Source organism: Frigoribacterium sp. PhB24 (assembly GCF_003755185.1).
Classification (GTDB): Bacteria; Actinomycetota; Actinomycetes; order Actinomycetales; family Microbacteriaceae; genus Frigoribacterium.
Window position 1 is genome coordinate 220759 of record NZ_RKIC01000013.1, and the last position, 57671, is coordinate 278429.

A 57671-nucleotide genomic window follows, 5' to 3' on the forward strand; every position below is an offset into this window, starting at 1 on the left:
GCGACCGTCGAGACGGCCGAACACCGGCCCGCGCGACTCACGGTCGTCGTGCCCGACCTCGTCACTCCCGTCGCCAGCACGGTCGAGGGGGTGCTCGCGGCATTCGGCGCCGGCAGCGCGGTCCTCGTCCACCTGCCGCGCAGTCGGCGGCGGGCGGTCGCCGTCGTCGCAGAGGCACTCTGGGCGGTCGGCGTGCCCGAATCGCTCCTGGCCCTGGTCGTCGCCGACGACCCCGACCACGAACGGGCCCTGCTGACGCACCCCAGGGTCGACCGGGTCGTCGCCCACGGCTCGATCGAGACGGTCGTCGGCCTCCGTGACGTGCGCCCCGACCTCGACCTCGCCGTGCGTACCCCCGGGGTCACCTCGCTCGTCGTCACCCCCTCGGCCGATCTCGAGCTCGCGGCCGCGGACGTCGTGGCGAGCGTCGTCGACCACGCCGGCCGGGGTCACGGCGCCCTCGACCTCGTGCTGGCCGTCGGCTCCGTCGGTCACGGTGAGACGTTCCGGCGCCTGCTGCGCGAAGCCTTCGACGCGGTCGTCGTCGGCCCGGCCGACGCCGTCACCACCGTGATGGGGCCGCTCGACGGGCCTCCGACCGGGTCCGAGCTCGACGTCCTGACCGTGCTGGGTCCCGGCGAGTCCTGGCTGGTCGAGCCACGCCCCCTCGACGAGACCGGGGCCCTCTGCTCGCCGGGCGTGCGCGACGGCGTCGACCCGCGGGGTGCCTTCGCCTCCGGTCCGCACGCGGTTCCCGTCGTCGGCCTCGTCGTCGTCGAGACCCTCGCCGACGCCGTCGCGGTGCAGAACGCAGAGAGCGGTGGTGACGTCGCCGGGCTGCACTCCCTCGACGTCGACGAGATCGACGAGTGGCTGCACACCGTGCGGGCGGGCGACCTCGTCGTCGGTGGGCCGACGACCGGGGCGCGCGTGCGGCGAAGGCCCACCGGCGGGTGGGGACGACGGGCCGTCGGCCGTGGCCTCAAACCCGGCGGGCCGAACGCGCTGGTCGGGCAGGGGGCCTGGCGCCACCGGCCCCACGACCCGCGCCCCTCCCTGCGTCTGCACGACGTGTCCGAGGGGGTCACCCGCCTGGTCGACGCGGCCCGACCGACCCTCTCGTTCGAGCAGTTCGACTCGCTGCGCACGGCGGTCGAGAGCGATCAGCGCGCCTGGCAGTCCGAGTTCGGCCTGGCCCGGGACGTCACCGCCCTCGTGGTCGAACGCAACGTGCTGCGCTACCGCCCGCACCCGGTCACGATCCGGCTCTCCTCGGGGGCCGACCCGGCGGCGCTCGTCCGACTCGTCGCCGCCGGCGCACGGGCCGGGTCGACCCTGACCGTCAGCTCGGCCGTCCCGTTGCCGGCCGGTCTCGTGAACCTGTGGCGCGCCTCCTCGTCCCCGGTGCGTGTGCGCGACGTCGTCGTCGAGAGCGACGAGGCCTTCGTCGCACGGGCCGCCGCGGGGGTGCTGCAGCGTGACACGACCGAGGCGGAGGGTCCGGACGTGCTCGACCTGCTCGCCGAGGCGGCCGGGGGCGCGCGCGCGTCCGACGACGCCGGACGGGTCGACGACTCGAGACCCGACCCGTCGCCCGAGGCCGTCGGCGCCTACCGCGGCCTGCGGGTCCGACTCATCGGCGGAGATCCCGCGGCCCTGGCCCGGGCGGTGCAGGGCAGCCCCGACGTGACGATCGTCGCGGGCGAGGTGACCGAAGAGGGGCGCGTCGAACTGTTGACGTTCGTGCGCGAGCAGTCGGTCTCGCTGACGGCGCACCGGTACGGTCGCCTCGACCCGGCACTGGCCGACCTGCGGCTCTGACCGCCCTGCGGCTCTGACCGCCCTGCGGCTCTGACCGCGCAGGGGTGCCGTCAGGCCGAGCGCCGGCTGATCAGCTTCGACAGGACGATGGCGCTGCGGGTGTGGTCGACGTTCGGGGCGTTGCGCACGCGTTCGAGCGCCTCTTCGAGCGAGGGGATGTCGCGGCTGCGCATGTGGACGATGGCGTCGGCGCTGCCGGTCACCGTGCCGGCGTCGACGACCTCGGGCACCGTGCCGAGGATTCGTTGCAGTTCTTGGGGTGAGACGGTGCCGCGGCAGAACAGCTCGACGTAGGCCTCGGTGCCGAGCCCGTCGACGGCCGGGTCGACCTGCACCGTGAACCCCTTGATGACCCCGTCCGCCACGAGACGGTCGACGCGGCGCTTCACCGCCGAGGCGCTGAGCCCGACCGAGGCGCCGATGTCGCCGTACCCGGCGCGGGCGTTCTGCCGCAGGAGGTCGATGATGCCGTAGTCGAGATTGTCCACGGCCTGACCTTACGCTATTAAACTGCGTTACAGCTGATAAATACGCAAGAAAAGTGCGTGAGAGCCCCGCCTCGTGCGCGGCGGCGATGTGACACTGTTCCGGTGAGCCTGACGATCGAACCTTCCGACCTGCCCGACACGACCACCCGACGGGACTCCGCACGTGTGGCGAGCCACCGCACCATCTTGATGTGCCGACCCGAACACTTCACCGTCAGCTACAAGATCAACCCGTGGATGGACCCCGCCAAACCGACCGACACCTCGTTGGCGCTGGCCCAGTGGCAGACCCTGTACGACACCTACGTCGGCCTGGGATTCGACGTCGAGCTTATCGACCCCGAGGCGGGCCTACCCGACATGGTCTACGCGGCCAACGGCGGCTTCGTCCTCGACGGCATCGCCTACGGTGCCCGCTTCACCTACCCCGAGCGCCAGGCCGAGGGCCCGGCCTACATGCGCTGGTTCGCCTCGGCCGGCTTCGAGGTCGCCGAGCCCGTCGAGACGAACGAGGGCGAGGGCGACTTCCTGCTGGTCGGCGACGTCATCCTCGCCGGGACGGGTTTCCGCACCGACTCTAGCTCGCACGACGAGGTCGCCCGGGTCTTCGGCCGGGAGGTCGTCAGCCTCACCCTGGTGAACCCCAGCTTCTACCACCTCGACACGGCCATCGCCGTCCTCGACCCCGAGCCTGTGGACGGCCGTCACACCATCGCGTACCTCGAGAGCGCCTTCGACGACGCCTCGCTCGCGATCCTGCGGCAGCGTTTCCCCGACGCGATCCTCGTCAGCGAAGAGGACGCGGCCATCCTCGGCCTCAACTCGTACTCGGACGGCTACAACGTCGTCATCGCCGCCCGGGCGACCGGATTCGAGCGGCAGCTGCGCGAGCGCGGTTACAACCCCGTCGGCGTCGACCTCTCGGAGCTGCTGCTCGGCGGTGGCGGCGTCAAGTGCTGCACCCTCGAGTTGCGTCGCTGAGCGTCAGGCCGGCGGCCGCGCGAAGAGGTAGACGACGCTGCGACCGGTGCGGTGCTCCTGCCGGATCACGTACCCCTGGTCGCGCAGCTGGCGCAGGTCGGCCTCGCTGAGCACGTCGACCGAGAGGCGGGCGATCCACACGCGGTCGACCGACGCCAGTCGGTCGGCCAGCTCGACGGCGTCGTCCTCGTCGTCGAGCCGCAGGGTCACGTCCGAGTACGAGCCCGAGGGCAGTCCCGATCGCACGAACGCGACGTCGTCGAGCTCGGCGAAGCGCTCGGGGTACGCGTAGATCGCCTGGCGGGGGCGTGTCGACACGGTACCGGTCGCATCGAGCAGGAACGCGTCGCCGGGGCGGGCCTGGCTCTCGATGTAGCTCGAGAGCTGCGAGAGGTCGCTGCCGCCCCCCTTGCCGGTCGGCAGTCGCTGCAGCACGTAGGTCGGGACCGAGCCCGCGACCAGGAGGGCGACGAGGGCGATGCTGATCCAGCGCCTCCTGAAGCCGGTGACGGCCACGGCCAGCAGCAGGCACATGCCCGGGGCCGAGAAGGTCACCAGCCTCGACGTGTACACCGGCGACAGCACGAGTCCCAGCACGAGCAGCAACCCCGCGGGTGCCGCGACCCAGAGCGCGCCGAGCAACACGACGCTGCCCGGCGTGCGTGACCGGTCGCGCAGGCGCGTCCCGAGCAGGATCAGCAGGATCGCCGAGATCACGGCGAATGCCAGCCCCGTGACGAACCACGGTTCGACCAGGACCGTCCACCAGGTGACGTCGGCCCCCGTCGACGGATCGGCCACCCCGAGGAGGCGCGAGCGCTCGGCGAGGACCGTCCCGATGACCGGGGCGGTCGCGAACAGCGCGGCCCCGGTCGAGACGGACCAGCCGAGGAGGCGGTGGCGGGCTCCACGACGTCGGCGCTGTGCCGGCGCCAGGAGCAGGAACACGCCGTGGACGACGATGATCAGGCCGAGGGGGACGAAGGTCGCGATCGACCCGGCGAGGACCGCGCCGTACCCGATCCACCAGCGTCGGCGGTGACGTCGGGACGCCACGAGGAGCAGGACGGTCACCCAGACGGCCAGCGCGGCCGACAGCGCGTAGGGGCGGGCCTCGGCGGCCTCGAGGGTGAAGCGGGGCAACACCGCGTAGAGCGCGGCGGCCAGCAGGGCCGTGCGACGGGTCGTCAGCATGCGCGTGAGGACGAGCACCCCTGCGGCCCCGGCCCCTACGAACACGGCCGAGGGGAACCTCGTGGCCACCTCGGCGTCGCCGAAGGCTCCGACCCAGACATGCATGAGGAGGTAGTAGACCGTGTGCACCGCGTCGCGCTGGTCGACGAAGGCCAGCAACTGACCGAGGGGCAGGCGTGCCACCTGCAGCGTCGTCGCCTCGTCGCTCCAGTACGAGGGCACCCAGCTGAAGGCCGCCCCGACCAGCAGGGCCGCGAGTCCGGCGACGAGCGGGTCGAGCCAACGGCTGCGGAGGGGGACGACGGCGGGGTCGTGGCCGATGCTCACGAGGGCGACCCGCAGTGCCCGTGCGCGGGCCGGCCGTTAAACGAGTCAGGCCCCGCCTGAGCGGGGCCTTCTGTGGCTGGACACGGCATCGATCCGTGGACCTTTCGATTTTCAGTCGAACGCTCTACCAACTGAGCTACCCAGCCGTGAGGGCCCGAAGCCCCCAGGCGATGAACTCGCCTTGGCGACCCTGACCGGACTTGAACCGGCGACCTCCGCCGTGACAGGGCGGCGCGCTAACCAACTGCGCTACAGGGCCAAACTTGCTGCTGTGACACAGCGTACTCGATGTTCTGTTGTGGTTGGTGCAGGTGATGCCTCGGAGCGGTCTTGCCGTGGTGCTGGTGACCCCAACGGGATTCGAACCCGTGCTGCCGCCGTGAAAGGGCGGTGTCCTAGGCCACTAAACGATGGGGCCGTGTCCGAGGACGTCATAGCAACCGATCACAGAGCATACGGATGATCGCGGGCAAAAGCAAAACGGGGGCGACGCGGATCGCCGCGCGCGCCTCCTCGTCCCCCGTTCCGGTCACGCGACTCACCCGCCACTCCGTCGCGATTGCCCGACGTTCGCCGGCGCGGAGGCTAGTTTCAAGTCGTTCTCGAGAGTTCGGGCCCGCCCCCGGGGCGGCCCGCCCGTCGTCGCCGCCCCGCGGCGCTGTACGGGACGGCCCGCCGGGGTTACCGTGTCCATCACGGCGACCACCGGCCCCACGGACTCGACGCCGTCACGACGAATCGGACCCATTCGATGACCCCCACCCGCCGACCCGGTCGAGCCCGCCTGGCGAGCCTCACGTCGGGTCCCCTCGCGCCGTCGTCGCGACTCACCCGCGTCGTCGTCTCGATCGCCGCCGCGACCCTGCTGCTCACCGCGGGTGTCGTCGGACTGCCCGCCTCGTCGGCGACAGCCGCGTCCTACCCGTCGTGGGAGGACGTCCAGAAGGCCCGGGGCGACGAGACCGCGAAGCAGGCCGAGATCACCAACCTCGAGGGCATCCTCACCCAGATGCAGGCGGACCTCGACGCCAAGAACGCCGAGGCCGAGAAACGCGGTGACGAGCTGCAGAAGGCCCAGTCCGCGTACGACGACGCCCAGTACAAGACCGCCCAACTGCAGTCGCAGGCCGACTCGGCCGACAAGGTCGCCGCCGCCAGCGAGGAGCGCGCAGGCCAGCTCGCCGCGCAGCTCGGGCGGTCCGGTGGCACGAACGGTGTCAGCGGCAGCCTGATCGCCGACCCGGGTGAGGCGGGGCAACTGCTCTACAAGCTCGGCGCGATGACCAAGCTCACCGAGCAGGCCGACGGCATCTACGCGCAGGCCACCCAGGACCGCAACACCGCTCAGGGGCTCAGTGACCAGGCCGCGGTGGCCGAGGCGGCGTTGGCCGTGCTGGCCGACAAGGCCCAGCAGGCCCTGGCCGACGCGAACGACGCGGCCCAGGCCGCGAGTGACGCGCTGGCCGCGCAGCAGGACAACCAGGCGCGGCTCCAGGCCCAGCTCGAGACCCTGAAGACCAACGTCGACCACACCGAGGCCGAGTACCAGAAGGGCGTCGAGGAGTCCCGCGCCGCCGCGGCCGCAGCGGCGGCGGCGACCAACGGCACGGCCCTCGGGGTCGTGTCGCCCCAGGGGTGGACGCGTCCCGCCGGCGGCAACGTCTCGAGTGGTTTCGGCATGCGCGTCAACCCGGTGACGCACGCGTACATCCTCCACGCGGGCACCGACCTCGCCGCAGGGTGCAACACGCCGATCTACGCCGCGACCGCGGGAGTCGTCACCTACGCCGGCTGGTACGGCGGCTACGGCAACTTCGTGCTGGTCGACCACGGCAACGGCGTCACCACCGGGTACGGCCACCAGCCGAACGGCGGCATCATGGTCAGCGTCGGGCAGGCGGTCGGCACCGGTCAGCAGATCGGTCACGTCGGTTCGACCGGCAACTCGACCGGCTGCCACCTGCACTTCGAGACCCGCGTCGGCGGCGTCGCGCAGAACCCGCAGCCGTTCATGGCCGACCGCGGCATCCGCCTGTAGGAGCCGCCCGCGGACGACGCGAGCCGACGCCGGACGCGCCCCCAGGAGCGACGGAGGGCCCGACACCACGTGGTGTCGGGCCCTCCGTGTCGCAGGAGGTGCGAGAGGTCAGTGCCCCTCGTCCGCCAGCTTCTTGATGCCGGCCTCGACGATGGCCTCGGCCTCGGCGGCGTCGCCCCAGCCCTCGGTCTTGACCCACTTGCCGGGCTCGAGGTCTTTGTAGTGCTCGAAGAAGTGCTCGATCTCTTTGCGGAGGTACTCGGGGACGTCGGTCACGTCCTGGATGTGCTGCCAGCGCGGGTCCTTCGCGGGGACGGCGATGACCTTGGCGTCGCTGCCGCCGTCGTCGGTCATGTTGAAGACGCCGACCGGGCGGACCTTCACGCCCACGCCCGGGAACAGCGGGTAGTCGAGCAGCACGAGCACGTCGACGGGGTCGCCGTCGAGGCCCAGCGTGTTCTCGAAGAAGCCGTAGTCGGTCGGGTAGACGAACCCGGTGAACAGAACGCGGTCGAGGTAGACGCGACCGGTCTCGTGGTCGACCTCGTACTTGTTGCGGCTGCCTTTGGGGATCTCGATCACGGCGTCGTACGCGGCCATGGGTGTGCTCCTTGCGATGCGTCGTTGGGGGGTCCGACCCGACGGGTCGGCGGTGTCGCTAACGTTACAAGATGCCCGACAGACCCCGCCTGACCCCTGCGACGGCCGACGTCCGACGTGCCGTGCGCGCCTCCTTGCCCGGTCATGCCGAGGGCGACCTGGTGCTGGTCGCCCTGAGCGGCGGGGCCGATTCGCTCGCGCTCGCGGCGGGTGCCGCCTTCGAGGCACCGCGTGCGGGGTTGCGAGCCGGCGCGGTCGTCGTCGACCACGACCTGCAGGGCGACTCGCGCACCGTCGCGGCGCGCGCGGCCGACCAGGCACGCGGCCTCGGGCTCGACCCGGTCGTCGTCGTGAGGGTCTCGGTCGGCACCGAGGGGGGCCCCGAGGCCGCCGCACGCACCGCCCGCTACGACGCGTTGTCGTCCGTCGCCGCCGAGCACGGGGCCCGCACCGTGCTGCTCGGCCACACCCGCGACGACCAGGCCGAGACGGTGCTGCTCGGCCTCACCCGGGGCAGCGGTGCGACGAGCCTGAGCGGCATGGAGGCGCGCTCGGGTCTCTACGCCCGTCCCCTGTTGGCCGTCGGCCGCTCGACCACGGCGGCGGCGTGCACCGACGCCGGCCTCGACGCGTGGGACGATCCGCACAACGACGACCCGACGTTCACGCGCGTGCGGCTGCGGCGGACCGTCCTGCCGATGCTCGAGCGCGAACTGGGGCCGGGGATCACCGAGGCGCTCGCGCGCACGGCCGACGCCCTGCGCGAGGACTCGGCGGCCCTCGACCACTTCGCCGACGAGATCGCCGAAGAGCTCGCGGACCACGCCGAGGCCGGCATCTCGCTCGACGTGCGCGGGCTCGCCGCCAACCCGGCGGCTCTGCGCCAGCGGCTCATCCGGCTCGCGGTGCAGAGCGAGTTCGGCGTCTCGCTCAGCCGCGTCCAGACCCTCGAGGTCGCTCGGCTGGTGACCGACTGGCACGGGCAGGGGGCGGTGTCGCTGCCGGGCGTTACAGTGGAACGCACCGGAGGCGCGCTGCACTTCTCGGCGACCGGCGCCTCCTGAGATCCCCCCCGCGGCACCCCACGACCCCAGGAGCACGACACCACCATGGAACTCAGCGACATCGAGGCCGACCTGACCAGCGTGCTCTACACCGAAGAGCAGATCCACGCCAAGATCGCCGAGGTCGCGCGGCAGGTCGAGGTCGACTACGCGGGTCGCGAGCCGCTGCTGGTGGGCGTGCTCAAGGGCGCCGTCATGGTGATGGCCGACTTCTCGCGCGAGCTCAAGCTGGCCTCGGCGATGGACTGGATGGCCGTCTCGTCGTACGGCTCGGGTACCAAGTCGTCGGGCGTCGTGCGCATCCTCAAAGACCTCGACAGCGACCTGCACGGCCGCGACGTCATCATCGTCGAGGACATCATCGACTCGGGCCTCACGCTGTCGTGGCTGCTCGAGAACCTGCAGAAGCGCGGCGCGGCGTCGGTCGAGATCTTCGCGCTCTTCCGCAAGCCGGCCGCCGCCAAGGTCGCCGTCGATGTCAAGTACGTCGGCTTCGAGATCCCCAACGACTTCGTCATCGGCTACGGCCTCGACTACGACGAGAAGTACCGCAACCTGCGCGGTGTCGGGGTGCTGGCCCCGCACGTCTACAGCTAGCGGCCCGCTCCCCGGCCGGGCGGATCAAGCCCTCGGCGAACACCCATCCGGGGCATAGCGGCCCCGATGTACCCTTTTGCTCACTTCTTCCTGCAGAAAGGTGTCGGGCGTCGCCCGTACTGACATGGACTTCAAGAAACTCTTCCGCGGTCCGATCATCTACATCGTGATCGCGGTCATCGGCATCGGCATCGGGTGGAGCCTCATCAGCGGTGCGGGCACGACCCAGATCTCGACCCAGAAGGGCCTCGAGGCCATCCAGGCCGACCAGGTCAAGTCGGCGACGATCTTCAGCAACGAGCAACGGGTCGACCTGGTCCTGAAGGACGGCGACAAGGCCGAGCAGTTCTACTACGCGACGCCGCGTGGTTCCGAGGTCGTCTCGGCGATCAACGACGCGAACCTCGAGAACTTCGACGACACTGTCACGCAGACCAGCTGGTTCATGTCGCTGCTCAGCATCCTGCTGCCGTTCCTGATCATCGGTGTCATCTTCTGGTTCCTGCTCTCGTCCATGCAGGGCGGCGGCAGCAAGGTCATGCAGTTCGGCAAGTCCAAGGCCAAGCTGGCGTCGAAAGAGACGCCGCAGGTCATGTTCACCGACGTGGCCGGGGCCGACGAGGCGATCGAAGAACTCGAAGAGATCAAAGAGTTCTTGAAAGAGCCGGCCAAGTTCCAGGCGGTCGGTGCGCGCATCCCCAAGGGCGTCCTGCTCTACGGCCCTCCCGGCACCGGCAAGACGCTGCTCGCCCGGGCCGTCGCCGGTGAGGCCGGCGTCCCCTTCTTCTCGATCTCGGGGTCGGACTTCGTCGAGATGTTCGTCGGCGTCGGCGCCAGCCGAGTCCGCGACCTCTTCGAGCAGGCCAAGCAGAACAGCCCGGCGATCATCTTCGTCGACGAGATCGACGCCGTCGGTCGCCACCGCGGTGCCGGCATCGGCGGCGGCAACGACGAGCGCGAGCAGACCCTCAACCAGTTGCTGGTCGAGATGGACGGCTTCGACGTCAAGACCAACGTCATCCTGATCGCCGCGACGAACCGTCCCGACGTGCTCGACCCGGCCCTGCTCCGTCCCGGCCGCTTCGACCGGCAGATCGGCGTCGACGCGCCCGGCCTCGACGGCCGCAAGCAGATCCTCGAGGTGCACGGCAAGGGCAAGCCCCTCGCCGCCTCGGTCAACCTCGAGGTGCTGGCCCGCAAGACCCCGGGGTTCACCGGTGCCGACCTGGCCAACGTGCTCAACGAGGCCGCGCTGTTGACGGCCCGTTCGAATGCCCAGTTGATCGACAACCGCGCCCTGGACGAGGCGGTCGACCGGGTCATGGCCGGCCCCCAGCGCCGCAGCCGCATCATGAACGACCACGAGAAGCTCATCACCGCGTACCACGAGGGCGGTCACGCCCTCGCCGCCTCGGCCATGCGCCACACCGACCCGGTGACCAAGATCACGATCCTGCCCCGCGGTCGTGCCCTCGGCTACACGATGGTGCTCCCCCTCGAAGACAAGTACTCGGTCACCCGCAACGAGCTGCTCGACCAGCTCACGTACGCCATGGGCGGCCGCGTCGCCGAAGAGCTCGTCTTCCACGACCCGACCACCGGGGCCTCGAACGACATCGAGAAGGCCACGGCGACCGCGCGCAAGATGGTCACCGAGTACGGCATGAGCAACAAGGTCGGCTCGGTCAAGCTCGGCCAGGCGTCGGGCGAGATGATGATGGGCCGCGACGGCAGCTCGCGCGACTACTCCGAGAACATCGCCGAGACCGTCGACGCCGAGGTGCGCGTGCTGCTCGAGCAGGCGCACGACGAGGCGTGGCAGGTCATCAACGACAACCGCGACGTGCTCGACTTCCTCGCTCGCGAGCTGCTCGAGAAAGAGACCCTCGACCACGACGAGCTCGCCGTGATCTTCAAGGACGTCAAGAAACTGCCCGAGCGCCCGCAGTGGCTCTCGAGCGACAAGCGTCCGGTCTCGGACCGCCCGGCGATCCCCATGCCGACGAAGTCGCCCGTCGACGCCGAAGCCGTCGACGGGGGCGTCGACTCCGAGCCGACGACCAAGCCGGCCCGCACGCGTCCGCCCCGCACGACGCCCGGCATCGCCACGGCCTGACGCACGATCGGCTCGACCGGCTGCGCCCAGGCGCAGCCGGTCGGTAGCCTGAGGGCTCGTCCCGAGCACCGAACGGAGGTACCGCTTCGTGACCGACCCGTCCCGCGGCACCCCCGCCGAGTCCGGTGACGACGCCCGCCCGACCGCCGAGGCCCGAGAGGGTGGTGTCGCACCGACGAAGCGTCCTCGCGGTCGAGAGCGTTACCCGGCCGACGTCGTGGTCGACGCACCCCCGGCGTCCGCGCGGGCGGCCGCCGACGTGCTCGCCGCAGGTCCGATCACGCAGGGGCGCCTCGTCCTGGCGCAGAACGAGACCGCGGCCGTTCGTCCGCCGGCCCAGTTGCCGCCCGTCACGCACACGCCGGCCACGACCCCCGCGACCAGCCTCCCCGCCGAGGCACCCGCCGCCACGCAGCCGCCCGTCGTGGCCGCCGCCGCCCGCCCGACGACCGGCGACCTCGCCCCCGCGGCGACCGCGGCCCCCGCTGTCCGTTCGGGCCGTCGGCTGGTGGCCGGCGGCCGGTTCGAGGGGCCGTTGCACGAGCGGTCGTTCGACGACGCCGGCCCCGCGGTCGAGGCCCGACCACGGCCCGAGCGGCAGCGCAGCGGGTCGCACGCGGCACCCTCGGTGCGAGACCGGGTCGCGACCGGCCCGGGGTCGCAGGCCGCGCCTCCTGAGCCGGTTCTCCGACGGTCACGCGACCGTTCCGGCGCGCGTCGGCCGGGTCCGGCCGTCCTGGGCGTCCTCAACGTCACGCCCGACTCGTTCAGCGACGGCGGTCGCCACCTCGACCTCGACGCCGCCCTGGCCCACGCCCGCGCCCTCGTCGCGCAGGGGGCCGACGTCGTCGACGTCGGCGGCGAGTCGACCCGGCCCGGTGCCGCGCGCGTCGAGCCCTCCGACGAGCGGGGCCGGGTGCTGCCGGTCGTGCGCGAACTGGCGTCCGAGGGCATCCGCGTCAGCATCGACACGATGAACGCGTCGACCGCCGCCGCCGCGATCGAGGCCGGCGCCGAGATCGTCAACGACGTGTCGGGCGGTCTCGCCGACGTCGACATGGCCCGGGTCGCCGCCGAGAGCGGTCGCACCTTCGTGGTCATGCACTGGCGTGGTCGGCTCGACGGTTCGGGGCACGCGCCCGCCGCCTCGTCGCGAGACTACGACGGCGACGTCGTCGGCACCGTCGTCGACGAGCTCGCCCGGCGCGTGGACGACCTCGTGGCCCGTGGTGTGGACCCGTCGACGATCGTGCTCGACCCCGGGCTCGGCTTCTCCAAGGACGCCACGCAGAACTGGCAGCTGCTCGGTCACCTCGACGCGCTCGGCCGGCTCGGCCTGCCCGTGCTCGTCGCCGCGTCGCGCAAACGGTTCCTCGCGGACCTCCTGCCCGAGGGCGCGCCGCCCGTCGACCGCGACCCCGCGACCGCCGTCGTCAGCGTGCTGGCCGCGCAGGCCGACGTCTGGGGCGTTCGTGTCCACGACGTCGCCGGCACCCGGCTCGCCCTCGACGTGCTGCAGGCGTGGACCGAGGCCGCGGCGGCTCCGCGGCGCCCGGCGAGGCACGCGTGAGCGGCGTCGGCAGCGGGCCCGACGGCCTGCCCGAGAGCGAGCACGTACCGGTCGGCGAGCCCGCGCCGGCCCTGCGCGCCCGCGGTCTCGACGTGCTGCGCCTGGCCGGTGTGCGGGCGACCGGCCACCACGGCGTCTTCGACCACGAGCGCCGTGACGGCCAGGAGTTCGTCGTCGACGTCGTCGTGCACCTCGACACCACGCCCGCGGCGTCCGGCGACGACCTCGGCGAGACCGTGCACTACGGCGTGCTGGCCGAAGAGCTCGTGGCCGCCGTCGAGCGCGACCCGGTCGACCTGATCGAGACCCTCGCCGAGCGCCTCGCGGCCGTCGTGCTCGCCCATCGAGCGGCCGTCGCGACCGAGGTCACCGTGCACAAGCCGGGGGCCCCGATCACGGTCCCGTTCGGCGACGTGTCGATCACGATCAGCCGGGAGCGCGCGTGACCGGGCCGCGCGTCCGACGGGCGGTGATCGCCCTCGGTTCCAACCTCGGCGACCGCGACGGCCTGTTGCGCGAGGCCGTCCGGGCCGTCGACGCGACGCCCGGCATCACCGTCGTCGCCGCGTCGGCCCCCGTGTCGTCGACGGCCGTGACGCTCGACGGCCTCGATCCGAGCAAGCCGACCTACCTCAACGCCGTGCTGCTCGCCGACGTCACGCTCGACGACGACGCCCTGCTCGACGCGCTGCAGGCGATCGAGGCCACGCACGGGCGCACCCGTGACGTCCGCTGGGGCGACCGGACCCTCGACCTCGACGTCGTCGCCCTCGACGACGAGCGCATCGACACCGAGCGCCTGCAGGTGCCGCATCCCCGCGCCGCCGAGCGGGCTTTCGTGCTCGAGCCCTGGCTCCAGCTGGACCCGGAGGCGCGGCTCGCCGGAGCAGGGCGGGTCGCCGACCTCGCATCCCGCCTCACGGAGCGGACCCGTCCCGTGCCGGGTGCGACCTCGCTGCTCGACCCCGCCCCCGAACCCAGCCCAGGAGCCCCGTGAAGCACACCCGCCCCTCCACCCTGGTCGGCCTGATCATCGTGGCCGTGGCCGCCGGCTTCGTCCTCGACTCGGTCCTGGTGGCCATGCGTCAACCGTCGATCGTGCTGCCCGCGGCGCTCGGCCTCGTGCTGCTCGGCATCGGCGGAGTCGTCGTCTCGATGGCCGTGCCAGTCCGCCGTGTCGCGACCGGGTCGAGCAAGGAGCGCGTCGACCCCTACTACGCCACGCGCGTGCTGCTGCTGGCCAAGGCGAGCAGCCTGTCCGGTGCCCTGTTCGGCGGCTTCGCCGGGGGAGTGCTGCTGTTCGTCCTGTCCCGTGGCGTGGGGGTCGCTGTAGGCTCGCTCGTGCCCGCGATCGTCGCCGTCGTCGGCGGTGCGGGGTTGCTCGTGGCCGGCATCGTCGCCGAGCGCATGTGCACCGTCCCGCCCGCCGACGACGAGAACGGTCAGGGCCCGGGCACGCAGGCGGTCTGACCGCCCGCGGCCCGACCGCCGCCGACCGGAAGAGACGCCGACATGGACCGACTCGACATCCCCGACGCCGAGTGGACGCGCGTCTCGCCCAAGTACGTCTGGCCCGAGTTGCTCGGCTACCTGGTCACCGGCTTGATCGTGGCCGCCGCCACCGTGCCGCTGTGGCTCATCGGCGAGTGGTGGGCGTATGCGATCACGGCCGTGGTGGTGGTGGTGACCGTCGTGGTCGTCGTCCTGACCCCGCGCCGCGTCCGCGCGATCGGCTATCAGCTGCGCGAGGACGACCTGCTGCTGCGGAAGGGCATCCTGTACCTCCGGGTCGTCGCCGTGCCCTACGGCCGCATGCAGCTGATCGACATCAACCGGGGCCCGGTCGTGCGGGCCCTCGGTCTCAGTGACCTCAAATTCGTCACCGCGGCCGCGGCGTCGGCCGTGACGATCCCGGGCGTCCCCGCCGACGAGGCCGAGCGGTTGCGCGACCGCCTCGTCGAGCTGGCCGAATCGCGTCGGGCCGGTCTGTGAGCGACCCCCGCGCCGAGGGGCACGGGGGCGGAGGCCGACCCGCGCCTCCGGACGTCGCCGCCCTCACCGACGGCGAGTGGCACCGCCTGCACCCGGCCACCCCGTTGCTCAAGGGGGGCATCGCGCTGGCCGCCGTGCTCGTGATCCTGTTCAACAACGCGCGCGAGTACGTCGTCGAGCTGTTCGTGCCGGGCGGTAGGCGAGGGGACGAGGGCGACCCGTTCGGCTACGTCGTCGACCAGGGCTGGTTGGGCCTGCTGCTGCTCGCGGTGTTCGTGGTCATCGCGCTGTTCGTCGGTGGCTTCTGGTTGTCGTGGCGCATGCACACCTTCCGCGTCGGCGACGACGTGGTCGAGGTGCGGAGCGGCATCGTGTTCCGGACCAACCGACGGGCGCGGCTCGACCGCATCCAGGGCATCAACATCCAGCGCCCGCTGCTCGCCCGGGTCTTCGGCGCCGCCAAGCTCGAGGTCAACCAGGCCGGGCAGGACGCCAACGTCACCCTCGCCTACCTCCGCTCGGCGTCGGCGGACGACCTGCGCCGCGAGATCCTGCGGCGCGCGGGCGGGGCGCAGCAGCAGCACGCCCCTGCCGCCGACGCCGGCTCGCCGAGCGCCGACGCCGGCTCGCCAACCGACGCCGACGCGGCCGTGGCCGCGGGGCAGCCCGATGCGCACGCTCCGCACCGGCAGGGCTTCGGCGGTCTCGTCGAGCAGCGCGCGAACGAGTTCCTGGCGCCCGAGCTCGACCCCGACGAGGCACCACCGCAGTCCGTCGTGGCCCTCTCGCCGGGTCGCCTGATCGGTTCGACCGTCTTGAGCGGTTACACGTTGTTCCTCGTCGCCGTCGTCGTCGCGATCGCGGTCAGCGTGATCACGACGGGCGAGTGGTTCCTGCTCTTCGTGCTGCTGCCGGCCGTGCTCGGCTCGGGCGGCTTCTACGTCAACCGCATCACCAAGTCGCTGCGCTACACGATCGCCGGCACGCGCGACGGGGTCCGCATCGGGTACGGCCTGTTCTCGACCTCGAACGAGACGCTGCCGCCCGGTCGCATCCACTCGGTCAAGGTCAGTCAGCCGCTGCTCTGGCGCCCGTTCGGCTGGTGGGACGTCAAGATCAACCGCGCCTCGCGCTCGAGCACCAAGGGTGCCGCGGGCCAGGAGAACACGACGATCCTGCCGGTCGGTGACGAGGACGACGTCCGCCGCGTCCTCGAACTCGTCCTGCCCGAGCTGGTGGGCGTGGCCGCCGTGGGCGTCGCCGCCGAGGAGGCGCGGGCCGGGTCCACCGCGCCGGCGCAGGCCCCCGAGACGGTCGCCCCCGAGACGGTCGCCTCCGCGGCGGTCGCCTCCGCGGCGGGGGAGGCCGCGCCTCCTGGCGTCCGCGACGCCGTCGAGGCGACGACCGAGCACACCCTCTCGCTCGTCGAGGGCGGGCTGAGGTCGAGCGGCACCGACGGCGGCTTCACCGTGTCGCCGCGCCGGGCCGCCGTGCTGCGCTGGTTCTCGTGGCGGCGCAACGGGTTCCGCTCGGCACCGGGCGCGTTGCTGCTGCGCAAGGGCGCGATCTGGCGTCAGCTCGTCATCGTGCCGCTGCCCCGGGTGCAGAGCGTCGGCCTCGTGCAGGGTCCGCTGCGGCGTCGCCTGCGACTCGCGACCGTGCACCTGCACACCGTCCAGGGGCCGATCGTGGCCGAGATCGGCGCGCTCGACCAGGACGACGCCCTCGACTTCTTCACCACCGCCGCTCGGGAGGCGGTCGTCGCCGCCCGCGCCGACCGCACCCACCGCTGGAGCGAGGAGACCTCGTGAACGACCCGTACGGCCCGCCCGCGAACGAGCGCGGTCCGGACCGTCGCAGCGGTCGTCTGGGCGTGGGCATCGTCGGTGCCGGCCGGGTCGGGCCCGTCCTCGGCGCCGCGCTCGCCGCCGCGGGCCACGCGATCGTCGGCATCTCGGCCGTGTCCGAGCGCAGCCGGGACCGGGCCGAGGCGATCCTGCCGGGCGTGCCCCTGCTGACCGTGCCCCAGATCGTCGAGCGCAGCGAGCTCGTGCTGCTCGCCGTCCCCGACGACCAGCTCGCCGACCTCGTCCAGGGCCTGGCCGCGACGGGCACCTGGCAGCCCGGACAGCTCGTCGTGCACACCTCGCCCCGGCACGGACTCGAGGTGCTGCGGCCCGCCCTCGCGTCGGGGGCGATCCCGCTGGCGATCCACCCGGCCCTCGCCTTCACGGGCACGACCATCGACCTCGTGCGGTTGCGCGACGCCTGGTGCGCCGTCACCGCACCGACGCCCGTGCAGCCGATCGGTCAGGCGCTCGTCGTCGAGATGGGCGCCGAGCCCGTCATCGTGGCCGAGGCCGACCGGGCCCGCTACGCCGAGGCGATCGCGACGGCCACCGAGTTCTCGGCCGCCATCGTCACGCAGTCGGTCGGGTTGCTGACCGAGCTGGGCCTGCCCGAGCCCGGCCGGCTGCTCGCGCCGCTCATGCGATCGGCGATGGACGCCGCCCTCGGCGAGGCCGGCGGCTCGGTCGGCCCCGGTACCATCGACATGGCCTCGTTCGACGACGGCCCCACCGCGTTCGGTGACCCGCGCGCCTGACCCGGCCCGCGCCTCCCGCCCCCTCCACCACCCCAGGAGCACCTGACACATGACCGCCGCGCCCGACCCGACCACCACGACAGACGACGAGGTGGCCACCGCCGCACGCGAGGCGTCGGAGCAGAAGCAGGTGCGGCTCGACAAGCGCGCCCGTCTGCTCGAGGCCGGTGTCGAGGCGTACCCGGTCGGTGTGCCGATCACCGACACGATCGGTGCGGTCCGCGCCCGGTACGCCGAGCTCGAGACCGACAGCCGATCGGGTGACGTCGTCGGGCTCGCCGGCCGTGTCGTGCACGCGCGCAACACCGGCAAGCTCTGCTTCGCCGCGCTGCAGGCGGGCGACGGCAGCCGCATCCAGGCCATGGTCTCGCTCGCCGAGGTGGGCGAGCAGCGCCTCGCTGACTGGAAAGACCTGGTCGACCTGGGCGACCACGTCTTCGTGAAGGGCGAGGTCATCTCGTCCCGTCGTGGCGAGCTGTCGATCATGGTCAGCGACTGGTCGATCGCCGCCAAGGCGATCCTGCCGCTGCCGAACCTGCACTCCGAGCTCAGCGAAGAGACGCGTGTGCGTCAGCGCTACCTCGACCTGATCGTGCGCGAGCAGGCCCGCGTCACCGTCCGGGCCCGGGCCGCCGCGGTCTCGTCGCTGCGTCGCACCTTCGACTCGTACGAGTACCTCGAGGTCGAGACGCCCATGCTGCAGACGATGCACGGCGGCGCGGCGGCCCGGCCGTTCCAGACGCACAGCAACGCCTTCGACACCGAGCTGTACCTGCGCATCGCCCCCGAGCTGTTCCTCAAGCGGGCCGTCGTCGGTGGCATCGACCGGGTCTTCGAGATCAACCGCAACTTCCGCAACGAGGGCGCCGACTCGACGCACTCGCCCGAGTTCGCGATGGTCGAGGCCTACCAGGCCTACGGCGACTACGACCAGATGGCCCGCCTGACGCAAGAGCTCGTGCAGAACGCCGCCCTGGCCGTCGCCGGCTCGCACCTCGTCACGCTCGCCGACGGCACCGAGTACGACCTCGGCGGCGAGTGGGCACGCGTGCCGATGTACGAGTCGCTCAGCGAGGCGTCGGGAGTCGACGTCACCCCGTCGACCTCGGTGGCCGACCTGCAGGCGCTCGCCGCGACGGTCGACCTGGTCGTGCCGCACGAGACCCACGGCAAGCTCGTCGAAGAGCTCTGGGAGCACTTCGTCAAGCCGTCGCTGGACCGCCCGACCTTCGTGGTCGACTTCCCGGTCGACACGAGCCCCCTCGTCCGCCAGCACCGCTCGAAGCCGGGCGTCGTCGAGAAGTGGGACTTGTACGTCCGCGGCTTCGAGCTCGCCACCGCGTACTCCGAGCTGGTCGACCCGGTCATCCAACGCGAGCGCTTCGTCGAGCAGGCCGCCCTGTCGGCCCGCGGCGACGCCGAGGCCATGCGCCTCGACGACGACTTCCTCACGGCGCTCGAACACGGCATGCCGCCGAGCGGCGGCATGGGCATGGGCATCGACCGCCTGCTCATGGCGATCACGGGGCTCGGCATCCGCGAGACGATCCTCTTCCCGCTCGTCAAGTAGGGCTCGCGCTCGCGTGTCGAGCGCAGGAGGCGCGGTGCCGGTCGGGCACCGCGCCTCCGTCCGTCTCGGCGTCGAGAGGAGCACGTGGTTTTCCCCGGGAGGTCGACGTACCCTGGTCGGGTGCCTGAGTCCCTTGCCGGAGCCATCGTCTTCTCCGTGACGCCCACCATCGTCGTGGGCCTCATCTTCTGGTTCATCGTCCGGGCACTGCTGCGCTCCGACCGCACCGAGCGTGCCGTCTACGCCAAGGTCGAGGCCGAAGAGCGCGCCAAGGCCGAGGCCGAAGAGCGCGCCGAGTCGCGCGACCTCGCCGCCGCGGCCGATCGCGCCGACCTCGCGGGCCGCTCGGGCCGCTCGAGCCGCTCGGGCCGCACGGGCCACGGCGCGGTCTAGCCCGGCTCCTCAGCCTCTCGGGGGCGTCGCCGACGGGCGCGTCCCCGGATCTCGGCACCGCGCCTCCTGGGTTCGCGGTGCCGTTCGTCGTACCCCGACAGATCCCGGGCCGAGTTTCCGGTGAACGAGCTGAGAATGTGTACCCCCGCCGTGCTAGCGGCCTCCTATACCTGATCGGGGCTGCTGTCAAACGTCGTTCGCCTTCGTACCCCGTCGTCGTCGAAACTCTGGATGTGCGCTCCGAGAAGTCCCGTGAGGGCCCGCGTCGGCTTTTGGCGGCCCTGCGGGACACGCCAGACTTTGGGTACGCCGACGAGCTTCACGAACTAATCGACGCGACACCAGGTCAGTACTCGAGCAGGGAGAGAACGATGACGACCACTTCCGTCACCACGCGCAACACCACCACGACAACGACCGACGACACCGAGGTCGAAGTCCTGTCACAGGTCCGAGGGGCCTCCACCGACCAGGTCGGCGACTACCTCCGCCACATCGGTCGCATGCCGCTGCTCGACGCAGCAGAAGAGACCGAGATCGCCCGCCGCATCGAGGTCGGCCTGTTCGCGGGCGAGAAGCTCAAAGACCTCCAGGCGGCCGACGCCGTCAAGAAGAACCGCACCAAGGCCCACGCCGAGATGTTGCGTGACCTCCGCTGGCTCCAGCACGACGGCGAGCGTGCGAAAGACCGCATGATCACCGCGAACCTCCGTCTCGTCGTCAGCATCGCCAAGCGCTACACGCAGCGCGGCCTGCCCTTCATGGACGTCATCCAAGAAGGCAACCTCGGTCTCGTCCGCGCCGTCGAGAAGTTCGACTACACGCAGGGCTACAAGTTCTCGACCTACGCGACCTGGTGGATTCGTCAGGCCATCGCCCGCGGCCTGGCCGACAAGGCCCGTGCCATCCGCATCCCGGTGCACACGGTCGAGCGCATCAACCGCATCTCGCGGGCCGAGCGCGACCTGACCGTCGACCTGGGCCGCGCGCCCACCGTCGACGAGGTCGCCGAAGAGGTCGCCATGGAGGTCGCCGACCTCATCGAGCTCAAGTCCCGTTCGCACGAGCCGGTGTCGATCCACACCGTCGTCGGTGACGCCGAGGACAGCGAGCTGGGCGACTTCATCGAGGACGAAGAGACCCCGTCGCCCACGCAGGCCACCGAGAGCTCGCTGCTCAACCGTGACATGCACGCCCTCGTGGCGACGCTGCCCGACGACGAGGCACGCGTCATCCGCATGCGCTTCGGCCTCGACGACGACCAGCCGATGACCCTCGACGAGATCTCGAAGCGCGTCCACTCGTCGCGTCAGGCGGTCTCGCGCGTCGAGAGCCGGGCACGCCTCCGCATGTTCGCGAAGGCCGTCAGCCAAGACCTCCAGCTCTACCTGCAGTAGGCCGAAGGCGGCTCCGCCGCCGCACGCCGTACCACGTGAGGGCCGCCGCCCCGGGTCATCCCGGGTGGCGGCCCTTCGTCGTGCCCGGGCCTCTCGTGTCTCATCAGCCCGCTCACCGGTCGTATCAGCCGGAGGCCAGTCCTGCCGAGTGGGCGGATGGTGCTCTGCGTCGGGCAGGGATCAGCATCTTCTGCCCATCCGGGCGGCGGGACGTCTGGTCCCCAGGGCCGACGTGCACGCACTCGTCCCGAGGCGACGACATGAGGAGGCGCGGGCCACGTCCCAGCGGTCAGTCTCGACGGGTGCCGCGCATCGTCGTCCCCTCGCCGCTTTCCGATCGCCCCTTCGCCGTCGCCGAGGCCCACCGTGCAGGTCTCGGCGTCGGACGACTCCGAGGCTCCGACCTCGAGGCGCCGCACCGTGGCGTCCGGCGCCTCGTCGGCCTGGGCCGTGACCCACACGGTCCCCCGCTCGACCTGATGCAGACGGCACGGTCGCTGCATCCGGTGATGCTGGACGACTGGCGTTTCTCCCACGTGACGGCCCTCGGTCTCTGGGGTCTCCCCGTCCCGTGGCGGGTCCGAGACGGCATGGAGCCTCTGCACGTCACCTCGATCGGCGGACGGGGCCCGCGACGGCCCGGTGTCGTGACGCACCGGGTCCGGTCGGTTCCCGACGTCGCGGTCATGACCGACGTCGGTGCGGCACGGCCCGAGCCGGGTCGTCCGCAGCTGCTCGTCGAGGGTCTCCCGGTGGACGATCCTGTCACGGCGTGGGTGGAGAGCGGGTCCTTGCTGACGCTCGACGACCTCGTCCGTGCCGGCGACGCGATCGTAGGCTCCTGGTCCGAGTGCGGCACGGCGCGAGAGCGCAGCCTCGACGAGCTCGAACGTGCAATTCGCTCTGCCCGGGGTCGGCGTGGTGTCAGTCGTGTCCGCGAAGCCTTCGCGTTGGTGCGACCCGGGGTCGAGTCGCCCAAGGAGACCGAGCTCCGACTGCTCCTCCTGCGGGCTGGTCTGCCCGAGCCCGAGATCAACGCCCGGACGTACGACGACAACGGGCGCTACCTCGGCAAGCCCGACCTGCGGTACCTGTGGTGCAAGGTCGCCGTCGAGTACGAGGGTGACGAACACCGCCGCGACCCGTCGAGGTTCCGCACCGACATCCTGCGGCGAGAACGATTCGCCGATGCCGGTTGGCGGACCGTCCGGTGCACGGACGACGACCTGCACGGGCGCCGGGCCGACGAACTCGTCGCCCGAGTGCGCCGACGCCTCGCGTGAAGCGCTCGAGCGGGCAAGAGATGCTTTTCCGGCCCGGCTCACGAGCATGTTCTGCCCACTCGCGCGCCGCGAGGCTGGAACCGGGCATCGACAGGGGAGGCGCGGGGCGGTACGGTGGGCGGACCCTGGCCACGAGGTGGCCGGGCCACGAGAGGCTCCACGAGAGGGGTGATGAGCATGACTGCCGTCAACGCACACCACGCGTACCCCACTCACCCCGAGACCCTCCGCCCGTAGCGACCGCCGCGCGACGCTCGTCGTGCCCGCCGGGCAGGTCTCACGCCTCCCCTGGAGCATCGCTTGACCTTCTCCGACGATTTCGTCGTACCCACCTTCTCCACCGCCGACCCCGACGTCGACGCCGACCAGCGCTGGTCCACCTGGCCGGCCGCCACCCCCACCGAACGCGGGCCCCGGCCGTGGCCCGCCTGGGTGGTCACCTCGGCCGCCGCGATCGACACCGAGCTCGGCGTCGTCAAGACCGGCAAGGAGGCCGACGTCCACCTCGTCGATCGAGCCGTGCCGGCGGACGTCGTGCTCGGCGCCGGTGACGGAGCCCGCGCCTCCTTGCTCGCCGCCAAGCGGTACCGCGGACCCGAGCAGAGTGACTTCCACCGCTCCTCCGAGTACCGCGAAGGCCGGCGTGTGCGCAACACCCGCGACGGTCGGGCGATGGCCCGAGGGTCGCAGCACGGCCGTCGGGTGCAGGCGGGGCTCTGGGCCGCGGCCGAGTTCGACGCCCTCTGCCGCATGCACGCGCTCGGCGTCGCCGTCCCCTACCCGGTGCAGATCAGCGGCACCGAGATCCTGATGGAGTTCGTCGGGCACGGGGTCGAAGCCGCCCCACGACTCGCCCAGGTCAAGGACGACGGCGCCACGCTGTGGCCGTTGTTCGAGCAGGTGCGCGAGATCGTGCTCGGCTTCGCCCGGGCCGGCTTCGCGCACGGGGACCTCTCGCCGTACAACCTGCTGGTCCACGACGGCCGGGTGGTCGCCATCGACGTGCCCCAGCTGGTCGACGTCGCGAGCAACCCGACCGGTGTCGACCTGCTCGAACGCGACTGCCGCAACGTCTGCGCCTGGTTCGCCCGTCGCGGGTTCGTGCGGGACCCCGAGCAGGTCTTCGCCGAGGCGCTCGGCGAGGTGTACTAGCCGGGCCGGGCCGGGCCGGGCCGGCGACGGCGGCAGAGCGCAGGAGGCGCGGTGCGCGTCGACCGCACACCGCGCCTCCTCGGGGGTGGTCGCGTCAGCGCACGGGGCTGATGCCGGTGACGGCGGTGTCGTCGTCGTGCACGACCCCGGCGATGCCGCCGGCGCGTTCGGCGCGCTCACGGAACCGCGCCCGGACGTCGGTCGGGACGAGCTCGAGGAGCTGGTCCTCACGGAGCGGCAGGTCGAGCAGGCTGAGCTTGAGGCGACCCTTGCGGCCGTGCCGGTCGGCGTCGAGCCGGATGACCTGGCCCGCGTCACGCCGCAGCACGAGCCTGATGACGCACCCCTCGCTGACGTCGGCGACCACGCGGCCGTCGACCTCGAGGGCCGCCGAATGGGTTCCGTCGCCGATCTCGAACCGCAGCTGCTCGCGCGGGCCCAGCACCACCGAGCGGTCGATGCCCGACATCGGTGCCACCGGGGTGACGACGACGGCGGCGATCGCGGGCGACAGGATCGGACCGCCCGCGGCGTAGTTGTAGGCGGTCGACCCGGCCGGTGTCGCCGCCACGATCGCGTCGGCCTTGTAGTAGCCGTAGGGCGTCTCGTCGAGCACGAGGTCGGCCGAGACGACGCCCTCGCCCGGGCGGCGGGCCACCGAGGCGTCGTTGAAGGCCAGGTAGGTGTTCTCGAAGCCGGTCGTCGAGTGCGTGACCTCGAGGGCGTGGTGCGGTTCGAGCGAGAACTGCTTCTGGCCGACGCGGTCGAGCGCCTCGGGCAGTTCGTGCGGCTCGACCTCGACGAGGAAGCCCACGTTGCCGTAGTTGACGCCGAGAACGGGCACGGGGCGCTCGGCCACGAGGCGCATGGCGCCCAGCATCGTGCCGTCGCCACCGAGGGCCACCACGACGGTGACGCGCTCGCGGAAGGCACGTTCGTCGACCAGCTCGACGCCGTCGCCGACCCGGGCGGCGTCAGAGGTCATGGCGACGAGGTGCGCCTGCGAGCGGGTCGTCCAACCCCGGATGATCTCGACGCTGTCGAGCACCGATTTGGTGGGGTGCGGAACGAGGCCGACCGTGAACTTGCCCATGCACGCGAGGCTAGCTCTCGCCCCTGTCAGCGCGCCCTGTCAGCCCGCCTGCGCACTGCTCTATGCCCCCAGCGAACAGGGGCAGATTAAGCCCCGAGGCCTGGTTACTCTCTCTGTAAACCGGTGCCGAACCCTGCGGGCGCCAGATGCACATTCGGTGGCGACAACCACCCCGCCACCTAGGGAGCAAAGAAGATGTTCGAGAGATTCACCGACCGTGCCCGTCGCGTCGTCGTCCTCGCCCAAGAAGAGGCGAAGATGCTGAACCACAACTACATCGGCACCGAGCACATCCTGCTCGGTCTGATCCACGAGGGCGAAGGCGTCGCCGCCAAGGCCCTCGAGTCGCTGGGCATCTCGCTCGACGCCGTGCGCGAGCAGGTGCAAGACATCATCGGCCAGGGCCAGCAGCAGCCGACCGGCCACATCCCCTTCACGCCCCGGGCGAAGAAGGTCCTCGAGTTGAGCCTGCGCGAGGCGCTGCAGCTCGGCCACAACTACATCGGCACCGAGCACATCCTGCTCGGCCTCATCCGCGAGGGTGAAGGAGTCGCCGCCCAGGTGCTCGTGAAGCTCGGCGCAGACCTCAACAGGGTGCGTCAGCAGGTCATCCAGCTCCTCTCCGGCTACCAGGGGAAAGAGGCGGTGGCCGTGGGCGGTGAGCAGACCCAGGGCGCGCAGGGCGGCAGCCAGGTGCTCGACCAGTTCGGTCGCAACCTGACGCAGGCCGCGCGCGACAACAAGCTCGACCCGGTCATCGGGCGCGAGAAAGAGATGGAGCGGGTCATGCAGATCCTCTCCCGTCGCTCGAAGAACAACCCCGTCCTGATCGGTGAGCCCGGGGTCGGCAAGACCGCCGTCGTCGAGGGCCTGGCCCAGGCGATCGTCAAGGGCGAGGTGCCCGAGACGCTGAAGGACAAGCAGCTCTACTCGCTCGACCTCGGTTCGCTCATCGCCGGAAGCCGCTACCGCGGTGACTTCGAGGAGCGCCTCAAGAAGGTCACCAAAGAGATCCGCACGCGCGGCGACATCATCGTCTTCATCGACGAGATCCACACCCTCGTGGGTGCGGGTGCCGCCGAGGGCGCCATCGACGCGGCGTCGATCCTCAAGCCGCTGCTCGCCCGCGGCGAGTTGCAGACCATCGGTGCGACCACGCTCGACGAGTACCGCAAGCACTTCGAGAAGGACGCCGCGCTCGAGCGCCGCTTCCAGCCCGTGCAGGTCAACGAGCCCTCGCTGCCCCACGCGATCAACATCCTCAAGGGGCTGCGCGACAAGTACGAGGCCTTCCACAAGGTGTCCATCACCGACGGCGCGATCGTCGCGGCGGCGAACCTCGCCGACCGCTACGTCAGCGACCGCTTCCTGCCCGACAAGGCCATCGACCTGATCGACGAGGCCGGCGCCCGCCTGCGACTGTCGATCCTGTCCGCGCCGCCCGAGCTGCGCGAGTTCGACGAGCGCATCGCCGGCGTCCGCGGCCAGAAAGAGGGCGCGATCGAAGATCAGGACTTCGAGAAGGCCGCCTCGCTGCGCGACGAAGAGAAGAAGCTGCTCGGTGAGCGGCTCCGTCTCGAGAAGCAGTGGCGTTCGGGCGAGGCCGGCGCCGGCGGAACCGTCGACGAGGGCATAATCGCCGAGGTGCTGGCCCAGGCCACGGGCATCCCGGTCTTCAAGCTCACCGAAGAAGAGACCTCGCGTCTCGTCTTCATGGAGAAGGCCCTGCACCAGCGCGTCATCGGTCAGGAGCAGGCCATCGCGGCCCTCTCGAAGACCATCCGACGCACGCGTGCCGGCCTGAAGGACCCCAAGCGCCCCTCCGGCTCGTTCATCTTCGCCGGGCCCACGGGTGTCGGCAAGACCGAGCTGGCGAAGGCGCTCGCCGAGTTCCTCTTCGACGACGAGGGCGCTCTCATCTCGCTCGACATGTCCGAGTACGGCGAGAAGCACACCGTCTCGCGTCTGTTCGGTGCCCCTCCCGGGTTCGTCGGCTTCGAAGAGGGCGGCCAGCTGACCGAGAAGGTCCGCCGCAAGCCGTTCTCCGTCGTGCTGTTCGACGAGATCGAGAAGGCCCACCCCGACATCTTCAACTCGCTGTTGCAGGTGCTCGAAGAGGGTCGACTCACCGACGGTCAGGGTCGCGTCGTCGACTTCAAGAACACGGTCATCATCATGACGACCAACCTCGGGACGAAAGACATCACGGGCGGTCCCGTGGGCTTCCAGATCGAGGGCGACACGGCCACGTCGTACGACCGCATGCGCTCGAAGGTCACCGAAGAGCTCAAGAAGCACTTCAAGCCCGAGTTCTTGAACCGCGTCGACGAGACCATCGTGTTCCCGCAGCTCAACCAGGCCGAACTGCTGCAGATCGTCGACCTGTTCATCAAGCGCCTGTCCGACCGTCTGCTCGACCGCGACATGACGGCCGTGCTCTCGCAGTCCGCGAAAGAGAAGCTCATCGAGATCGGGTTCGACCCGTCGCTCGGTGCCCGTCCGCTGCGTCGTGCGATCCAGCACGAGGTCGAGGACCGCCTCTCCGAGCGCATCCTGCAGGGTGAGCTCAACGCGGGCGACCACGTCCAGGTCGACTTCGTCGACGGTGAGTTCACCTTCGCCACCTCGCGTCAGCCGGGTCGCGAAGAAGTCCTCGTGGGCGACGCCCCCGAGCTCGAGAGCTAGGCGCGACACCAGCACGACGGTCACACCGAAGGAGGCGCGGGTCGCCTTCGACGCCCGGGGCGGTCTCTCACGAGAGAGGCCGCCCTTCGGCGTACCCGGGGACGGGTCGCGAACGCGTCGGTAGTGACCAGACGTCTCAGGCGGCAGAGCACCATGCAAAGTAGGTGTGCGCCTCCGTCGGGGAATCCAGAAGACGACGTGGGTGGCGGCGTAGGGCCGTGACGTGCTGCCACGCGTTCTGCGCGGTAAGCCGTCTACTTCGTACGGCGAGTCTCAAGAGCTGACAGGTCGAGTACGTGACCACCTCAAGGGTTCGTGCTAAGTCGCGGGCCGCTTGGTCATCGGTCACGAAGACATCACCGGAACTGCGATTGCTGATGATCGCCAAGGCTTCGGCCTCGCCAAGGTGCTTCTTCGGCGAATCGCCAGTCGGGTCAGTCGTCCACGCCCAGCAGCCGGGCGAGATCGTCGAGGGACCCAGCCGACGCCGGGGGCGGGGCGAGCTCTCGTGCCACCTCGTCCTCAACGTCCCCGAGCATCCAGGCGAGCGACGCAGCACGAAGTGCTCCCGCCTCCACACCCTCTCGATGCGCAGTCACGAGGTGTGCCGGGAACCGCCGCGTAGACGCCTCTTGCATTCTTTCCGTGATCTCGTCGTGGGTACCCTGCTTGAGCGTCGGCGCGTGGGCCCGCAAGAACCTCTGCGTGGGCGACGACAGCAGCCGATCGAGCTCCGGGCGGAGGAGGCCGAGGCTCTCGAGTCGGGCCCTCAACGATTTGGTGGACACACCCAGTTCCCAGACGAGGGTTGCCATGTGTGCCGTCGAGACACTGGTCCAATCGGTCTCATGCATGACGGCTGATGGCATGAGAAGTTCGGCTGCGAAAGCGTTCGCTGCGAGCTCGTGCTGGGTCGCGTGGGGATCGACGGCATCGATCGGGGACAGCGTGCCCTGGGCGATGTGTCCTAGCTCATGAGCCATGGACCAGTTCTGGAAGAACCAGTTACTGGTGTTTCCGATGACTATCACGTGTCGTTCTCCGACGCCGAGGGAGTAACCGTTGCCAGCCCCCTCGACGCGAATCACGTCGATGCCGAAGGTGTCCTCTAGCGCCGGTGCCAGGACACGGACGAAGTCCGGCCCGGTCGACAGTGCTAAAGCCGATCGCGTCTGGACTGCGGACAAGCCGGTGATGCTCGCACGGCCGTAGGTCGGTGGTGCTGTTCCCCTGCCCGCCACCTGTTCGTAGAGCAGAGCCACGTTCTCGATGGTCGGTCGCGCCTGCTGCCAGTCGGGGCTGTCGTGGGTTTTCGTCTCGTGATCGAAGGTGTGCCGTGCAGCCACGCGGACCTCGAAGGGATCAGGTTCCCCGGTGGCGAGCCAGTGCACCGACGTCCTGAGCTGAGCGGCGATGTCGACGAGTTCCCTGATGCCGAAGCCCCTCAGGTCGCTCAGAGAGCGCGACAATGCATCCGGTGTCATCCCGACGGATCGGGCGAGGTCGAGTTGTGTGCGGTTCGGCTGCGACGCGGCCAACATGGCGCGGATGCGGTCGCCGATCGTCTCCATGAGGATCACGTTAGACGAGAGTTGGTGATTTCCCAATTGAACCTCCTGTGTGTTCGACGATTGTGGATCGAGAAGATCCGCTTTCATCTACGTGAGATGCCAATCCGTGGAGGAAGTGGCCAGTATCGGCTGCGGGGACGAGGCATCGGCGCGTCGGTAGGCTGGGCGGTGGCCCGCGCCTCCTCGGGTCGTCTTCGAGGGAGTCCCATGTCAGACGCGGCAGACGCGCCCATCGGTGTCGGCGGGCTCGGCGGTGCCGGCGGGCTCGGCGGTGCCGACCGGCACGGCATCACGGTGCGCAACGCCGTCGTCAGCGATGTGCCGCACATCCAGCGGCTGTGCGAGCCGTTCGTGCAGAAGCGCATCCTGCTCGGCAAGGACCTCGTGACGCTGTACGGCGACGTCCAGGAGTTCCAGATCGCGGTCGGGCCCGACGGGGTGCCGATCGGCTGCGGCGCGCTGCACGTCATGTGGGACGACCTGGCCGAGGTGCGGACGCTCGCCCTCGACGCCGCGTGGATTCGCAAGGGGGTCGGCCACCGCCTCCTCGAGTCGCTCGAAGGGGCGGCCCGAAAGCTCGAGATCGGCCGGCTGTTCTGCCTGACGTTCGAGGTCGACTTCTTCGAGAAGCACGGGTACCTCAACGTCGGCGACGAGGGGCTCGTCCCGCCGGACGTCTACGGCGAGCTCGTCCGCTCCACCGACGAGGGCGTGGCGGAGTTCCTCGACCTGGCCCGCGTGAAGCCCAACACGCTGGGCAACTCGCGCATGCTCAAGGCGCTGCCCGCGGTCTAGTCATTCGCGCGACGACTCGACCCGCGCCTCCTGGCCTCTGGGGGTCCGGCGCTAGCCCAGGGCCTTGAGGAGGTCCTCGGGGCCTGCGGCCATGGTGTGCGGGCCGGCGATGTCGAAGAAGACCTGCTCGATGACGTCGAGGTGGGCCTCGAGGAAGGCGCGCAGCGAGAGCGCGTCGTAGAGCATGACCTGGCGGTTCGGGTCGTCGGGGACCATCGCAGCGTAGGTGTCGGCCGACGAGAAGAGCAGCAGGATGCGCTTGTCGGTGTTCTCTCGGCCGAAGACGCGTACCTGGTCGCCTTCGTCGGGGAGGGCTCCGTCGTCGGGGCCACCGGTCGACGGGGTGGCGTCGGCCGTGTCGGCAGGCAGGACGAGCTTGGGGACGACGACGACGTCGTGACGCAGGGCGAACGCGACGGCGGCGGCGTCCTGGGCGGCGAGGGCGTGCTCGAGCGACTCGGACCGGAAGGTGCCGTTGCGGTCGGCCGGGTCGACGGGCTCACGCGGGTCGACGGGCTCGCGCGGGTCGACGGGCTCGGAGGGCGTGGGGGAGGCGGAGGAGGCGTTCACGGGTGGGTCACTGTCAGTTCAGGATCATCTGGGCGGTGTCGGCGGACGTGATGTCTCCGACCGAGACGGCGAGGCGATAGGTCGCTCCGCCGCCGGGGACGGGTGTCCGCGAGGTCGACTCGCAGGTGTCGGCGGACGAGCGCGTCCGGTCCCAGGCGATCGGGGGAGTGCTGAGGGTCTGGCCCGCGGTCAGCGTGACGACCTGGTCGGTGCCGTTGACCTGGCAGTCCTTCGACGACCAGTACTGCTCTTCGCCACTCGTGACGACGAGGGTCTGATGCGCCGAGCCCAGGTCGATCGAGCAGTCGGCCCGACCCGAGTTGGTGATCGACATCGAGATCTGCGGCGACTCGGTGGCGGTGTAGGTCGTCTTGTCGGTGACGGGCTTCAGCTCGATGTCGCGGGCCGAGCAGGCCGCCGCGTCGGAGGAGCCCTCGGTCGAGGTGTCGGCCGGGTCGGCCGTGGCGTCGGCCGCGGGGGCGGTCTCGGTGGCGGCCGGCTCGCTGGGGGCGGGATCGGCTGCGGGTGCGGAGGTCGTCGCGGCGGCACCGGGGTCTGCCGAGCCCGATCCGGGGCGGACGACGATCAACACGATGATGACCACGACCGCGATCAGACCGAGCGCGAGCACCGCGCGACGACGCCAGTAGACCGAGGGCGGTTGCGGCCCGACCGGGTTCTTGAACGTCGACATGGGCACAGGTTAAGGGCCGGTCAGGGGGTTGGCCGGGACCAGCGCGGCGTGTGGGCTGAGAATCCGCGTGGAGCGGGGTGCAGGCGCCGGGTGCGATGCCGACTCGGGTGTCCCCCGGCGGTGCGGTCGTCGGGTCGGAGGCGGGTGCTCGGGTGGTCAGGAGGCGCGGGTCGAGTGGTCGCAGATCGTCCTTCGGGTGGGTCGGAAGGACGGTTCCGGACCACTCGACGGGTCGACGCGCGTTGCTGGGGTTGCGGGCACAGCCGCCGAGTGGGCAGAAGGTGCTCGTCGTGTGCGTGGGAGCCGCATCTTCTGGCCACCCGCGCCCGATGTCGAATGGGCGGGACCGTGCGCCCGGCACAGCCTCAGCCTCAGCCTCAGCCGCGGCTCAGGAGGCGCGGGTCGAGTCGGCTCAGAAGGCCCGGTCGAGCTCGCGGTCGCGTTCGGAGCCCGCGGCGTTGAAGGCCCGGCGAAGCGCTTCGCGGAGGTTGCCCGCCTCGGCGTCGACGAGCTGGGTGAAGCCGAGGCGCCGTGCTTCGGAGGCGCGCTGCTTGGGCGAGGAGACGGGGCGGATCTCGCCGGCGAGGCTGATCTCGCCGACGGCGGCCATGGTCTGGGGGAAGGGTTTCTCGCGGCTGGCGCTGGCGAGGGCGAGCGCGATGGCGAGGTCGGCGCCAGGTTCGGTGATCTTGATGCCGCCGACGGTACTGACGTAGACGTCGGCGTCGCCGAGGCGGATGCCGGCACGGCGTTCGAGCACGGCGAGCAGCATGGCGACGCGGGAGGAGTCGACGCCGTTGACGACGCGACGGGGTTGAGGTGTCGAGCTGGCGACGATGAGCGCCTGCACCTCGACGGGCAGGGCACGGCGGCCTTCCATGGCGATGGTGATGCAGGTGCCGCTGACCGGGGTGCCGTTGCGGGACATGAAGAGGCCGCTGGGGTCGGCGACCTCGGCGATGCCGTCGCCGGTCATCTCGAAGCAGCCGACCTCGTCGGTGGGGCCGAAGCGGTTCTTGTGGGCGCGGATGAAGCGGAGGGCGGTCTGGCGGTCGCCCTCGAACTGGCAGACGACGTCGACGAGGTGCTCGAGCAGGCGGGGGCCGGCGATGGTGCCGTCTTTGGTGACGTGGCCGACGAGCAGGACGGGCAGGTTGCGGTCTTTGCTGACGCGGATGAGGGTCGAGGCGACCTCGCGCACCTGCGAGGTGCCGCCGGCGATGCCGTCGATGCTCGAGGACGAGACGGTCTGCACGGAGTCGACGATGACGAGCTGGGGGTCGACCTGGTCGATCTGGCCGAGGATGACCGCGAGGTCGACCTCGGCGGCGAGGAACAGGTTGTCGTGCATGGCGCCGGTGCGTTGGGCGCGGAGGCGCACCTGCGAGGCGCTCTCTTCGGCGGTGACGTAGAGGACGCGGGCACCGGTGGCGGCGGCACGTGAGGCGACCTCGAGCAGCAGTGTCGACTTGCCGACGCCGGGCTCGCCGCTCAGCAGGATGGCGGCCCCGGGGACGATGCCGCCGCCGAGGACGCGGTCGAACTCGGCGATGCCGCTGGGCCAGTACGCGACGCTGTCGGCCTCGACCTGGGTGATGGGTCGGGCGACGCGGTCGCCTTCGACGCGGACGGAGGCGGTGCCGCGGGCGCTGACCAGCGCCGAGGTGACGTCGACGACGGTGCCCCATCGCTGGCACTCGCCGCACCGACCTGCCCATTTCAGGCTCGTCCACCCGCACTCGGTGCATCGGAACGGGGGAGTGGTGGGGCGAGCCATGCTGTCAGCCTAGGTGTGGCCACCGACAGTGCCCGCGCCTCCTCGGGGTCGTCCTGACGGCGCCGGAGGTGCGAGGCGCACTCCCTGTTCAGGCGACCGTGAGGGAGGGTTCACAGGCGGGTCATCGGATGGGCAGGGCGGACCGAAAGGGTGGGGCCGCTCCCTCCGCAGCGCCGGGACACCGGCCCGATCACGACTGGACGTTCCGTGCCCTCGATCACCCCCTCCCGACGGGTCGCCCTCGGCGTCGCCGGGCTCACCGCCCTTGCGACGGCCGCGGCCACCCTGCTGGCGCCCGCACCCTGGACGGCACCGGCCTCCGCTGCCGCCGCGCCGGTCGAGACCGCCGCCGCCGTCCCGGCCGCCGCCGACCTCGCCTCGCGGTTCACCCTCGCCGTGCTGCCCGACACGCAGTTCTACTCGAGGTACTCGGACGGCCAGTTCGTGCCGCGCTACGGCACGGACCCCTACCGCGTCCAGACCGAGTGGCTGGCCGAGCACCGGGACGAGCTGAACATCCCCTTCGTGGCGCACCTCGGCGACGTGGTCGACCAGGTCGGCGTGCCCGCGCAATGGGCGGTCGCCGACGACGCGATGTCGACCCTCGACGAGGCCGGCCTGCCCTACTCGATCCTGCCGGGCAACCACGACGTGCTCGACTCGTCAGACGACCTGTTCGACACGTCGTACGACCTGGCCGCCGAGCCCTACCTGCGGACGTTCCCGGCGTCGCGGGCGATCGGGCAGGCTTCGGTCGACGGCGGCACCGACCCCACGGGGTTGAGCCAGTTCCAGGTGTTCGAGGCCGAGGGGCAGCAGTACCTCGTGCTCGCCCTGGCCTGGCGCGCGTCGGACGCCACGCTCGCCTGGGCCGACCAGGTGCTGGCCGAACACCCGACCCTGCCGGCGATCCTGACGACCCACCAGGTGATCGACGTCGACAACGACGGCGTGACGCCGAAGGACACCGACTACGGCGACCGCCTCTGGAACGAGCTGATCCGCGGCAACGACCAGATCTTCCTCACCTTCAACGGTCACTTCCACGGCGCGACGCGGCAGACGCTCGTGAACGACGCCGGGCACGAGGTCACCGAAGTGCTGATGGACTACCAGATGGCGTACGAGGGCGGCAACGGCTACATGGGGCTCGTCGAGTTCGACCTGACCGACGGCCGCATCCAGGTGCAGACCGGCTCGCCGTGGGTGGTGTCGAAGCCGGCGGACACCCTGACCCGCTTCGACCAGCCGTTCCAGGAGGGACCGCAGCAGCAGTTCACGCTCGACGTCGACTTCGCCGAGCGCTTCGCCGGGTTCGCACCGGACTTCTCGGCCGGGGAGCCCACCCGCGCCTCCTTGTCCGACGCCGCCCGGGCAATCCTGCTCGACGGGTTCGAGGGGGCTCCACCGTCGACGATCGAGGCACCCGGCTCGGTGGCCGACTACCCGCTGGTCGACGGCACGCTCGCGCACTGGCGACCCGACGCGGCGCAGGGCGTCATCGACGAGGGCGAGGCCGTCGCCGACGTGGCGGGCGGCGCCGACCTGCACCGCGCCTCCCTGACGGAGTCGGGTTCGGCGACCGCCGAGGTGGGCGACGTGGTGGCCTCGGGTGACTCCGACCCGCTGTCGTCGGCGCAGGCCTCGATGTGCTTCGTCGACTCGGACAAGGCCTCGGGGCGATTCAGCTACCTGACCACGGACGACGGCGTGAGCGTCAACGACGCGCGTTTCGACGACGGCTACACGATCGAGACCTTCCTCAAGGTCGACGCCGACTGGACCGAGGACGCCAACGCGTGGTCCAAGGCCATCGTCCGCTCGGGCAACCGCTCGCGGATCGGCGTGCCCGAGACCCGCTGGGACTGGACCGCTTCCCCCGCCGCGCTCGGTCTGTCGAACCTGAAAGAGCTGCAGTGGACCGAGGTGCCCGCCGAGGTGACGAAGGGCGACCGCACGGCGTGGTCGGGCGAGATCGTCCTCGACCGCTGGATGCATGTCGCCCTCGTCAACGACCCCGCGACGGCCACCACGACGATGTACGTCGACGGGGCTCCCGTGCTGCGCAACACGACCGACACCGCCGGGCAGTCGATCGACGAGGGCATGCCGTGGCTGTTCGGCAGCGATTGGGTCGACGACCGGGCCGCCAACGGCTGGGCGGGCTGCGTCGGTGAGACGCGCGTGGTCGACCACCCGACCTCGGCCGATGAGTGGTTGACGGCTCGTGCGGACCTCACCGGATTGACCGTCTCGTCGCCCGTCTCCGACGCGGCGGGCGCCGTCACGTCCGTGGGCGGCACGGGTCTGGCCGGCGCGACCGTGACGCTGGGCGGGGCGCTCGCCGGATCGGCGGTCGTGGCCGACGACGGCCGGTGGAGCGTGGTGGCCCCTGCGATCGTCGGAGGTGCCGCTCGAGCCGAGGAGGCGCAGGGCGGGTCGTCCGGGCAAGCCGCGGCCGCTGAGGTGCGCGTCGCCACCGCGACCCAGTCGCTCGGTACGCGCTCGGCCGCGCCGGTGCAGTTCGACGTCGCCGTGGTGGTGCCGGTCGACCCGGGGGCACCGGGTGGCCCGGGGACGCCGGCGGACCCGGGGGCACCCGCGGACCCGGGGGCACCGGGTGCGCCCGGAGCGGGGGCAGGCGCGGGGAGCGGGTCCGGAGGCGGGGACTCGCAGTCCGGGACGGCGGCCTCGCGCGACCTCGCCTTCACGGGGTCGGATCGGATCACCGGGATCACCCTCGCTGCGCTGGTATTGCTGCTGGCCGGCCTCGCCGCGGTGCTGATCGCCCGGCGTCGCCGGCTCGCCGCGGACGAGTTGCAGGACGAGTGATCGGCCCTCAGCCCGCCTGACCGCCGTCGCCCCGGCCGTGGGCGTCCGTCGAGGACGTGGCCGGGGCGGCGACGGACGCGTCGGACGCGCTGTCGCCGGTGGCCCCGGTCGGACTGACGGCCGCGGCCGCCGTGTGGGCTGCCACGGCCTCGGCCTCGCGGGTTTCGTGGGCGGTGGCGGCGTCGTCGGCGGCGATGCGGGCGAGACGGGCCGCGACGGCGGGTTCGAAGGCCGAGGCCCAGACGCGGTAGCCGCGGTCGTTGGGGTGGAAGAGGTCTCCGGCCGAGTTGCGGTAGGTGCGGAAGAAACCCTGGCTGCGGGTGGTCTCGTAGAGCGGGGCGACGGAGAGGCCGAACTCGCCGGCGACGCTGCGGACGATGGCGTTGGCCTCGACGAGCTTCTTCTCGCGGTCGGGGATCCACATGGCGGGCAGGTCGCCGACGATGGCGTGCGAGGGTAGGGCGCCGTAGATGACGCGGAGGTTCTTCTCGAATGATTCGGGGTTGAACTGGATGATGTCGTTGGCGCCGATGGCGACCGTGACGACGTCGGGTTCGTACTTCTCGAACTTCGGCAGCTGGTCTTTGCGGCAGAGCCAAGTGGTCGAGCCGCTGACGCTGAGGTTGACCACGCGCAGCGAGGTGTGGCTCTGGCGGCGCATGAACGCGGAGAGGCGCCCGACGTAACTGCGTGCAGGGCTCGAGGCCCCGATGCCCTGCGCGGCGGAATCGCCCATCGCGACGTAGAGCAGCTCGCCCTTGCGATCGAAGCGGTCGCGCCACCAGGCGGAGTGGACGGGCAACAGGGCGTTGAGATCGGCGGCGGCAGCGTTGCGTCGTCTCATGAAGCGGCTGACGCCGGCGCCGGCGGCGGCCGTGGTGGCGAGAGTGACGCCGACCCCCGAGAGGAAGGCGGTGACGGTGTGGCGTGAGGGCATGGGCCGAGGCTACGCCGGGCTCCGATGCCGACGACCGGCTGCTTCTGCACCCTGTGCACGACCCCGAGGAGGCGCGGTGCGGTGGAGGAGCCATGGTCCGGTTTCGTCCCTGCCGCCGGATGTACTAAACTCGTCCTCGGTACCGTGTCCGAGCGGCCGAAGGATCATGTCTCGAAAACATGTGTGGGGGTTAACTCCACCGTGGGTTCAAATCCCACCGGTACCGCCACAGGGTTGTTTGCGCATCAATCGGAATCCGTTTGCGGAACGCAGCCCAAGAAGAAAGCCCCCGAGTAGTTCGGGGGCTTTCTTCCGTTTGAGGGCCGAGAATCGCTTCCCGGCGAGGGGTTCGGGATCTCTTGGCAGCTCCTTCGGGGCCACCGGCTGCACAGTCGGCTTAAACGACGAAGCGGCCCGCCCGTCTGGGCGCGCCGAATTGACTCGTGAGCGTTGGGGGAGAGCAGGAAGCTCGCGTGTCGTGTCTTGGAACGGGCGTGGGCCTACGTTCGCGGAGGCGGATCGACAGCGGGTCCACTCGTCGGGAACGGGGACAGTTCGGGCCGAACGTAGTCGGCGCGGTAGTTGCTCATGCCTTCGGCATCACGACGGCGGGTGCGCTGTGCAGGCACCGGCGTCAGGCCCTTCGCGACGCGGCGGTCGCGGTCCTTCGGCGCTCGGTGCTTGGCGGCGAGGAAGGTGACGATCTTGCGGATGTTCGCGGCCGTCGTGAGCATGGCGAGAAGGAACTGCTGAGCGGCGAGACCGCGCAGGCGCCGTGCGCTGGAGTCGGCGATGCGCTCGGGACCGGTCTTGATGAAGGCGTTGAAGCTCTCGATGCTGTTGCGGTCGCGGCGGTAGGTCTTGGACCACTCCTTGCTGCCATAAGGCAGCATCTGGTTCATCTTCTCGCCGTCCTCCGGGCGCACCGTGATCGAGGTCTGGCAGCAGACCTTGTCTGTCTGCTTGGGGACGTTGGCGCGCAGCACCTGCCGGCGTTCCTTGTCAGGCGATGCACGCTTGTCGAGCTTGCGGAGCGGGCACTCGACCGTCGCACTCGGGCCGAGGGCTGGGCAGCGCATCTTCACGTTGCCGTTGGCGTCGGGACCCTCCTTCTTGTGAAGTCGGTATGCGTCACGCTCGTCGATCTGCTGGGACCACTCGACGTTGTCGATCTCCTTGTTGTTGCGCCGCACCGTTGCATCGAGGAGCCGCTTCGGTGTACCGGGGCAGAACTGACCGCCTTCGACGAGCTTGGCTCCGCCGACCTGGCCCCGCACACCGGTCTGGTTCGCGCGGTTGTAGTCGAAGACGAGGCCGACGCCGAGCTCTCTCATCGGACGGTGGAAGTCCTCCATCATGAGACCCGCGGAGTACCCAAGGTCGGACGACAGGCGCGCGATGTCGTAGCCGCGTTCCTGGATGTTCTTCACGAGCTCGACGGTGTGGAAGCCGATGCCCTTGTTGGGCGTCGTCAGGCTCGCCCCGCGGATCAGCTGCGGTGCTTCGGTGGGGTCACCTGTCGGGTCCTCGTTGACGTCGATGATGAGGTTAGCCGTGTAGGCGAGCAGCCACCGGCTCCGTGCCTGCTTGACGCTCGCCTTGCCGTTCTCCTTGGTGTGCTTGCTGAAGACGCGTTCCTTCTCTCCCTTGTCGATCGGGTAGAGGTCAGCTTCAAGCTCCATCGCGTACTTCGGCTGTTCCTTGTCCGTGCCCGCGATGAACATGGGCTGCTCGACGCCGTTCTCCCGCGGCCAACGGTTCTTCTGGCTCGGTGCACGCAGCACTGTCTGGTCGACGGAGAGCGCGAGACGCTGACGTCGCACGGCTCGAGGCAGGTTCTGGGCCGTGGCTTCCAGCAGCGTGTTCGTGAAGGTCATGCTGCGCTCGTGTGCCCGGCGTTCGATGTTCTTGTCCCGGAGCGCGTCAAGGCTGCTCCGCTCGTCGCGGGTGAGCAGGCGGCGGGGCGCCGGCCAGGCATCCCAGAGGTCGATGATGCGGTGCATCGCCCGCCATGCCAGGAAGTACCAGTCGTTGGGCTTGTCGTTGTCGTACAGGTGAGCGATGCCGAGCTCGCGACGGGCTTCATCGTCGAGACGGTGTTCGAAGACGCGGCCCATCTCGCGCACGAAGATCATGGACTGCTCCGATAGGAGCATCATCACCACGGTCAGGATGGCCAGGTCGTCGATCTTCGGTTTGACACCGCCCGGGGCTTTCTTCTCGCGGTCCTCCGCGCGCCAGGTCGCGAGGAGCTCGATGACGCCCGATGAACGGAGGAAGGTCATCCACTCACGGGCGTCGGCGCCGCGGAACCTGGTGGTCTTGGTCGACCCGCTGACGATCCGGTCGGCTGTGTAGATGCCGTTGAAGAACTCCTCGTCGTGGAACGAGGGCTCGCCGGTCACTGAGTCGCTCCCGTTGAACGGAGAAGCGCGTGAAGCTCAACCTCGGGCATGACCTCGGCCAAGGGCGCGTAGCGAAGGAGGGACGAGACGTTCTTGAAGCCAGCCGCGTAGACGATGCTCGCCAGGGGCAAAACGTTGATCTGGTCCACGATCCAGGTAATGCGGAGGCGGCGAATAGCAGGACCGTCGTACCGGGCGCCGTAGTGCATGAGCGCGATCTCCCGAGAGGACTCCTTGCGGTGGGGGATGACCGCGTAGTCATCGTCGCCGAGCCCCTCGAAAGCGATGTCTGCGTACGAATCCCACCCGACACGGATGGGGATGCTCCGCGGCGCCTTTCCGGTCACACGGACGACCCAGCCAGCCGGAGTGCGCGTCAAGTCCCGGCCACGGACCGCGGCGATCTCAGTTGCGCCGAGGCCTGCGCCACCAGCAAGCGCGAGAAGCCCGTAAGAATCCCGGCGGGCTCGGTCGGTGGACCTCGACGCGGCCCAGCTCTCGAAAGCGGGAAGCTCGGCATGCGAGAAGGGTCGTATCTCCCGGCTCTGCTTTCTAAGGCGGTGAGGAGACGGTTCGTAACCGAGCGCTTCAGCGAGGTTCAGGAGTCTGGTCTCGGCAAGCTGCTGCGTCTTGGCACTGGGGTAGGTGCGTGCGAAGCGGTAGATCATGGACGGGTAGAAGAGGTCATCGCGGCGCAGCTCCGCACCGGCGTCGTGGAACGCCCACACGACGTACCGACTCGCGAAGGTCAAGAGGATCCTCGTGTAGAGCATGTCGTGGGGTTTGGCGTCGAGGACGCACGCGAGCGTGAAGTCCCGCACAGGCAACCACTTGGTCGGGGCGATACGGCGCGGGTGGTAGCGCAAGATCGCCTCCTGAAGCTCCAGCGTGGCGTGGTCATTAGATTGACCAAAGTGTGCTACGGCACGCTCGAGTTGGGAAGAGGGGGAAGTCGGACGCTGTGTCTCATCAGGGGTGGTCACGAGAGATGGACATGAGACAAGACAAGGCCATCAAGCGGTCTGATGCGCTTTTAGCGCACATCTAGACTGAGGGGGTGCCCGATCCACGTTTCGAGCCGCGGTCCTACCTGCGTGAGCCCGGCCGCTTCGGTCGCGACCCCGAAGCTCAGCTGGTCTCGGCGATGTCGTTCTCAGCAGGCCAGCTCGACCAGTGGGGCGCTGCACGCATTCAGCATCGGCTGGCCTGCAGCATGCGAGCCGAGATAGCGAGACGGTTCCGCTCTGTCGGGACGTACGCGGCTGCCTCTGGGCAGAGTCCCGAGCGGCTGGGGCGTCTGCTCAGGGGTGAGGTCGTGATGCGTCTGGAAGACGTGGCAAATGCCCGTCGCCATTTGGGCGTCTGAGGGAACCTGGCCGACGCGGGAAGTAATCGTCCTGTCCCTATACGGGCGTCATGGCCGCAGCCTCGGCTCGCGCCGGGGTGGTAGCCATCACCGAAGTGAGTCCCGCCGGGGGTCGTCGTCCGCTCTGGCGACGTAGGGCAAGAGCCGGTCGAGCGCTTCGGCTGACTGCAAGCCGGCGACCTCCAACAACAGGTCGAGGGGCGTCCCCCGCCGGAGGTGTTCCACGATCCAGGTCGCTCGCATGCGTCGGGACTGCAGCTCGACCGTGGGGCGCGGATTCCGACTGACGAAGTCAGTGACGAGATTGATGTTCCCGCCTCGCTGACCGCTCCGGAATGCCCACCGGGAGGCTGCCTTGGACGCCGTTCGGCGCTGCAGGAGGGGGGCCCATTGAGCAAGAACCGGGACGTCTCTCGCATCGTCACCCGACACGCGCACCACGACGCCCCGACTATCTGAGGTGATGTCCACGAGTTCTAGATCGATGATCTCCCGCCCCGTCAGTCCTGCCCCGAGTCCGAGCGCGAGGAGTGCGCCGGCGCTGGTCGTCCGTTCCTCGTCGTGCTGGCTACCGGCCCACGACAACAACGAAGCCACCTCGCTCGGGGAGTACGGACGTGAAGCCTCAGCCTTGCCCAGGGCTCGGAATGTACCCGCAGCTTCATCGCCCAAGAGCGCCTCCGACGTGCGTCTCAACCGAGCGCGCAGGGTGTTCTTGCCGGCCCTGCTGTACTGCCCGAGGTGATGTTGCACGAAGCGGTTGATGAACCGCGGGTCGAAGACGTTGTCATCTTCGAGAGGGACGCTAGCTATCGCCCAGGCGAACAGGGCGAGACGGGAAACGGCCGGGTAGAGCTCCTTCTCGGAGTACGGCGTTCTGTGGGCTGTGTCTCGGACGACGCGCTGCACGTAGGGGCGGATGGCGGCCCACTGATCAGCAGGCATCTTCGGCGTGTACTGGTAATGAGCCGCAGCCGGCACCTCAGGCTCCCTCTCGGCCATGCGCCTCACCGCGTCGAGCTGCCGTTCGCGGCGTTCGTCAGCTTCATCGCTCACCAGCGCTCATCTCCAAGCTCGAAGGTGGTCATTACAATGACCAATTTGTGATACGTTCGACGGGGCGGCCGTGCGTGCGAGCTGGCGCGCCTAGCCTTGCGGCATGGGTAGAATTGCGCGCGCGAAACCAGCCGCGTTGGCCCCGTCCCCGTGGCCAGACGTTCGCTCGAACGACCCGATCGGGGAAGTGGCTCGCAGATTCGCGCAGAACCTTCGTCAGGCCGTCGGCAGTCGCAGCATCCGGTCGGTAGCCGAAGCTTCAGGTGTCACCCATACGACCCTGCTGAGCGTCCTTGCGGGCCAGGTGTGGCCGGACCTCGAAACGATCGCGAAGCTCGAGCGGGGGCTCGGCGTATCCCTCTGGCCGCGCCACAGCTGATCGTTCCAACGTGGCGGTCTCGGTCATGTCGATTCATCAGGCCTTTGCCCGCCCCCGGGGGCTGTCTGCGGCGAGGCTCTGTCGGGAACGTCCACCATGGTCACCTCGTCGGCCCTGGGGATTGGTGCGAACCGTTGCTGGTCGGCAGTGGGAAGTTCGTCGAGCCAGACTGCTCCTCGCTCTACCAGCCGGGCTCGAAGTGACGTTCCGGTGATGTTCTCTGCGGCGTCAGTGACCGGAGTTGCCTCGAGTTGGAACTCGCCGAGCCTGAGGCACAGCTCGAGATAGGTCAGATAGGTCTGTCGCACATGGGCCAAGAGCTCGTCGGGGGCATCTTCGGTACTCGTCTCGCGGAGCACGTCCGACGTCGGTGCCCAGCTGATCGACGCCTCGTGCTCATCTGTGGCTGCTGTGAGGCCCGAGAGTGGGCCGGCAGGATGAGCTCTCCATGTGACGCTGCTGCTTGGCCGGGCTAGGAGCGAGTCGCTCAGGTCCAGGACTAGCCCTTGAATGGTGATGATGCCGAAGGCCTTGCGCTGCCCCGAGGTCGGCTTCGCTTGTTTGCTTGCATTCATGGTCATTACTATTACCACCATCCATGCGAAGGGTCCAGGATCACGAAAAGTTAGAAGGTGGCGGGGTGGCCGAGGGCGAGCAGGCTGGAGGGCAACACGCGATTGTCGGATTAGGCGCGAGCCCGCCGCGCGTGGTCGTGTGGGGGGCGGATGTCTCGCGCGAGGCTCCAGGCTGGCGACTTGTTGGAGTCGATCTGGGAATGAGGGACGGGAGGCCCTTCGGGTCTCTCCACTTCGAGGCGGTTGACGGATCGCGCCGCGCTCGGGTCGCTGTCCGGTGGGACCACGTGTACGACCAGTTGCAGTGCTTCGTCACGGATCGGAGCTTTGCGGCGGAGGGTGAGCGCCTCGAGCGAGATGCTCGGCACCGTGTCGGCACGCTGATGGCCGCGTACGCGCAGATCGGGCTTGCAATCGTCGCTGGAACTGTCGCAGAAGGCTCACTGAGGGCCGCTTCGAACCTCGTGCCGATCGGTCCGAGGCATCCCGATTGATTGCCACTCGGGGGGTGGCGCGGTGAGCCCAGAACCCTTCGCAGAGCATCGGCCCAAGGTGATCACTCCTCGTAGTCGACTGCGCCTTCGATGACGAGAAACAGCATGAATAGCTGTTCTGCGAGCACTGCCAGGTCATAGGCGACGTCTTCCACCTGTGCCACGGTCAATGGGCGGTCCACCGTCCCTTTGGCCCTGACCCGGCTCGCCGAAGCTGGTCCTTTACCCGGTGTGGTCCACGCCCCGTGCAGCAGGTGGTTCCGGCTCTCCATCGCAACCCTCGAGTCGGCGGACAATCGCGTGAACATGTCGCGGACCTGCCCCTCGAAGCGGTGCAGCTTCACGAGCTTTGCGCCCAACTCGAGCAGGCCGCTGAAGGAGGCTCCCCGAGTCACCACAATTCCTATTTCGTTTGTCTCGCGGTCATCGTCGCTGACGAGGGCCATGACTGTGAACGCCAGCGTGCGCTCCAATCGAGCAGACCAGTACGCGACCTCGCCCATCGCGACCAGGTGCTCTCGATCGAGGCTGGTGGCGCGTACTCGGGCACGGTGTTCGGGAGAGGGGCGCTCGATCATGCATCAGCTCCGAGGGAGGCGGGCACCGATGCTAACGGGGTGACCGTCAACGGCTTGACTGGCGATAGGTGCCCAGGAGCCGACCGGGTGGCCAGGTTTCTTCCTGGCCCGCCCTCGCTTTTCTGCATCGGCTGGGCCGACCCTCCAAGACCTGCCTGGGCGTCATGCGGGGCTGTGAGGTAGGGAGCGACGATCGGCGAACAGGCGCATTCGAGGAGGGGCGACGAGGTCATTTCGGCAGTGTCACATAGGGGCCCGTCACCGGAATCTGTTTCGGACCACCTATCTGCGACAGTCGGATCAGTGCAGCTCTGAGGAAATGGTCGAGGTTGGCGATCGTCCGGTTGACGATCGCTAAGCCGCTTCTCTACTCGTTCTGCTTGAGCGTCAAAGGCACGGGGGTCCAGGTGCGGCCGTTGTCGTGACTGACGACAATGGCTCGATCATCGACGGCGAATTGAACGGTCTTGTCGCCTATGTCGATGATGTCGAAGGCTTGCGGTTGGCCTTCGAGCTGTCCGACCTGTGACCAGGTTGCGCTCCCTGGATCGAGAGACCATACGGTGCCGTCAATGGTTGCGCCAGCGATCGAATATGCAGATGAGGCGACGTGCACAAGTGGCGGCGCCTCGGGGCTAGGGGTCAGGGTGGCGCCGCGGTCGGTGCTGCGTTCCAGACCATCGGGACCTGCGGCCCAAAGGATCTCGGGGTTGGCCGAGTCGACGGCCAGTGACAGGGCCGTTGTTGTTGCTTCCGTTGTCCAGGTCGCACCGTCATCGTCGCTCCGAAGGATGGCCTGGGTGGTCGAGTTCAGCCCAAGGACGCTATCGGCGGCCGTCGTCAGGTCGTGAAAGTCGGCTTTGCCCTCCAGGCTGATGGTCTGCCACGTTGTCCCCGAGTCCTCACTGCGAAGCAGCCCCCGGTTGGACGGCGCTGTCGTCGGAGCGGTGACTGCGGGGTGGCCTGAGGCGATGAGTACGTCTTGCGGCGTGGTCGTGAGCCCCATGACGTCGAACCGGTCGTCACCGACCGGGATCAACGGTGCCTCTCGGGGGCGATCAGGGTCGACCGCGGTCAGGGCGAACTTCCACAGGCCGGTGTGTGTGCCCACGAGGACAACGGGGGAGTTGTCCACGTGAGCAAACGCGTGGACGTGTTCCAGGGATGCGTCAGCCGTCGGAGGGGCGGTGGTGGCGTTCGTGCACGCGGCCATGCCGAGGATCACTGCAGTCGTAGCGGCGAGTCCGGCGAGGGCTTTCGTGGGGCGCATGTGTGACGTGGTGATGGTGGTTTCCTGTCGGGCGGGCGGTCAGCCGAGTCGAATGCCGCGGGCGGACATGAAGGGCGCGGGGTCCGTGGAGGTACCTCCTGGTCGCACTTCGTAGTGCAGATGGCAGCCGGTGGACCCGCCTGTCGAACCGGCACGAGCGATCAGTTGCCCGGCTTCGACCCGCTGGCCGCGGCTGACGAGCAGCCCACCGTTTTCGATGTGGGCGTAGCCGGTCTGAATGCCGTTAGCGTGTTCGAGGAGGATCCAGTTGCCGTAGCTGCCGTAGACCCCTGAGTAGGCCACGGTGCCGGCCGAAGCGGCGTAGATCGGTACCCCGCATCCCCCAGCGATGTCGATCCCGGAGTGCAACTTCCAGACCCGTTGAATGGGGTGAATTCGGTACCCGTAGGCGCTGACCATGCGACCGGTCGTGGGGTTGGCCCATCCGCTCCCGGCTACTTGACCGGCAGACGTTGCAGCCGCGGCCGCAGCGGCAGCCCGGGCGGCTGCTTCCGCCTGGACGCGTGCCCGTTCTGCGGCGCGGGCAGCTTCGCCGGCGGCGAAGTCCTGCTCGGTCGCGGCACGCTGATCCGTGAGCACGGCAAGCTGCGCTTGCAGCTCAGCTTGCTTGTCGACTTGCACGGCCAGGGCCTCATCGGCTGCCGCGGAGGCAGCCTCGGCGTCCCGGCGGGCGTCATCGGCTTCCTGGCGTAGAGCGTCGCGGGCGTCCCGGGCGAGGGCCGCCTGATCGCCGAGGCCCTGAGCGATGTTCTGATCCTGGCTTGCGTCGACGTAGATGCCTTGGCTTGTTTCAGCGAGCTTGTCGGCAAACCCCAGCTGAGAGAGAAAATCGTCCGGGTCCTGGGCGCCGGTGAGCAGGGTGCTGGTCAAGTCCTGGCCGCCGCTGCGTGCTTGCGACGCGATGATCTGAGCTGCCCGGTCTCGAGACTGGGTGGCGGTGGCCTCGGCTGTGCGGGCTTGCTCCTGGAGTGTGTCTGCTTGGTACGCGGCGTCGAGGAACTGAGCGTCGGCTTCCTCGTACTCGGCGCCACGGGTCAGAGCAAGCTCGGCGCTGGCAGTGGCTGCGGAGTCGAGTTCTGCGATCTGCGTCGTGATCTGCGCCACGAGGGCCTGGCCTTCCGTTTCGGAGGCACGAGCTGCTTCGACCTCGGCCCACGTGGGGTACTCAGCTGCGGACGCCTGCCCCACCGGGGTGAGGACGGCAACAACGAGCGCCACCACCGTGATGCTCCCCAGAGCGAGCCTTACCCGGAGGGGGCGGATGATGTGGCCACGACCGGGAAGCTGTTGTGCGGGCGTCATGTCAGAGCACCCGGCCGGCGTTGGTTTCGAGCCACAGTTGCGGGTCGATCTGAAGTGTGCCGCCAAGCAGGATGCTCAGGTGCAGGTGCGCACCGGTGCTGACCCCGCTATTACCCACCAGGCCCACCAGGTCCCCGACATTGACACGGTCTCCGACCCGCAGGGGGCTGGAACCGATGATCATGTGGGCGTAGAGGCTGCTGACGGTCTGGCCATCGATCTGGTGGTCGATGATGGCGTACTGGCCGTACGCCCCGCCCATCCCGGACACCCGAACGGTGCCGCCAGCGATCGCCCCGATGGGGGTGTTCTTGCCCGGGACCATGTCGATTCCCTCGTGCATGGCCGAACATGCCCCGCACGGCCGCGCCCGGGGCCCGAAGTCCGAGCTGAGGGGCGTTACCCCAGGGAAGGGCCACCGAATGTCCCCGGTCCCGGTATTGACCTGGGCTGCTGCTCCGGCACGTCCCGAGTTAGCGCTCTGTGTGGTGGCGAGTACTTGCTCGGTCACGGCGTAGTCGTCTCGACCCTCGACGGACACCGCCACCACCGAGGCGGCGAGGTGCTGTCCACTGATCGGGGCAACAACAGTCGTAGGGGTCGCCCCACCCGCCAGGTCAGACGCCGTAGCCGGGATCGTGTTCGCGGTGAAGAACATCGTCACCGCCAATGCCCCAAGAACAGGACCCAGGGTGCGGAACTTGCGGGGACGAGCCGGTACCGACCAGGCGCTCCCGGGGAGCTGTTCCACGGCGCACGGCCGGGCTCGAGGTGCTGCTGCGAGAGGCGCTGCTCGAAGCTTGCTTCGGGCGGCAGAGGGGAGGGGTTGTGCTGCTTGGTAGGTGCGTCGGCGCGGGGCCGACGGTGAGGAGGAGCGGCCGGCGGTGCGTTCGCGAGCGAGTGCTTCGCGGCGAGTGAGGGCGGTAGGAAGCACGGGGGCAGAAAGAATTTGGGGCACCAGGAAGCTTTCGGTGGTGTGAGAAGTACGACGAGTGCGCGGGCGCAGGGCACCGCCCAGGGGCGAGGCACCTAGTAGGCGCCTCGCCCCGTGGAAGGGTCAGAGGGAGCTGAGAAGGCTTTCCATCTGATCGATCTGTGCCGTCTGGGACTCGACGATGTTCTTCGCCATCTCGACTGCGTCGGGGTTCTCCCCGCCGTCGACTTCCTGCTGCGCCATGTCCACGGCGCCCTTGTGGTGCTCGGTCATCTGCTCCAGGAACAGCCGTGAGGCCTCAGCGCCCTCCGCGTCCTCTAGGGCCGTCATGTCAGATTCGCTCATCATGCCGTCCATGGAGTGATCCATCGACGCGGACGTGTCCTGACCCCAGTCGTCCAGCCACGTGGTGAGCTGCTCGATCTCGGGGCCTTGCTCGTCCTTGATGGTTTCCGCCAGAGCAAGAACATCCGAATCGACGCTGTCGCCCTTGGCGATGAAGGTGTCGCTCATCTCCACGGCCTGCTCGTGGTGAGGGAGCATCATCTGGGCGAACATGACGTCCTGGTCGTTGAAGACCGCTGACTCTGACGACGCAGAGCTGTCGGAGGAGGAAGTGTTGCCGGCAGTGTCGGCGCAGCCGACCAGAGTGAGGGCAGCGACGATGGCCGTGGCGCTGACGAGCAGAGTTTTGGTGCGGATCATGGGTGTCCCTTGGGGTGAGAAAGAAAGCGGCAAATGGGCCGCGGGTCTCGTGTGGGGAGAAGTCCCCAAGGGGCTGATTTAGACGCGGAGGATGCTGAGCTGGTTCAAATTCATCGATCGCCGGGGAATCACGATCGTCGGCAGGGCGGGCAACGCGCCGAGGGTCTTCGAGAGGATGAACAGGGCGCGAGTGCCACGACTACGCAGCAGCACGGCTGCCGTGACGAGCAACACCATCAGGCACGCCATGCCCATCACGGCGCAGAGCATCGCGCACAGTCCGCCACAATCATCCGACGCACCAGCCGCCACCAGCACTGGCGCCTCGGCGGCATGAACGGTGCCCGCTGAGAGCTCCGTGTGAGGGGCGCTGTGGCTGTGCTCGGCGGCCGTCGGAGCGGCGGCATGGCTGGTGGTGTGCCCGGCGAGGGTGTGCATCAGCACGGTGCTGCCGATGAGCAACAAGATGAGTACGACGGCGGTCCCCAGACGTCCCAGCCCCGAGGGGATGCGCGTCGAGTGGGGGGTCATGGCTCTCCTTGGGCGGTGTCCCGACGAAGTGTACAAGCCCTAGATCCTCGAGCGCAGGGCCTTAGTTTCGGAGTCCCCAATGGACGAGTGCGCTGGCTCATGAACAATCGCGGGCTGGTAAGCGGGCTGCAGGTCGAGAGCTGAAGATCAGGCCCGCACCAATCGGGCGATCGCGTCGGACGCTTCCTTGATCTTTTCGGCCGCAGCAGCACCGCCCTCGGTGACAGCGTCGGTGACGCAATGCGTGAGGTGGTCGTTCAGCAGGCCCAGGGCCACGGACTGCAGCGCCTTCGTCATCGCCGACACCTGGGTGAGGATGTCGATGCAGTACTGCTCCTCGTCGACCATCCGCTGCAATCCCCGCGCTTGCCCCTCGATGCGCTTGAGGCGCTTGAGGTAGTCGTCCTTGGCGGTGATGTACCCATGGTGGTGATCGTGCTCGGTTGCAGTGTCGGTCATAGGAACTCCTCCGGGTTACGGGTTGCAGGTCACGTTAGTTGCGACCACGGAGCGGCCAACCAGTCGACCAGGTCAGTGTGATCGGAGCGTAAGAGCCGAGGAACGAGGAGCTTTGCGATCTCACTTCTCACCCCCCGAGCGATGATCTGGGAACAGATCTCCGCGGCCCGGAGCTACACTCACCTAGATACCCCCCTAGGGTACCTGATGAACCGTTGGAACACGAAGGGACACCACGATGGGCGAGCAGTTGACGAAAACGTACGGCATCACCGGCATGACGTGCGGACACTGCGTGGCGAGCGTCCACGAAGAACTCACCACCGTGCCGGACGTCACGGATGTGGCCATCGACCTCAATGTCGGCGGTGTTTCCACCGTTCAGGTGAGTAGCACCCGCGACCTGTCTCAGGAGGAAGTCTCCGCCGCTGTGAAGGAGGCCGGCTACACGTTGGTCGCATCATGACCACCACAACCGCGCCGGTCGAGCTGACGATCCAGGGGATGACCTGCGCGTCATGCGCGAACCGGATCGAGCGGAAACTGAACAAGCTGCCCGGTGTCACGGCGAGTGTGAACTACGCCACGGAAAGCGCCACCGTCACCCTCCCCGCAGACCTCGCCGTCGATGATGCGATCCGCACCGTCGAGGCCGCTGGCTACGGCGCCCACCTGCCCGAATCGGGCAGTGAAGACACCGACGAGCTCGTGCCGCTGCGGCGACGCTTGATTGTGTCCACCGTGCTCGCCGTCCCGGTGGTAGCGCTGTCGATGGTCCCGGCGCTGCAGTTCCCGGGCTGGCAGTGGGCCGTCCTGTTGTTGGCGATGCCTGTCGTCGTGTGGGGCGCGTGGCCGTTCCACCGAGCTGCCGTGATCAACGCCCGACATGGTGCCGCGACGATGGACACCCTCGTCAGCGTCGGTGTCGCCGCCGCAACCGGGTGGTCTGTGTGGGCGCTCATTTTCGGTGGCGCCGGACACATCGGGATGCGGATGGCGTTTTCCTGGTTTCCGCACCCCGGCGCTGCGCCGGAACCGTACTTCGAAGTCGCCACCGCGGTGACGGTGTTCCTCCTCGCCGGGAGGTACTTCGAAGCGCGCGCGAAGGACCGCTCCGGAGCCGCCCTCCAGGCGCTGCTCGCGTTGGGCGCACCAACTGCAACTGTTCTCCGCGACGGCATCGAAGTGGAGCTGCCAAGCTCGGCATTGCAGGTTGGGGACCGGTTCGTGGTCCGCCCCGGTGAGCGCATCGCCACCGACGGAACCATCAGCGACGGTACGAGCGCGGTCAACACCAGTGTCATGACGGGGGAAGCGGTGCCCGTCGAGGTCGGCCCCGGCGACACCGTCACCGGAGCGACCGTGAACGTCGGTGGCCGGCTCATCGTCGAAGCCACCCGCGTCGGACAGGACACCGAGCTGGCGCGCATCGGCCGACTCGTGGTCTCCGCGCAGAGCGGCAAGGCCGAAGTGCAGCGCCTTGCCGACCGTGTCTCCGCCGTTTTCGTCCCAATTGTCATGGGCTTGGCGGTTCTAACCCTCGTGGGGTGGCTGCTAGTCACCGGAGATGTGCAAGCTGCGTTCACTGCTGCGGTCGCGACACTGGTCATCGCCTGCCCCTGCGCCCTGGGGCTTGCAACACCCACCGCGCTGCTTGTCGGTACCGGCCGCGGCTCCCAACTGGGGATCCTCATCCGCGGCCCGCAGGTCCTCGAGGCCACCCGCCGGATCGACACCGTCGTGCTCGATAAGACCGGCACGGTCACCACGGGCCGGATGAGCGTCCACCAGGTCACTGCCGTCCATGGGGGCGCCGAGGCCCGTGTGCTGGCCCTCGCTGCTGCGGCGGAAGCAGGATCGGAACATCCAATCGCCCGCGCCATCACCGGCGCAGCCACCGACTATCCGGTAGCAGAGACGTTCCAGTCCACCGCAGGGTTCGGTGTGCAAGCCATCGTCGACGGCGCTCTCGTGCTCGTCGGCCGACCGGCGTGGCTGACCGGGCAGTGGGCAATCACCATTCCGGAATCGGTCACGGATGCAGTCCGGACCGCCGAACGTGGCGGCGCGACAGCGGTCGTTGTCGCCTGGGACGGCGCCGCCCGCGGCGTCATCAGCGTTGCGGACACCGTCGCGTCGACCAGCCCAGACGCGGTCCGTCGCCTCCACCAAATGGGGCTGCGCACGATCATGCTCACCGGCGACGCTGACGACGTCGCTCGGACGGTCGCTGCAGAAATCGGCATCGATGACGTCGAAGCTGAGGTGCGACCCGAAGACAAGTACCAGACCATCATCCGGCTACAGAAGCAGGGCCGGTCCGTGGCGATGATCGGTGACGGCGTCAACGACGCCGCCGCTCTCGCCGCCGCTGACCTGGGCATCGCGATGGGCAGCGGTACCGACGCCGCCATGGAAGCCGCCGACATCACCCTGATCCGCGCCGACCTAAGCGCTGCTGCAGATGCGATCGCGCTCGCCCGCCGCACTCTCGGCACGATCAAGGTGAACCTGTTCTGGGCCTTTGCCTACAACGTCGCCGCGATCCCACTCGCGATGGCTGGCTTGCTGAACCCGATGATCGCAGGCGCCGCGATGGCACTGTCTTCGGTGTTCGTCGTCAGCAACAGCCTCCGACTCCGCAGGTTTCACTGACTGGCGGACACTGAACTGCCTCCCGCCTACACTCACCTGCAGTACCCCTCCGGGGTATGCCCGTCGGGGAAGGAGATCCTGAATGTCCGCATACGTCACCATTGGCATCGTGCTCGGCGTCGGGCTGCTCGGCATCGCCGCCCTGGTGCTGGTGTCACGAGCAATGACGGTCGCTCCGGTTCGCAAAGGTGTGCTGCCGTTCGGGTCAGGGTGGGACCTCCAGGAACATGCACTCTCGCGATTCCACACCCGCTGGTACCCGATGACGCTGGTGTTCCTTGCCTTCGACGTGGAAATGCTGTTCATGTACCCGTGGGCGGTCGTGGTCGCGCAGATGGGTGCAGAAGCAGTCATCGAGATGTTCGTCTTCCTCGGGGTCCTTGTGGCAGGGGTGGTTTGGGCCTGGCGGGAAGGCGCCTTCCGATGGGTGTGACCGAGGACCGTCGCCGCCCGCTGCATGTGCTTCTCGTCGAGGTGCCCGGCAACGGCCTGGTTCGGATCGAGTGTGAAGCCACGGCTGCCGCCGCAGGCCACATCCTCGCCGTCCACCCGGCGGAGAGCGACGTCCTCCTCGTCTGCGGAACACCCGGACCAGAGCTGCAGACCCTCCTCGACCGCGTATGGGATCAGATGCCCTACCCGAAGCACCGAGCCACGCTCACCCGACCCGACGAGATCGCCACCGTCCTCGGGGCCGCGCAGGATGCGCTTGCAAACCGACCCGCACAGCGATCCGCCGCACGCGAGGACCAGGACACGATCCATCATGCTGACGAATCGATGCACCACGACGACATGACAGCGGACGGGCACGACCACACGTCGATGGATCACATGTCGATGAGTGGTCCAGGCGGCTACCCGCTCGCCGATGGTGCCGATGACCGGGACGGGTTGGAGATGGACGTACTCCACCGGAGGCTCGGCCCGATCCTGCCGGCCTGGCCCGCTGGTGTGGTCCTGGATGTGACGCTTGCCGGCGACACCATCACCGGCGCTTCCGCCTCGATGATCGACGTCGACGATTACCAGCACGCGGAGCCGCAGAACGTGGCGGCCATCGCACTCGATCAGGCTGCCCAGGTGCTGGCCGTTGCCGGGTGGGATGCCGCTGCAGCTCGGACACTCCGCGTGCGAGATCTTGCCGTGACCGGCCGCCGCGATCAGGCGCGAAAGCGCCTTCTCCCGCTGCGCCGCCGGGTCGAACGATCCCTGCTGCTCCGCTGGTCCCTGAACGGACTCCAGGTCAGGCCTGGCGTCGACGTCCGCACCGTTCTCTTGGCCCGCTTGGAGCGAGCAACCGTCTCGCTCAATGCGGCTCAATTCGAACCGGAGCCGTCAACGACGGCGGATGAGATTCCGGCACTAATAGAAGGGCGCGACATCGGCAGCGCCCGCCTCATCGTCGCAGCACTCACCGTGCACCCCGGCCGTCGCACCGACATCACCGAACAGGCCGGCACGACGAGACACCCCCACCATGGTTGATATCGAAAGCACCCTTTGGGCTCTCGTTCTGCCCGTCGTCGTCGTCGTGCTCGCCATCACGGCTGCCAGCGGCAACGCCGTTCTGGTGGCACGGGACCGCGGGACACCGGTGAGCGCTGCGGTCTTGTCCCCGTTCCATGAAACCCACCGGCTTCTGCGCCAGCAGCGCCGTTCCGTGCTCGGCGCGGACACCCTCCTGTGGCGGATCGGTGGGTCCGGGCTCATCGTCGCCGCGTTCCTCGCCGCCCTCGCCGTCCCGGTCGGAAACCTCACGCCGCTGGACGTGCCGGTCGGCGTCGTGTGGTTCAACGCCGTGGACGTCACCCTCTGGGCATTGTGGTGGCTCCTCGGCTGGGGCAGCAACAGTGTGCATCCGCTGATCGGCGGCTACCGGTTCCTGGCGCAGGCGCTGGCGTACGAAATCCCGCTGATGTTCGCCCTGACCGCACCCGCGATCGGGGCGCAGAGCCTCCGGCTGACAGACGTGGTCTCGGCGCAGGAACCGATCTGGTTCGCGGTCACCATGCCGGTCGCGTTCGTTGTCTACTGCGCCTCCGTCACCGCATTCTCCGCGTGGGGTCCGTTCGCCCTCCCTGCCGGTACGGACATCGCCGGCGGTGTCCTCGGAGAACTTTCCGGCGTTGACCGGCTGCTCGTCCTCGCCGGCAGGTGGTGCCTGCTCGTCGCAGGCGCCGCGTTCGCCGTCCCGATGTTCCTCGGCGGCGGTGCCGGTCCGCTGCTCCCGCCCGCACTGTGGGTGCTGGTGAAAACGTGTGCGTTGCTCGCCGTGTTCTTGCTGCTCGGACGTGCGATGCCCGCAGTGCGGCCGCAGCGGCTCGCAGAAATCGGATGGGTCGTCGTGTTGCCGCTGGTGCTGCTGCAGCTGCTGGTCACCTCGGTGCTGGCCGTGACGGGAAATTGATGACCGTGATGGCAACGATCGTGTTCTGGGTCGCGGCAGTGGTCGCGGTGGTCGCCGCAGCCGCGGTGTTCCGGGTTGATTCGATGGCACGCGCCACGTACGCCCTGGCGGTGTCGTTCATCGCCGTGGGCGCAGCCGTTCTGGTGCTACACCTGGACTTCATCGGCGTCGTGACGATCCTGATGATGGTGATGGAGATGGCCGTCATGGCCGTGTTCATGGTCTCCTACATGGGTATGAACCCGGCGCTGATGCCGATGGATATGACCCACAGCAAACGACCCGCAGCGATGATCGCGGTCGCGGTGTTCGTCGGCCTCGCCGCAGCCGCGCTCCTCATCCCATGGCCTGACCGCGCCGGTTCGCCGGGGGCGGACACCACCCAAGCGCTCGGAGAAGCGATCATGGGCTCAAAGATGCTGGTGATGCTGACGATCAGCCCGATCCTGTTCGCCACGATCGTCGCAGCCCTGGTCCTTGCAAACCCCAGGGGCCGATACGACCGACGCGGCGACGAACTCCGGGACCAACCCTCGGATCCGGAACCCGGAGGGATCGGACGATGACCCTGGAATTGGTCCTGTTGGTTGTTGCCGCACTGTTCGCCATCGGGCTGTACGGGGCGATCTCGCAGCAGGTGGTCGTGATGGTGATGATGGGTATCGAGGTGATGGTGAACGCCGTCATCCTCGCCGCCGCCGCGTTCTGGTGGTATCTCTCACCAACGGTCGACGGGCAGGTGCTGCTGCTGGTGATCATCGCAGCGATGACAATCGAAATGGCGATGGGCTTCGCCGTCGCCACCATCCTGCACCGCTCCCGGAACTCCGACATGACCGACTCGGCAACGGATCTCACCCAGTGAGCGCCGCGCTGATTACCGCCGTCATCCTGCCCGCCCTTGTCGGGGCAGGACTGTCGACTGCTGGACGCCTGGCCGAACGGATCGCGGTCCCCATCAGCCTCGCCACGGCCGCTGTGACCGCAGTTTTCGCAACCATCGCGGCGGCCACCCGTGCGGAGGTAACCGGCGGGGTGCCAGCTCTTCTCGCACCCCCCGGCCCGGATCTTCGCGTCGATGCGCTGGCCGCGGTCGTCTTGCCAACCGTGGCGTGGGTCGCGTTCCTCGTGCTTGTGTTCGCGACCGCGGACCGGACGCGTCCTGCTGCCCGGTTCCATGGGCTGATGTTGCTCTTCCTCGCCGCCGTCGTGGTTACCGTGACCGCGACCGGGCTGCCGCTGCTGCTCGCCGCCTGGGAGGTGATGGGCGCCACCTCCTACGCCCTCATCGGGTTCCGCTGGCAAGACCGGAACCGCGTCGACGGCGGACTCATCGCGTTCACCGTCACCCGTGCCGGGGACCTTGGCATGTACCTCGCCGCCGGCGCAGTCATCGCCGGTGGCGGCACCTGGTCGCTCACCGCTCTGCAATCGCTGCCGGGCCCGTGGGTACACGTTGCGGCCGCGGGGCTGCTTGTTGCCGGCTTAGGGAAGGCGGCGCAGCTGCCGTTCTCGTTCTGGATCTCCCGTGCCATGGAGGGCCCGAGCGCCGTGAGCGCGCTGCTGCACTCCGCGGCCATGGTCGCCATGGGCGGGTATCTCCTGCTCCGCGTCGAACCGCTTTTGAGCGTGACCAATTGGGCAGGCCCGACGGCGGCGTGGGTGGGCGCTACGACCGCGATCGTGCTCGGCTTCATCGCGCTGTCGCAACGGGACCTGAAGCAGGTGCTTGCCGCATCAACGGCATCTCAGCTGGGGTTCGTCGTCCTCGCCGCCGGTGTCGGCTCGGTCAGCGGCGGAACCGCGCAGCTCATCACGCACGCCGCCACGAAAGCGCTGCTGTTCCTCACCGCAGGCGCGTGGCTCACGGCTACCGGGACGAAACAGTTCACCGGTCTCCGCGGCATCGCCGCCCGCTGGCCCGCGATCGGTGTCCTCGCGACTGTCGGTGCGCTGTCGCTGGCTGGTCTGCCGCCACTGTCACTCTGGTACGCCAAGGACGTCGTCCTCGCCGCCGCACTGGAGGAACAGCCCTGGTTGTACGCGGCGGGCCTGGCCGGGGCGGCACTTGCGGCGGCCTACTCTGCCCGGATCATCGGGCTGCTGTGGCGACGTGCAGGAACACCGGAAGCATCCTGGGACGACGAGGAACACGGCACCCGGCGGGTGCCCCGTCTCGTGGTCGTCCCGATGGTGGTACTCGCCGTCGCTGCAGCCGGACTTGCGCTCCTCGGCACGCCGCTGCTGCATCCGCTGCTCGACCCGTTGTCCGGGCCTGCGGTGTCGTGGCCGGAGCTCGCCGCGTCGGCGGCGATCGCGGTCGTCGTGGTCCTGCTGGTCCTGTGGCGCACACCAACAGTCCGCATCGGGATGCACTGGTTCGGGCTAGAGCGGGCAGCCGTCACGGTCATCGCAGCGCCGACCCTGAGACTCGCTGCAGTCCTTGCGCGGCTGGATGACCGATACGGTACGGCCCTCGACCGGTCGGGACGTGCGCTCGAGAGCACCGCACGCGTCGCACAAGCAATGGATGACCTCTATGGCACGGCCCTTGATCGGTCGGGACGTGCACTCGAGAGCACCGCACGCGCCGCACGCGTGCTCGATGAGCGCGGACCCGCCGCAGTGACGGGGCAGCTCGGCTCCGCTGTCGCGGTACTCGGTCGTCTGGCGCGGCGCCCGCAAACCGGCCAGGTGCACCACTACTACATCGGCGCGACTCTAACCGTCGCCGCCGCCGCCATCCTGCTCTTAGTCGTGAGGTGATCGTGCTCAGTCTGATCGTGTTTCTTCCCGTCACCGTCGCGGCGGTCCTAGCCCTGACACGGGCGATGTCAGGGCGGGTAGCCGCGTGGGTATGGCTGGCGACGAGCGTGGTGGAGCTCGCTCTGGGAATCCTCGTGGCCCTCCCCGCATCCGATATGCCGGGCCTGCGATGGGAGGAGCGGGTCGAGTGGATGCCGAGTGTCGGCACCAGCTATCACGTCGGCATCGACGGCTTGTCAGCACCGTTGGTGCTCCTGACCGACGTTGTGTTCCTGGCTTGTGCGCTCTGGGCGATCCGGGACACCGATCGGCCCCGTCCGCAGGCTGCGCTCTTCATGTTCCTGCAGACCACCTGCCTCGGGGTGTTCGCCGCGCAGGACCTGCTGGTGTTCTTCGTGTTCTTCGACCTGTCGATCGTGGGCATGTACTTCGTGATCGCGGGCTGGGGGCATGGTGACCATCACCGGTCGGCACTGCGGTTCTTCCTCTACACGTTCCTCGGATCGCTGGCGCTGCTGCTCGGATTCATCGGCCTGTACCTCGGATCGGCGCCGCACACATTCGACATGGTCGAACTCACCCGACACGGTTACACCGGCACACCGCTCGCCGCTGGTGCCGTACTCGCAGCGCTTGTGGTCGGCTTCGCCGTCAAGACCCCCACGGTGCCGTTCCACTCCTGGCTGCCGCCGGCACACACCGACGCACCGTCCATCGGCTCCGTTGTCCTCGCGGGCGTCCTCCTGAAAATGGGCACTTACGGGTTCCTCCGCATCGCGATGCCGATGCTGCCCGACGCCTGGCGATCTTGGTCATGGGTAATCGTCATCGTCGGCATCGTGTCAGTGCTTTATGGGGCACTCGTGGCGCTGGCGCAAACGAACGTGAAGCGGCTGATCGCGTACACCTCGGTCAACCACATGGGCTACGTCGTGCTGGCCGTCGGCGCCGCGGGCGTGACAGGGTCTTCCTCCGCCCAGGCGCAGCAGTTGGCGATCACCGGCGCGACCGTGCAAATGGTGTCGCATGGGCTCATCACCGGGGCGCTGTTCCTCCTAGCGGGCGTCCTGTACAACCGGCGGGACAGCTATGAGATCAGCGACTACAGCGGCCTCGCGAAACCCGCACCACGATTCTCTGGGCTCTTTGCTGTCGCCGCGTTCGCGTCGCTCGGAATCCCCGGCTTCAGCGGGTTTATTGCCGAGTTCCAGATCTTCGCTGGCAGCATCGGCGCAACCGCGGTCGCGGCGATCGCACTGCCAGGGATCTTGATCACCGCCGCCCTGTTCCTCCGCACCGTGCAGAAGATGCTCACCGGCCCGACGGAACGTCTCGCCGAAGGCTTCACCGACACCACCACCCGGGAGACCATGACGATCGGTGCGCTCCTGCTGCTCTCACTGGCCGTCGGCGTGGTTCCAGGACCGCTGCTGCAGCTCATCGCCCCTGCGGCCAGGCAGTTGGCCGCCTTGGTTGGGGGTTAGGCGTGAACATGGACTACGGCGCCCTTCTGCCGGAGATTGTCCTGATGAGCGGCGCGATCGTTGCGCTCCTTGGCGGCAGCTTCCTGCCCCGACGCCGGCAGGCGCTCGTGACCTGGTTCGCGATTGCCGCGGCATGCGG

53 protein-coding genes and 4 tRNA genes (2 of these 57 only partly in view) are annotated in these 57671 nt (G+C 69.2%); 34 read left to right on the plus strand and 23 right to left on the minus strand.

Annotated elements, in window-relative coordinates; genetic code table 11:
* A protein-coding gene (locus tag EDF50_RS12765; RefSeq protein ID WP_123519906.1) for a proline dehydrogenase family protein crosses the window boundary here: on the plus strand, positions 1-1821 show its 3' portion. It extends 1785 nt beyond the left edge of the window; 1821 of the gene's 3606 nt are visible here — the last part of the coding sequence; its start codon lies beyond the left edge, outside the window; its stop codon occupies positions 1819-1821.
* Positions 1822-1871: 50 nt separating this feature from the next.
* On the opposite strand, the gene EDF50_RS12770 is transcribed toward EDF50_RS12765, so the two are convergent.
* Complete coding sequence (locus EDF50_RS12770) at positions 1872-2309, minus strand: Lrp/AsnC family transcriptional regulator (protein WP_043593232.1); 438 nt, start codon at positions 2307-2309, stop codon at positions 1872-1874.
* A gap of 102 nt (positions 2310-2411) precedes the next feature.
* Between EDF50_RS12770 and ddaH the strand changes: the two genes are divergently transcribed.
* Complete coding sequence (ddaH, locus tag EDF50_RS12775; protein WP_370453998.1) at positions 2412-3290, plus strand: dimethylargininase; 879 nt, start codon at positions 2412-2414, stop codon at positions 3288-3290.
* Between the two features lie 3 nt (positions 3291-3293).
* Here ddaH and EDF50_RS12780 read toward each other — a convergent pair whose 3' ends face one another.
* The 4 genes from EDF50_RS12780 to EDF50_RS12795 all read right to left on the minus strand — a co-directional run bounded on the left by EDF50_RS12780 (position 3294) and on the right by EDF50_RS12795 (position 5229).
* Positions 3294-4811, minus strand: a complete 1518-nt coding sequence (locus tag EDF50_RS12780) for a glycosyltransferase family 39 protein (RefSeq protein ID WP_123519907.1) — start codon at positions 4809-4811, stop codon at positions 3294-3296.
* A 73-nt stretch (positions 4812-4884) separates the two neighbouring features.
* A tRNA-Phe gene (locus tag EDF50_RS12785) sits at positions 4885-4957 on the minus strand.
* Positions 4958-4993: 36 nt separating this feature from the next.
* Positions 4994-5070 (minus strand) — tRNA-Asp (locus EDF50_RS12790).
* Between the two features lie 83 nt (positions 5071-5153).
* Positions 5154-5229, minus strand: a tRNA-Glu gene (locus EDF50_RS12795).
* A gap of 333 nt (positions 5230-5562) precedes the next feature.
* On the opposite strand from EDF50_RS12795, the gene EDF50_RS12800 reads away from it, so the two are divergent.
* Positions 5563-6849 carry a M23 family metallopeptidase gene (locus EDF50_RS12800; RefSeq protein ID WP_123519908.1) on the plus strand — a complete coding sequence of 429 codons (1287 nt, stop codon included), beginning with the start codon at positions 5563-5565 and terminating at the stop codon, positions 6847-6849.
* 108 nt (positions 6850-6957) lie between these two features.
* Here EDF50_RS12800 and ppa read toward each other — a convergent pair whose 3' ends face one another.
* Complete coding sequence (gene ppa, locus EDF50_RS12805) at positions 6958-7449, minus strand: inorganic diphosphatase (protein ID WP_123519909.1); 492 nt, start codon at positions 7447-7449, stop codon at positions 6958-6960.
* A 71-nt stretch (positions 7450-7520) separates the two neighbouring features.
* Here ppa and tilS point away from each other — a divergent pair, with 71 nt between their 5' ends.
* From tilS to EDF50_RS12880, 15 genes are all read left to right on the plus strand, one after another.
* Positions 7521-8513: a tRNA lysidine(34) synthetase TilS gene (gene tilS / locus EDF50_RS12810; RefSeq protein WP_123519910.1), complete on the plus strand. Its 993-nt coding sequence runs from the start codon at positions 7521-7523 to the stop codon at positions 8511-8513.
* 45 nt (positions 8514-8558) lie between these two features.
* Positions 8559-9110 (plus strand): hypoxanthine phosphoribosyltransferase, encoded by a 552-nt coding sequence (gene hpt, locus EDF50_RS12815; protein ID WP_123519911.1) that lies wholly within the window; start codon positions 8559-8561, stop codon positions 9108-9110.
* A gap of 124 nt (positions 9111-9234) precedes the next feature.
* Positions 9235-11226, plus strand: coding sequence for an ATP-dependent zinc metalloprotease FtsH (gene ftsH / locus EDF50_RS12820; protein WP_123519912.1), 1992 nt, complete (start codon positions 9235-9237; stop codon positions 11224-11226).
* A gap of 736 nt (positions 11227-11962) precedes the next feature.
* The gene (gene folP, locus EDF50_RS12825; RefSeq protein WP_123519964.1) at positions 11963-12796 is read left to right on the plus strand and encodes a dihydropteroate synthase; all 834 of its coding nucleotides are present in this window, start codon (positions 11963-11965) and stop codon (positions 12794-12796) included.
* Positions 12793-13242 (plus strand): dihydroneopterin aldolase, encoded by a 450-nt coding sequence (gene folB / locus EDF50_RS12830; RefSeq protein ID WP_233570630.1) that lies wholly within the window; start codon positions 12793-12795, stop codon positions 13240-13242. Before folP ends, folB begins: the two co-directional genes overlap by 4 nt.
* On the plus strand, positions 13239-13793 hold the full coding sequence (gene folK / locus EDF50_RS12835) for a 2-amino-4-hydroxy-6-hydroxymethyldihydropteridine diphosphokinase (protein ID WP_123519913.1): 555 nt from the start codon (positions 13239-13241) through the stop codon (positions 13791-13793). Before folB ends, folK begins: the two co-directional genes overlap by 4 nt.
* The gene (locus tag EDF50_RS12840) at positions 13790-14266 is read left to right on the plus strand and encodes a DUF3180 domain-containing protein (protein WP_158612716.1); all 477 of its coding nucleotides are present in this window, start codon (positions 13790-13792) and stop codon (positions 14264-14266) included. Before folK ends, EDF50_RS12840 begins: the two co-directional genes overlap by 4 nt.
* A 42-nt stretch (positions 14267-14308) precedes the next feature.
* Positions 14309-14788: a PH domain-containing protein gene (locus EDF50_RS12845; protein WP_123519915.1), complete on the plus strand. Its 480-nt coding sequence runs from the start codon at positions 14309-14311 to the stop codon at positions 14786-14788.
* Positions 14785-16599, plus strand: coding sequence for a PH domain-containing protein (locus EDF50_RS12850; protein ID WP_123519916.1), 1815 nt, complete (start codon positions 14785-14787; stop codon positions 16597-16599). Before EDF50_RS12845 ends, EDF50_RS12850 begins: the two co-directional genes overlap by 4 nt.
* Positions 16596-17393 (plus strand): Rossmann-like and DUF2520 domain-containing protein, encoded by a 798-nt coding sequence (locus EDF50_RS12855; RefSeq protein ID WP_123519917.1) that lies wholly within the window; start codon positions 16596-16598, stop codon positions 17391-17393. Before EDF50_RS12850 ends, EDF50_RS12855 begins: the two co-directional genes overlap by 4 nt.
* Positions 17394-17442: 49 nt before the next feature.
* Entirely contained in the window at positions 17443-18963 is a 1521-nt protein-coding gene (gene lysS / locus EDF50_RS12860) for a lysine--tRNA ligase (RefSeq protein ID WP_123519918.1), read from the plus strand.
* Between the two features lie 120 nt (positions 18964-19083).
* Positions 19084-19356, plus strand: coding sequence for a hypothetical protein (locus EDF50_RS12865; RefSeq protein ID WP_123519919.1), 273 nt, complete (start codon positions 19084-19086; stop codon positions 19354-19356).
* 371 nt (positions 19357-19727) lie between these two features.
* The gene (locus EDF50_RS12870) at positions 19728-20753 is read left to right on the plus strand and encodes a sigma-70 family RNA polymerase sigma factor (protein ID WP_123519920.1); all 1026 of its coding nucleotides are present in this window, start codon (positions 19728-19730) and stop codon (positions 20751-20753) included.
* A 302-nt stretch (positions 20754-21055) separates the two neighbouring features.
* Complete coding sequence (locus tag EDF50_RS12875; protein ID WP_123519921.1) at positions 21056-22036, plus strand: hypothetical protein; 981 nt, start codon at positions 21056-21058, stop codon at positions 22034-22036.
* Between the two features lie 300 nt (positions 22037-22336).
* On the plus strand, positions 22337-23188 hold the full coding sequence (locus EDF50_RS12880) for a serine protein kinase RIO (protein ID WP_233570631.1): 852 nt from the start codon (positions 22337-22339) through the stop codon (positions 23186-23188).
* Positions 23189-23282: 94 nt separating this feature from the next.
* Here the strand turns inward: EDF50_RS12880 and EDF50_RS12885 are convergent, their stop codons facing one another.
* Entirely contained in the window at positions 23283-24281 is a 999-nt protein-coding gene (locus tag EDF50_RS12885) for an NAD(+)/NADH kinase (RefSeq protein ID WP_123519922.1), read from the minus strand.
* 195 nt (positions 24282-24476) lie between these two features.
* Between EDF50_RS12885 and EDF50_RS12890 the strand changes: the two genes are divergently transcribed.
* Positions 24477-26966, plus strand: coding sequence for an ATP-dependent Clp protease ATP-binding subunit (locus EDF50_RS12890; protein WP_123519923.1), 2490 nt, complete (start codon positions 24477-24479; stop codon positions 26964-26966).
* 434 nt (positions 26967-27400) lie between these two features.
* On the opposite strand, the gene EDF50_RS12895 is transcribed toward EDF50_RS12890, so the two are convergent.
* The gene (locus tag EDF50_RS12895; RefSeq protein WP_158612717.1) at positions 27401-28537 is read right to left on the minus strand and encodes an ImmA/IrrE family metallo-endopeptidase; all 1137 of its coding nucleotides are present in this window, start codon (positions 28535-28537) and stop codon (positions 27401-27403) included.
* Between the two features lie 207 nt (positions 28538-28744).
* Between EDF50_RS12895 and EDF50_RS12900 the strand changes: the two genes are divergently transcribed.
* The gene (locus tag EDF50_RS12900) at positions 28745-29332 is read left to right on the plus strand and encodes an amino-acid N-acetyltransferase (protein WP_123519925.1); all 588 of its coding nucleotides are present in this window, start codon (positions 28745-28747) and stop codon (positions 29330-29332) included.
* A 51-nt stretch (positions 29333-29383) separates the two neighbouring features.
* Here the strand turns inward: EDF50_RS12900 and EDF50_RS12905 are convergent, their stop codons facing one another.
* The 3 genes from EDF50_RS12905 to radA form a co-directional block, all read right to left on the minus strand.
* The gene (locus EDF50_RS12905; protein WP_199738783.1) at positions 29384-29902 is read right to left on the minus strand and encodes a dehydrogenase; all 519 of its coding nucleotides are present in this window, start codon (positions 29900-29902) and stop codon (positions 29384-29386) included.
* A gap of 13 nt (positions 29903-29915) precedes the next feature.
* Entirely contained in the window at positions 29916-30596 is a 681-nt protein-coding gene (locus EDF50_RS12910) for a hypothetical protein (RefSeq protein ID WP_123519926.1), read from the minus strand.
* A 412-nt stretch (positions 30597-31008) separates the two neighbouring features.
* Positions 31009-32373, minus strand: coding sequence for a DNA repair protein RadA (radA, locus tag EDF50_RS12915; RefSeq protein ID WP_123519927.1), 1365 nt, complete (start codon positions 32371-32373; stop codon positions 31009-31011).
* Between the two features lie 207 nt (positions 32374-32580).
* On the opposite strand from radA, the gene EDF50_RS12920 reads away from it, so the two are divergent.
* Complete coding sequence (locus tag EDF50_RS12920) at positions 32581-35205, plus strand: metallophosphoesterase (RefSeq protein WP_199738785.1); 2625 nt, start codon at positions 32581-32583, stop codon at positions 35203-35205.
* A 7-nt stretch (positions 35206-35212) separates the two neighbouring features.
* Here the strand turns inward: EDF50_RS12920 and EDF50_RS12925 are convergent, their stop codons facing one another.
* Complete coding sequence (locus EDF50_RS12925) at positions 35213-36142, minus strand: SGNH/GDSL hydrolase family protein (RefSeq protein ID WP_123519928.1); 930 nt, start codon at positions 36140-36142, stop codon at positions 35213-35215.
* Between the two features lie 138 nt (positions 36143-36280).
* Here EDF50_RS12925 and EDF50_RS12930 point away from each other — a divergent pair.
* A tRNA-Ser gene (locus EDF50_RS12930) sits at positions 36281-36371 on the plus strand.
* A 271-nt stretch (positions 36372-36642) separates the two neighbouring features.
* On the opposite strand, the gene EDF50_RS12935 is transcribed toward EDF50_RS12930, so the two are convergent.
* Complete coding sequence (locus tag EDF50_RS12935) at positions 36643-38427, minus strand: hypothetical protein (RefSeq protein ID WP_148076835.1); 1785 nt, start codon at positions 38425-38427, stop codon at positions 36643-36645.
* A 116-nt stretch (positions 38428-38543) separates the two neighbouring features.
* Positions 38544-39413 (minus strand): hypothetical protein, encoded by an 870-nt coding sequence (locus EDF50_RS12940; protein ID WP_148053747.1) that lies wholly within the window; start codon positions 39411-39413, stop codon positions 38544-38546.
* Positions 39414-39604: 191 nt separating this feature from the next.
* Here EDF50_RS12940 and EDF50_RS16470 point away from each other — a divergent pair, with 191 nt between their 5' ends.
* On the plus strand, positions 39605-39913 hold the full coding sequence (locus tag EDF50_RS16470) for a hypothetical protein (protein ID WP_148053748.1): 309 nt from the start codon (positions 39605-39607) through the stop codon (positions 39911-39913).
* 87 nt (positions 39914-40000) lie between these two features.
* Here the strand turns inward: EDF50_RS16470 and EDF50_RS12945 are convergent, their stop codons facing one another.
* Positions 40001-40969, minus strand: coding sequence for a hypothetical protein (locus EDF50_RS12945; RefSeq protein ID WP_123519931.1), 969 nt, complete (start codon positions 40967-40969; stop codon positions 40001-40003).
* Positions 40970-41072: 103 nt separating this feature from the next.
* Between EDF50_RS12945 and EDF50_RS17115 the strand changes: the two genes are divergently transcribed.
* The gene (locus EDF50_RS17115) at positions 41073-41348 is read left to right on the plus strand and encodes a helix-turn-helix transcriptional regulator (RefSeq protein ID WP_123519932.1); all 276 of its coding nucleotides are present in this window, start codon (positions 41073-41075) and stop codon (positions 41346-41348) included.
* A gap of 23 nt (positions 41349-41371) precedes the next feature.
* Here EDF50_RS17115 and EDF50_RS16475 read toward each other — a convergent pair whose 3' ends face one another.
* From EDF50_RS16475 to EDF50_RS12995, 8 genes are all read right to left on the minus strand, one after another.
* Positions 41372-41923, minus strand: coding sequence for a hypothetical protein (locus tag EDF50_RS16475; protein ID WP_137846766.1), 552 nt, complete (start codon positions 41921-41923; stop codon positions 41372-41374).
* Positions 41924-42479: 556 nt separating this feature from the next.
* Positions 42480-42995 (minus strand): hypothetical protein, encoded by a 516-nt coding sequence (locus EDF50_RS12965; RefSeq protein ID WP_137846767.1) that lies wholly within the window; start codon positions 42993-42995, stop codon positions 42480-42482.
* A 367-nt stretch (positions 42996-43362) separates the two neighbouring features.
* A complete protein-coding gene (locus tag EDF50_RS12970) occupies positions 43363-44220 on the minus strand; it encodes a F510_1955 family glycosylhydrolase (protein ID WP_056260078.1) in 858 nt (285 codons plus the stop codon).
* 84 nt (positions 44221-44304) lie between these two features.
* Complete coding sequence (locus EDF50_RS12975) at positions 44305-45588, minus strand: peptidoglycan DD-metalloendopeptidase family protein (RefSeq protein ID WP_123519933.1); 1284 nt, start codon at positions 45586-45588, stop codon at positions 44305-44307.
* Between the two features lies 1 nt (position 45589).
* Positions 45590-46246 (minus strand): M23 family metallopeptidase, encoded by a 657-nt coding sequence (locus tag EDF50_RS17120; protein ID WP_123519934.1) that lies wholly within the window; start codon positions 46244-46246, stop codon positions 45590-45592.
* A 399-nt stretch (positions 46247-46645) separates the two neighbouring features.
* Positions 46646-47227, minus strand: coding sequence for a DUF305 domain-containing protein (locus EDF50_RS12985; RefSeq protein WP_199738787.1), 582 nt, complete (start codon positions 47225-47227; stop codon positions 46646-46648).
* 78 nt (positions 47228-47305) lie between these two features.
* Entirely contained in the window at positions 47306-47758 is a 453-nt protein-coding gene (locus tag EDF50_RS12990; protein ID WP_123519935.1) for a hypothetical protein, read from the minus strand.
* A 147-nt stretch (positions 47759-47905) separates the two neighbouring features.
* Positions 47906-48217, minus strand: coding sequence for a metal-sensitive transcriptional regulator (locus EDF50_RS12995; protein ID WP_123519936.1), 312 nt, complete (start codon positions 48215-48217; stop codon positions 47906-47908).
* Positions 48218-48455: 238 nt separating this feature from the next.
* Here EDF50_RS12995 and EDF50_RS13000 point away from each other — a divergent pair, with 238 nt between their 5' ends.
* The 10 genes from EDF50_RS13000 to EDF50_RS13045 all read left to right on the plus strand — a co-directional run.
* A complete protein-coding gene (locus EDF50_RS13000) occupies positions 48456-48683 on the plus strand; it encodes a heavy-metal-associated domain-containing protein (RefSeq protein ID WP_123519937.1) in 228 nt (75 codons plus the stop codon).
* On the plus strand, positions 48680-50872 hold the full coding sequence (locus EDF50_RS13005; protein ID WP_123519938.1) for a cation-translocating P-type ATPase: 2193 nt from the start codon (positions 48680-48682) through the stop codon (positions 50870-50872). Before EDF50_RS13000 ends, EDF50_RS13005 begins: the two co-directional genes overlap by 4 nt.
* A gap of 82 nt (positions 50873-50954) precedes the next feature.
* On the plus strand, positions 50955-51305 hold the full coding sequence (locus tag EDF50_RS13010; RefSeq protein WP_123519939.1) for an NADH-quinone oxidoreductase subunit A: 351 nt from the start codon (positions 50955-50957) through the stop codon (positions 51303-51305).
* Positions 51296-52360: a hypothetical protein gene (locus EDF50_RS13015; RefSeq protein WP_148053749.1), complete on the plus strand. Its 1065-nt coding sequence runs from the start codon at positions 51296-51298 to the stop codon at positions 52358-52360. The genes EDF50_RS13010 and EDF50_RS13015 overlap by 10 nt, the downstream gene beginning before the upstream one ends.
* Complete coding sequence (locus EDF50_RS13020) at positions 52353-53282, plus strand: NADH-quinone oxidoreductase subunit H (RefSeq protein ID WP_123519941.1); 930 nt, start codon at positions 52353-52355, stop codon at positions 53280-53282. The genes EDF50_RS13015 and EDF50_RS13020 overlap by 8 nt, the downstream gene beginning before the upstream one ends.
* A gap of 8 nt (positions 53283-53290) precedes the next feature.
* Positions 53291-53848, plus strand: a complete 558-nt coding sequence (locus EDF50_RS13025) for an NADH-quinone oxidoreductase subunit J (protein ID WP_233570637.1) — start codon at positions 53291-53293, stop codon at positions 53846-53848.
* Positions 53845-54147, plus strand: coding sequence for an NADH-quinone oxidoreductase subunit NuoK (nuoK, locus tag EDF50_RS13030; RefSeq protein ID WP_123519942.1), 303 nt, complete (start codon positions 53845-53847; stop codon positions 54145-54147). The genes EDF50_RS13025 and nuoK overlap by 4 nt, the downstream gene beginning before the upstream one ends.
* Entirely contained in the window at positions 54144-56048 is a 1905-nt protein-coding gene (locus EDF50_RS13035; RefSeq protein WP_123519943.1) for a proton-conducting transporter membrane subunit, read from the plus strand. Before nuoK ends, EDF50_RS13035 begins: the two co-directional genes overlap by 4 nt.
* Positions 56045-57532 carry a NuoM family protein gene (locus EDF50_RS13040; protein WP_223269464.1) on the plus strand — a complete coding sequence of 496 codons (1488 nt, stop codon included), beginning with the start codon at positions 56045-56047 and terminating at the stop codon, positions 57530-57532. The genes EDF50_RS13035 and EDF50_RS13040 overlap by 4 nt, the downstream gene beginning before the upstream one ends.
* A gap of 8 nt (positions 57533-57540) precedes the next feature.
* Positions 57541-57671, plus strand: the start of a protein-coding gene (locus EDF50_RS13045; RefSeq protein ID WP_123519970.1) for an NADH-quinone oxidoreductase subunit N. The gene runs 1243 nt beyond the window's last position; 131 of the gene's 1374 nt are visible here — the first part of the coding sequence; it begins with the start codon at positions 57541-57543; its stop codon lies beyond the right edge, outside the window.

Bases quoted from the DNA above. Each gene is read 5' to 3' on its own strand.
- EDF50_RS12870 (WP_123519920.1), top strand. From the start codon at position 19,728: ATGACGACCACTTCCGTCACCACGCGCAACACCACCACGACAACGACC.
- EDF50_RS12975 (WP_123519933.1), bottom strand. From the start codon at position 45,588: ATGACGCCCGCACAACAGCTTCCCGGTCGTGGCCACATCATCCGCCCC.
- EDF50_RS12910 (WP_123519926.1), bottom strand. From the start codon at position 30,596: ATGTCGACGTTCAAGAACCCGGTCGGGCCGCAACCGCCCTCGGTCTAC.
- ppa (WP_123519909.1), bottom strand. From the start codon at position 7,449: ATGGCCGCGTACGACGCCGTGATCGAGATCCCCAAAGGCAGCCGCAAC.
- EDF50_RS12845 (WP_123519915.1), top strand. From the start codon at position 14,309: ATGGACCGACTCGACATCCCCGACGCCGAGTGGACGCGCGTCTCGCCC.
- EDF50_RS12985 (WP_199738787.1), bottom strand. From the start codon at position 47,227: ATGATCCGCACCAAAACTCTGCTCGTCAGCGCCACGGCCATCGTCGCT.
- EDF50_RS17120 (WP_123519934.1), bottom strand. From the start codon at position 46,246: ATGTTCTTCACCGCGAACACGATCCCGGCTACGGCGTCTGACCTGGCG.
- EDF50_RS12885 (WP_123519922.1), bottom strand. From the start codon at position 24,281: ATGGGCAAGTTCACGGTCGGCCTCGTTCCGCACCCCACCAAATCGGTG.
- ftsH (WP_123519912.1), top strand. From the start codon at position 9,235: ATGGACTTCAAGAAACTCTTCCGCGGTCCGATCATCTACATCGTGATC.
- nuoK (WP_123519942.1), top strand. From the start codon at position 53,845: ATGACCCTGGAATTGGTCCTGTTGGTTGTTGCCGCACTGTTCGCCATC.
- EDF50_RS17115 (WP_123519932.1), top strand. From the start codon at position 41,073: ATGGGTAGAATTGCGCGCGCGAAACCAGCCGCGTTGGCCCCGTCCCCG.
- EDF50_RS12965 (WP_137846767.1), bottom strand. From the start codon at position 42,995: ATGATCGAGCGCCCCTCTCCCGAACACCGTGCCCGAGTACGCGCCACC.
- EDF50_RS12925 (WP_123519928.1), bottom strand. From the start codon at position 36,142: ATGCCCTCACGCCACACCGTCACCGCCTTCCTCTCGGGGGTCGGCGTC.
- EDF50_RS12895 (WP_158612717.1), bottom strand. From the start codon at position 28,537: ATGGAGACGATCGGCGACCGCATCCGCGCCATGTTGGCCGCGTCGCAG.
- lysS (WP_123519918.1), top strand. From the start codon at position 17,443: ATGACCGCCGCGCCCGACCCGACCACCACGACAGACGACGAGGTGGCC.
- EDF50_RS13015 (WP_148053749.1), top strand. From the start codon at position 51,296: ATGGGTGTGACCGAGGACCGTCGCCGCCCGCTGCATGTGCTTCTCGTC.
- EDF50_RS16475 (WP_137846766.1), bottom strand. From the start codon at position 41,923: ATGAATGCAAGCAAACAAGCGAAGCCGACCTCGGGGCAGCGCAAGGCC.
- EDF50_RS12890 (WP_123519923.1), top strand. From the start codon at position 24,477: ATGTTCGAGAGATTCACCGACCGTGCCCGTCGCGTCGTCGTCCTCGCC.
- EDF50_RS13010 (WP_123519939.1), top strand. From the start codon at position 50,955: ATGTCCGCATACGTCACCATTGGCATCGTGCTCGGCGTCGGGCTGCTC.
- EDF50_RS12990 (WP_123519935.1), bottom strand. From the start codon at position 47,758: ATGACCCCCCACTCGACGCGCATCCCCTCGGGGCTGGGACGTCTGGGG.
- EDF50_RS12800 (WP_123519908.1), top strand. From the start codon at position 5,563: ATGACCCCCACCCGCCGACCCGGTCGAGCCCGCCTGGCGAGCCTCACG.
- hpt (WP_123519911.1), top strand. From the start codon at position 8,559: ATGGAACTCAGCGACATCGAGGCCGACCTGACCAGCGTGCTCTACACC.
- EDF50_RS13025 (WP_233570637.1), top strand. From the start codon at position 53,291: ATGGCAACGATCGTGTTCTGGGTCGCGGCAGTGGTCGCGGTGGTCGCC.
- tilS (WP_123519910.1), top strand. From the start codon at position 7,521: ATGCCCGACAGACCCCGCCTGACCCCTGCGACGGCCGACGTCCGACGT.
- radA (WP_123519927.1), bottom strand. From the start codon at position 32,373: ATGGCTCGCCCCACCACTCCCCCGTTCCGATGCACCGAGTGCGGGTGG.
- EDF50_RS13020 (WP_123519941.1), top strand. From the start codon at position 52,353: ATGGTTGATATCGAAAGCACCCTTTGGGCTCTCGTTCTGCCCGTCGTC.
- EDF50_RS12995 (WP_123519936.1), bottom strand. From the start codon at position 48,217: ATGACCGACACTGCAACCGAGCACGATCACCACCATGGGTACATCACC.
- EDF50_RS12935 (WP_148076835.1), bottom strand. From the start codon at position 38,427: ATGACCTTCCTCCGTTCATCGGGCGTCATCGAGCTCCTCGCGACCTGG.
- EDF50_RS13005 (WP_123519938.1), top strand. From the start codon at position 48,680: ATGACCACCACAACCGCGCCGGTCGAGCTGACGATCCAGGGGATGACC.
- EDF50_RS13000 (WP_123519937.1), top strand. From the start codon at position 48,456: ATGGGCGAGCAGTTGACGAAAACGTACGGCATCACCGGCATGACGTGC.
- EDF50_RS12900 (WP_123519925.1), top strand. From the start codon at position 28,745: ATGTCAGACGCGGCAGACGCGCCCATCGGTGTCGGCGGGCTCGGCGGT.